Below are 55528 nucleotides of genomic sequence, written 5' to 3'. Positions count from 1 at the left end.
CTTAAGGCCTTGCGCGCGCTTCGCAGGGCTTCGCGTTTGGCTTTGCGCCAGCGTTGCACATCGCGGGCCTGCTCCGGTGTGACGGCGAGGGGGTCAAAATAGGCGGGGTCAATCTCGTGGGCCAGACAGGGCGGGGAGGCGTAGGAGCCGCTTTTGGAGATTTTGTCGTCTTTGTCGCTCATATTGGCTCCCTTCTGAAGGCGCGCGTCTTTCAGCTAGATCACGGCGCGTTCCAGGATCGGCTCGTTTGCAAGGATGCGCTCGTAGTGGAAGGCGGAGAGATCAAGGCTGCGGTATGCGCCATAGGTGAGCCATTCGGCTGTGCCGCGGCCCATGGCCGGAGATTGTTGCAAGCCGTGACCTGAGAACCCGTTGAGAAACAGGAAATTACCGACTTCGGGGTGCGGGCCTGTGACGGCGTTTTGATCAAGCGTATTGTAGGCGTAGTGGCCTGCCCATTCGGTGATGACTTTGATCGCCTCGAACTGCGGAATGCGCGTGGCGATCGTGGGCCAGACGTGATCCTCCCAAAGGCTGTGATCCATAGTGAAATCATCATAGGCGACGGCGGGGTCTTCCTCGGTGTGGGCGCCTGCCATATAGGTTCCGCCGCTCACTTCGCGCACATGCACGCCTGAGGGATCAATCGTCAGGGGCAGCGGGCGATCAAGCGGTGTGGCGGCGGCAAAGACCCAGGTGAAGCGCTTGCGGGGCTCGACGGGTAGGGCGATGCCTGCCATGGCGGCTGTCCGGGCCGCGCGGGGGCCTGTGGCGTTGACGATCTGGCCGCAAGCGACCGTTTCGCCCGAGGCCAGTGTGACGCTTTCAATGCGGTTGCCTGCCGCGTTTTTGGTGAGGGTGACCACTTCGTTCGAGATATACTCAACACCTGCTTCGCGGCTGATGCGGCGCTGCCAGTCAAACACGGCCTGACCATCAAAGAAACCTTCATCGACGGTGTTTATGGAGCCGAGCAGAATGTCATCAAGCGCGTAGAACGGGTAGGCGGCAGCGATCTCGTCTGCGGTCATGAGCTGTGTGGCTGCGCCTGCGCTGTGCTGGATTTTGTGGTTGGCGCGCAGCACATCGGCGCGGGCCTCGGTATCGGCGAGATACATGTAGCCGAAATTCTGGATGGCGAGCTGGGGCACGCGGCTGTCGCAGAGGTGCCGGCCGAGGTTTTTCACATAGTCCGCTGCAAACTGAGAGATGCGCACATTGAGCGCGGTCGAGAACTGCTGGCGCATGCAGGAATTGGTGTGCGAGGTGGAAGCGAACTCGTAGGTGGGGTCGCGCTCAACCACAAGGACTTTTCCGTTGAAGTCTTTGTTCTGGCTCAAAAAGCAGGCTGTCGAAGCCCCCATGATGCCGCCGCCGATGATGACGATGTCGTAGCTGCTGTTTTTGGGAGATTGTGCGCTCATCGTATGTCCTGATTGGTGTTTGAGTTTTGAGATTGGCAGATTTTTTGGCAGGTGCAAGCTCTGTGAACATCTTGTGCGACAGGGTTTGCCCTTCTTTCAATGCGCTGTCATTGTCGGGCGTGAAAATCGCAGGATTTGAGCGTGGAGAGACACATGAGCCAAGGCATTCAAGCAACGCCCGTTTTGAGCAACCATGAGCTGACACAGCTTATCGAATGGCGGCGCGAGCTGCATATGTATCCTGAGGTTTCGGGGGAAGAGGCCGAAACGGCGGCGCGGGTTTTGAACATGCTGAAGCCTTCAAAGCCTGATGAGGTTGTCCCGGGGCTGGGTGGACACGGGGTTGCGGCGGTCTATGACAGCGGTGCGCCGGGGCCGACCGTTATGCTCAGGTGTGAGCTCGATGCCCTGCCGATCGAGGAGGTTGGCGCGCCTGCGTATAAATCGACCATCGCGGGCAAAGGCCATCTTTGCGGCCACGACGGGCATATGGCAATTCTGGCGGCTGTTGCGGGCTGGCTGGGCCGGATGCGGCCCGAGCGGGGGCGGGTTATCTTGCTGTTCCAACCCGCCGAGGAGGACGGATCGGGCGCGCAGAAGGTGCTGGATGATCCTCGCTTTGAAGGGCTTGCGCCTGATTATGCCTTTGCATTGCACAACTTTCCGGGCTTGCCTCTGGGTCATGCGGCCTTGGCGGCTGGGCCGATGAATTGCGCCTCGCGCGGTATGAAGGCAAAGCTTCACGGGCGCACATCACATGCTTCGGAGCCTGAAAACGGAGTATCGCCAGCGCAGGCTTTGGCACAGCTTCTGGAGCAGTTGCCGCGCCTCGGGACGGGCGGAGATGTGACGGACCCTGCCTTTTCGCTGGCGACGGTGACACACGCCCGCCTCGGGGAACCGGCCTTTGGCGTGGCGCCCGGATATGGCGAGATATGGGTGACATTGCGCACGCAAAAGGACGCTACGATGGAGGCTTTGGTGGCGTCAGCGGAAGCGGCTGTTGCCGCGGCGGCCAAAGCGGGCAGGCTCGGGCACGAGACCAGCTATGAGGATGTGTTTCACCATTGCGAGAACGACCCCGAGGCCACCGCGCTTTTGGTGGATGCGCTCGAGAAGGCGGCAGTGCCGATTGAGGAGTGGGCTTTGCCGATGCGCGCATCAGAGGATTTCGGGGGCTGTGCCAGGTCGGCGATGTTTTTGCTTGGCTCGGGCACGGACAGCCCGAGCTTGCACAACCCTGATTATGACTTCCCCGACAGCCTGATCGAGACAGGCGCGCGGGTGTTTATCCAGCTCCTGCGCGGGCTGTGTTTTAAGAACTGACGGTTGATCACACAAAGCCTCGCCTTGGGGACCAGCTATTCCCATTCCATCTGCTGAAAGGCGGTTTGGGCGTTGCGGCCAGCGAGGCTTTCGAACTGTTCGAGATAGCTGAAGGCAGATTGATCAACTTGCGGTGCGGCCATGATATCGCCTCCGTCGTCGATCAAGGCAGCAATCTCTGTGCGCAGATTCATCAGGTAATCATAGGTGTCGCGCTTGGCCTGCGCGAGCGTTGTGGCGTGGCCGTGGCCCGGAACAACATGGGCAGGCTCAAGGGCTGCGAAAGCCTCAAAGCTTGCAGGCCATTCTGCTATGGAACTTTGGTCGCCCACGCCAAGGATGCGCTCGACATAGACGATATCGCCTGTAAAGACCGTCTCTTTTTCGGCGACCCAGACAAAGCTGTCGCCCGGTGTGTGGGCGGGGCCTACATGGATGATCTCGATGTTCAGCCCGCCAAGTTCAAGCGTATGGCGCGTGTCAAACTGCGTGTTGGCGGTGCTGCGCTCGGTTCCCTCAAGGGCCGCTCCGATAAGCTGGGACAGTCCTGACATCTGCATGGAACCGCGCGCCTCTTGGTCGGCAACGGCGGCGGCGGAGGCGATGACTTCGGCGCCCTGCGTTTGCCAGTAGCCGTTGCCGAGCCAGCGATGATCTTGTCCGCCTGTGTTGATCACATATTTGATCTCGGAATCGGTGACGGATTTGACGGCTTCATGCAGAGCCTTCGCACCTTTCCAAGAGCCACCCGGATCAACCAGTACCGCGCCTTCGGGGGTGACGATCAGCCCGAAGGTGGCGTTGTTGGCAAGGTTTTCGGGGCTGCGCTGCTCTTTTTCACCGACGATGGCCCAGATGCCATCGGTTACGGGCTGGACCTCAAGCGCTTGCGCGATGAGGTGTGAGGGGGCGAGGCAGGCGGTTGCGAGTGCCGTTGTTACAAACAGCCCTCTCATGCAGAAAGCCATTCATCGAGCTTGGCCGTGTCGGGCAAGCCACCTGCGTGCACCAGTTTGCCATCAATGCTGATGCCTGGAGTGGACATGATCCCTGCCATTGCGATTTCGCGCTGGTCGGTGACTTTTTCGACGGTGACATCGACAGAGAGCTTGGCGGCGGCATCTTTTACCATTTGCTCGGTTGTTTCACAGCGTTTGCAGCCGGGGCCGTAGACTTTGACGGTTTTCATGGTTCTCTCCTTCAGAGGATAGCGTTGAACAAAAAGCCGGTGGCAAGAATGCCTGTGGCGACAACGGCGATAAAGACCGCGATGAGGCGCAGGGTGAGCACCTGTTTGAGGATGATCATTTCGGGCAGGCTGAGTGCGATGACCGACATCATGAAGGCCAGTGTCGTGCCAAGGGCTGCGCCTTTGCCCAAGAGGGCTTCGACAATCGGGATTGCGCCTGCGGCGTTGGTATACATGGGGATGCCGACAGCCACGGCAGCAGGAACCGACCACCACGCCTCGCCCCCCATGATTTTGAGCATCATGGCTTCGGGCACATAGCCGTGGATGAGCGCGCCGATGGCGATACCGATCACAACCCAGATCCAGACTTTACCTAGGATTTCAGCAACCTGCTCGATGCCGATCTTGATGCGGTCCACCATGGTCAGGCGCTCTTCTTCAAGGCCGGGGGCTGCGCCGGCGTTGAGTTCGCGCACCCAGTCTTGCAGGTAGCGCTCGAGATTCATTTTGCCCATGGCCCAACCTGCAAGTGTCGAGATTGTGAAGCCGAAGACCAGATAGATTGCGGCGATTTTCCACCCCACAAGGCCGAAGAGTAGGCCGAGGCCGACAGGGCCGACCATCGGACCTGCGATGAGGAAAGAGAAAGTCACGCCCAGAGGGATGCCCGCCGAAACGAAGCCGATGAACAAAGGCACGGAAGAGCAGGAGCAGAAAGGTGTCATCACGCCGAGCGCTGCGGCGAGGGGGTAGCCCATGACTTCGCGCTTGCCAGAGAGGATCGCGCGGGTTTTCTCGGGGCTGAACCAGCTGCGCAACACACCTGTGACGAACACGATGAGCGTGAGCAGCAAGAGAACCTTGGGCACGTCATAAAGGAAGAAGGCAATCGCCTCGCCTGTGTGGCTGTGACGACCGACAGGGAGGAGCGCGGTGGCCCATTCCGAAAACGGGATGAGCTGACGATAAAGCAGCAGCCAGCCCGCGCCGAAGGCGGCAACACCAGCATACCAGTGCCAGTCAGGGTGCCCTTGATCTGGCTTGATGTCTTGGGTCTCGGCGGTCATGCGGCTGATCTTTCCTGTTCGGGTTCGGCGTCTAGCACGGCTTTGAGGACGCTTGTGATATTCCGGGGCATGTGAGGGTTCAGCCTGTAGCGCACCCATTGTGCATCGCGGCGGTCTATCACCAGACCTGCTTGTTTGAGGGTTTGCATATGACGGGACATCCGGCTCTGTGTGGCGTTGAGCTTGGGCATCAGCTCGCATATGCAGTGCTCGTTGCCGTCTGCCAGCAAACGGATGGCTGCAAGCCGTGTCGGCTCGGCCAAAGCGGAAAGAACGGATAGAATCATGTGGTACCTCTCTTAATGCGCTTATGCGCATAAGCTGCGAGCGGCACCTTGATCTTGGTCAAGCGGGTTGACCATGCGACATAATATCCATAATTCGTGATATATGGATAAAACTCACGCCCTTGCAGCCTTTGCCGCCCTTAGCCAGCCCACGCGGCTTGATGTGTTCCGTCTGCTGATCAAAGCAGGCGATGAAGGCATGTCGGCAGGTGATATAGGAGAGGCGCTTGACGTGCGGCAGAACACGATGTCCGCCAACCTTTCGATACTTGCCCGCGCCGACCTTATTCGCAGCAAGCGGGAAGGGCGCAGTATCCGCTATTATGCAGATATGGACGGAATGCGCGGGTTGCTCGCCTTTCTGATGGAGGATTGCTGCGGTGGTCACCCGGAACTTTGCCAACCGGTTATCAGCAAGCTCTCCTGTTCCTGATGTTTCCAACGGCCTCAAACCCTCAACGTTGAAAGACTGCCATGACTGATGAATCTCTCCCCACCGCCGCAGGCCTCGGGCCTTTTGAGCGCTGGCTCTCTGTCTGGGTCGCACTTGCCATAGGCGCGGGCCTTTTGTTGGGCAACATTTTCCCAAGCGCTTTTGGGTTTCTTGCCTCGCTTGAAGTGGCTTCGGTCAATCTGCCTGTGGCGGTGCTGATCTGGGCGATGGTTTACCCCATGATGGTGGGTGTCGATTTTGGCGCTTTGCGGCAGGTGGGCGACAAGCCAAAAGGACTGGTCGTGACGCTGGTGGTGAACTGGCTGATAAAGCCGTTCACAATGGCGGCACTCGGGGTGTTGTTCTTCGAGTATGTCTTTGCAGGCCTCATTCCGCCCGACGATGCACAGGCCTATCTGGCCGGGGTGATCCTGCTTGGCGCGGCCCCTTGCACGGCGATGGTTTTTGTCTGGTCAAACCTCACACGTGGCGATGCGACCTATACGCTGGTTCAGGTGAGCGTAAATGATGTGATCATGGTGTTTGCCTTTGCGCCCATTGTGGCGCTTCTGCTTGGCGTGACAGATATCATTGTCCCGTGGGACACGCTGCTTATTTCGGTTGCGCTCTATGTCTTGCTGCCCCTTCTGGCGGGCTACTTCACACGCAACAGCCTTGTTACAAAGGGCGGGGAAGTTGCCGTTGATGCGTTCAAAGCTCGAGTGCAGCCGTTCTCTATTTTCGGTTTGCTGGTCACGGTCGTGCTGCTTTTCGGCTTCCAAGGCGAGGTTATTCTCGAGCGCCCGCTTGTTATTGCGCTCATCGCGGTCCCTTTGCTGATCCAGTCCTACGGCATCTTCTTTGTGGCTTATTTTGCCGCGCGGGCCTGGAAAATCCCGTTCAATGTTGCTGCACCCTGTGCGCTTATCGGCACGTCAAACTTTTTTGAACTGGCGGTTGCTGTTGCCATCAGTCTCTTTGGCCTTGGCTCGGGTGCGGCGCTGGCAACGGTTGTCGGGGTGCTTGTGGAGGTGCCTGTAATGCTCTCGCTGGTGGCGTTTGCCAACCGCACGCAACACTGGTTTCCCTCTGATAACCATGCTGCATAAGGCTTTGCAGCAGGTGCGTTTGCGGTTTCTCCTGCGCCTGAGGTATGGCAAACAGGGGCCAAGACCCGCCCCGCGGACCTGAGGAGAAGACCTATGCCCAACACCGCAGTCGACATGGCCGCGAGATTGTCTGTTGCGCCCATGATGGATTGGACGGACAGGCACTGTCGATTCTTTCATCGGCTTATGTCGCGGCGCACGCTTCTTTATACAGAGATGGTCACATCGCCCGCTTTGGTGCGCGGTAAGGCATTGCATTTGTTGAGATATCACGCCGATGAACACCCTGTGGCCTTGCAGCTTGGGGGGTCTGACCCCGACGAGCTGGCCAAGGCGGCGCGGCTTGGGGCCGAAGCGGGCTATGACGAAATCAACCTCAATGTGGGCTGTCCGTCGGACCGTGTGCAATCGGGGACATTCGGGGCCGTGCTGATGCGTGAGCCTGCGCTTGTGGCCGAGTGCTGCGCGGCGATGGGGGAAGCCGTTGATGTGCCAGTGACGGTAAAGTGCCGTATTGGTGTCGATGATCAGGAGCCGCAGGATGTTTTGCCGGATTTTCTGGAGAAAGTCTCGGCGTCGGGCGTTTCGCGCTTTACCGTGCATGCGCGCAAGGCTTGGTTGAAGGGGCTTTCGCCCAAGGAAAACCGCGATGTGCCGCCGCTTGACTATCCGCTTGTCTATGAAATGAAACGAAACTTTGCGCATTTGCATCTGTCTGTTAACGGCGGTGTCAACACGCTGGATGAAGCGCTGGAGCAACTGGCAAACGGTCTTGACGGGGTGATGATCGGGCGTGCCGGTTACCATCAGCCATGGGATATTCTGGGGGCTGCGGACACGAGGATTTACGGCGCCGACAACCCGCTGAATGACCCTGATGAGGCGGCTGAAAAGATGATGCCTTATATCGAGGAGCACCTTTCTGACGGCGGGAAGCTCGGCCAGATCAGCCGCCATATGCTGGGCCTTTTCGCAGGCCAGCCGGGTGCGCGCATTTGGCGGCGCGTGCTGTCGGAAGGGGCGCATAAAGCCGGGGCCGGCGTGCCGCTTGTGAAAGAAGCGCTGGACGCGGTGCGCGAGGCGCGCAAGGGTGCGTTTGAGGCCGAAGGATAAGGACCAAGACATGCCAGAGACAGGTTTGCTCATTCAGATGCTCGTTATGCTTATGGCCATCGGGGCCTTTGCAGGCGTGCTGGCGGGGCTTTTGGGTGTGGGCGGCGGCATTGTGCTTGTCCCTGCGTTTTTCTATGCGTTTCAGACACTTGGATATGACGGGCCACAGCTCATGCAGATCTGTCTGGCGACTTCGTTGGCCACCATTGTGGTGACTTCTGTGCGTTCGGTTCTGAGCCATAACAAGAAGGGCGCAGTCGATTGGGAGATCCTGCGTGGCTGGGCCATCGGGATTGCGCTTGGCGCGGTTGTGGGGATGCTGGTGGCGTCCTTGTTGCGCTCGGTGACCTTGCAGGCGATCTTTGGCTGTTTTGGCGTTGTGATCGGGCTATATATGGGCTTCGGGCGCAGTGAGTGGCGGCTGGGGCAAGAGATGCCCAAGGGGCTTAGGCGCGCCGTGCTGTCACCCTCTGTGGGTTTTCTTTCGGTGTTGATGGGTATTGGCGGGGGCAGTTTTGGCGTTCCGCTGATGAGCCTGTTCAATACGCCCATTCACCGCGCGGTGGCGACCGCGGCGGGCTTCGGGGTGATTATTGCGGTGCCTGCGGTCATCGGTTTTTTGTTTGTGAGCATTGAAGGTTCGCCGCCGTTTACGATCGGGGCTGTGAACCTTGTGGCCTTTGCTGTTATTGTTTCAATGACAATGATTACAGCTCCTTACGGGGTGAAGCTCGCTCATGCGATGGACCCGAAGCCGCTGAAACGGGTGTTTGCTGTATTTCTGGTGCTTGTTGCCTTAAATATGCTGCGTAAGGCTTTGGGGTATTGAATAAATATCTCGATAAGGGGTGGTTTGAATTCCCTTATGATGCCCGTTTGGCCCGCTGGGTGCGCGAGGGGCTTCAATCGGCTTGGTCTGCCGTAGACGCGCCCGAAAATGCGCATTGGCATCAGTGTGAGGGCACGTGGTTTGTTGGCGTCAATGCGTTGCCCAATGACGCGGCGGGCGCTGTGGCGGGCGGTGGGCCGCTTGCGGGCGCGGCGTATGAGTTTGCCATGAGTTTGTTTGGCGCTTTGCCCCTACATGCGGCGCAACTATCGGTTGTTTACGCAGGTTATCCGAAGCCGAGGGCGGGCGAAAGCGCGGCGGCGGGGCGGTATCGGTTGAAGCGGGATGCGGCGCATTTGGACGGGTTGAAACTTGAGGGTGAAACGCGGGAACGGCGGATGGGGGAGTATCACGCCTGGGTGCTTGGCATTCCGTTAACGGAGAGCGCGCAGAGCCCGATGGTTGTCTGGGAGGGAAGCCATTTGCGGATTGCGGCGATGCTGAAACGGGAGCTGGAAGATGTGCCGCCTGCGCGCTGGCACGAAGTCGATTTGATGGCGGCTTACACGGAGACGCGGGCCGAAATATTTGAGGAATGTCAGCGGGTTGAGGTGCGTGCGAAGGTTGGTGAGGCCTATATTCTGCACCGCTTTGCACTGCATGGGGTTGCACCCTGGAGGGGAGCGGAGGAGAGCCCACGGATGATTGCCTATTTCCGGCCGGAACTGGCGGATAGGGAGCGCTGGCTTTTGGCGGGTTAAGCAGAGATCACCGCAGCGTTTTAGCGGGTTAACGGGAGAAAGAATTGCTGATTCCAGGGGGGTGATTTGCGCGCACCACGCGTACACCACGCGTGCACCGCTAAAACGGGAAAGAGTTAAGCGAAATTAGGTTAAGGTGGCGTGCGGACGCGATGTGGGATTGCGCTTTGGCTTCGCCAAAACGCTCCGCCAGCGGCACAGGCGCGTTTGTGTTGCGCTCAAGCGAGGCTTGGACGCGATGCAAAACAGCGTTGGCGGGAGGGTCCGGTTTCGGCGCGCATCCTCAGCGGCGAGTCTGTGGAGGGGGCAGGATTTGGATATTTATAGCAAGAAAAAGAGGCAGGTTGGTCTGCGTCTTTTGGACCTTAGCGGTTGAGGCGGGCGGCGCGGCCGCCGCGGCGGCCTATGGGGGCGGCGGTGCGGCCCGGAAGTTCGGCCATGACCGCTTGCCGCTCCTCGACGCTCATGCGGGACCAGCGTGCGATTTCGTCAATCGAGCGCGCACAGCCTGTGCAGAGGCGGGTTTCGGGGTGAACCACGCAGATCTGGATGCAGGGGCTGTCAACTTCGGCCCTTTGCCAGACGGGGGGAGAATTATCGGTCATCGCGCGCGCCTTTCATGTGACTCAACCTGTCGAGCAGCCCTTGCAGGATATAGGAGGCGGCGACATGGTCGATCACCTCGGCGCGACGCTTTCGGGACGTATCCGCCTCGATGAGGGCCCGTTCGGCGGCCACTGTCGAGAGGCGTTCATCCCAATAGGTGATGGGCAGGTCGGTGAGGCGGGTGAGCGAGCGCGCGAAGGCGCGGGTGGATTGGCAGCGCGCACCTTCCGAGCCGTCCATGTTGCGTGGCAGACCCAGCACGAGGCCTGCGATGTTGCGCTCGGAGGCCCGGGCAAGCATTTCTGTTGCATCCGGGGTGAACTTTTTGCGGCGGATGGTGAGCAGCGGCGAGGCCGAGCTGCGGAATGTATCGGAGACGGCGAGGCCGATGGTTTTGTCGCCCAGATCAAGGCCCATGAGGGCGCCGAAATCCGGTAGGGCAGCGGCGAAATCTTCTGCGGTTTCGCAGATCATTCGGCCACGCCTGCGCGCACGGCCCCCTGGCGGACAAGCTCCAGCGCTTCGGGCATTTGGGCAAAGACGGTTTGGGCCTCTGTCCAGACCGCTCGGGCGTGATCTGTTTCACCGAGCACGCCGAGCGCACCGAGGAGGCGGGACCATTCTTCAGGTGTGCCGCCTTCATTGGCGAGGCGCGCGTTGAGGTTTTCGACCATGCCGCGGATCATTTCCTGGCGCTCTTCGGCGCTCATGTTGGAGGCGTTTTCCATATCTTCGGCGGTTGGGCCTGCGAGGGGGGCGGCGCTGCTCTCGGCTGCGGGAAGGGTATAATCGACGCCTGCGAGCCACGCGATGTCCTGGATCGAGCCACGGATGGGTGCGATCCACGGGGCATTGGCGGGGCCTTCGGCGAGAAGTTGTGACCAGAGGCCAAAGGCGCGGTCGGGGCGGTCGTTCTGGAGCCACATCTGGCCGAGGAAATACCGCGCGACCTGATTTTGCGGATTGGTGCGCAGGGCAGCGCGCAGGGCGGCCTCGGCCTCGGGGGAGACATAGCCGCCTGCTTCGGTGATATACATTTGCGCCAGTGTCACATGGTCCGATGCGTCAGCGCTTTCGCCCTTGAGGGCGATCACGGCTGATTGCGCCTCTCGCGCGGCGGAAAAGTTGCCAAGGCGGGCTTCGCTTTGGGCGAGGAATTGCTGGCCTTGCAGGTCATCGGGTTTGCTGGCCACGGCATCGCGCAGGCGCTGGACGAGGGCGGCGTAGTCTTCATCGGGCTGCGGGAGTGTTGGTGCGGGGACGCGGGCCATGAAGCTGTCTTGGGTTGCGCGGGTTGAATAGATATCGCGCGCCGCGGCGAGGCGGGCTTTGTGCGGCAGATCGGAGAGGCCCGGTGTGCCGATTTTGGTGTAGATTGCAAAGCCGCCGCCGGCGAGACAGAGGCCGACGAGGCCGGCTGTGAGCACTGTCAGAGCGCGCGGCTGGTTGCCTGTTTCATTTGCAACGGCAAGTTGGGCATCGGCGGCCAGGACGCGGCGGCCGACTTCGGTGCGGATGCGCTCGGCATCGGCTTCGCTGAGCACGCCGCGGGCAAGATCGCGCTCCACTTCCTTGAGCTGGTCGCGATAGATGCGCAGGTCATAGGCGGCGGGGTGCTCTTCATCGGCACGGTTGCGCAGAAGCGCAAGAGCGAAGAGAGCGGCAATGAGCAGGGCCAGAGCGGCTGAGATGATCCAGAACAACATGCCGCGTATTTAGGCTGCGCGCGGGCCGCATGGAAGAGCAAATCGGAGGCCTGAGCGATGATGTCGCAATTGTGAGGCATTGCGGCGGAAAAAACGGGGGGTGCAGGCCCGCTTTGGGGCAGATACGGTGCAGCATCTAACACGATGGGATTCGAGCCATGAGACGGTATTCTGCATTTGCTGTGGCGCGCGAGGCGGCACGCTTTCACTCCGGTTGGGAGCGCGCCTGGCGCAGCCCGCAGCCGAAGAAGAAATACGATGTGATTATCGTCGGCGCGGGCGGCCACGGGCTTGCGACAGCCTTTTATCTGGGCAAAAACTTCGGCATCACCAATGTGGCGATCCTTGAGAAAGGCTGGCTGGGTGGCGGCAACACGGGGCGCAACACGACGATTATCCGCTCCAACTATCTGCAAGACCCCTCGGCGGCTTTGTACGAGAAGGCGCGCTCGCTTTACGAGACCCTTTCGCAGGATTTGAACTATAACGTCATGTTCTCCCCGCGCGGTGTGATCATGCTGGCGCAGACCGAGCATGAGGTGCGCGGCTACAAGCGCACGGCCCATGCGAATATGCTTCAGGGGGTACAGACCGAATATATCAACGCGGCGCGGGTGAAAGAGCTTGTGCCGATTATCGACACCAACGGGCCACGCTATCCTGTGCTGGGCGGCTTGTATCAGGCGCGCGGCGGCACGGCGCGTCACGATGCGGTGGCCTGGGGCTATGCGCGGGCGTGTTCCGACATGGGCATGGACATTATCCAGCAGTGCGAAGTGACGGGTGTGCGCTCATCGGGCGGTAAGGTCACGGGTGTCGAGACCTCAAAGGGCGCGATTGACTGTGACAAGCTGGGGCTTGTTGTTGCGGGCAACTCGGGCGCGCTGGCCAATATGGCGGGCTTCAGGCTGCCGATGGAATCTGTCGCGCTTCAGGCACTTGTGAGCGAGCCGATCAAGCCTTGTATGGATGTGGTTGTCATGGCCAACACGGTGCACGGCTATATGAGCCAGTCCGACAAGGGCGAGATGGTCATCGGCGGCGGCACCGACGGGTATAACAATTACACGCAGCGCGGCAGCTTCCACCACATCGAGGAAACGGTGCGTGCGCTTGTCGAGACCTTCCCGATGGTGAGCCGCCTCAAGATGCTGCGCCAGTGGGGCGGGATTGTGGATGTGACGGGGGACCGCTCGCCTGTGATTGGCAAGACGCCTCTGGGCAACTGCTTTATCAACGCGGGCTGGGGCACGGGGGGCTTCAAGGCCATTCCGGGCGGCGGCTGGGCCACGGCCGAGCTGATCGCCAAGGGCGAGCCGGGGCCGCTGAGCGCCGAGTTTGGTATGGAACGGTTTATTGAAGGCCGGTTTATTGATGAATCTGTGGCCGCTGGCGTGGCTCACTAAGGAGGATATGAGATGCTTATCCTTGAATGCCCATACTGTGGGGTCAAAGGCGAAGAGACGGAGTTTCATGGCGGGGGCGAGGCGCATTTGAAGCGCTTTGGGCCGGGCTCGTCTGATGCGGATTTCGAGACATATCTTTTCATGCGCGAGAACCCCAAGGGGGTGCATCTGGAGCGCTGGCGGCATGTGAACGGCTGCGGCAAGTGGTTTCATGTGGCACGTTGCACCATGACTTTGGAAGTTTTCGGGAGCTACAGCGCACAGACGCTGGAGCCGCCCAAAGAGATTAAGGACATCCTGAGCGCCAAGCGGCCGGGGTGGAGCTGGAGGAATTTCTCATGAGCACACGTCTGGCCAAAGGCGGCGCGCGGATTGACCGCAGCAAGCCCGTGACATTCAGCTTCAACGGCAAGAGCCTGAAGGGGTTTGAGGGCGACACATTGGCCTCGGCCCTTCTGGCGAATGACCAGATGATGATGGGGCGCTCGTTCAAGTATCACCGCCCCCGCGGGGTTGTGGCCTCGGGCGCGGAAGAGCCGAACGCATTGATGAACATGGGCGAGGGCAGCAAATTCGAGCCCAACCAGCGCGCCACCACGACCGAGCTGTTTGAGGGCCTCAAAGCGGGCAGCCAGAACCACTGGCCGAGCCTCGAGTTTGACGTGGGTGTTGTGAACAACGCGCTCGCACGGTTCTTGCCTGCAGGGTTTTATTACAAGACATTTCTCTTCCCGCGGTTTGCGTGGAAGCATATTTACGAGCCGATTGTGCGCCAGTCTGCGGGCCTTGGCCGCGCACCAGACAAGGAAACGCGCGACGCGGACACATATGAGCACTTCTATTTCTTTGCCGATATTGTTGTGATCGGCGGCGGGCTTGCGGGCTTGCAGGCGGCCAAGACGGCGGCTTTGTCGGGCGCGAAAGTGCTTCTGATGGAGCAGGATCCGCATTGGGGCGGCCGCGCCTCTGTGGATGGGGGCGAGCTGGATGGGGCGCCTGTGGCGGACTACATCGCAGCCCTTGTGGCCGAGCTTGAGGGCATGGAGAATGTCACGCTGCGCACACGGATGATGGGCGCAGGGGTTTATGACCACGGTTATCTGCTTGGCTATGAGCGCCTGCGTGACCATGCGCCGAAGGTGGCGGGGCCACGCCACAGGCTTTGGCGTATTCGTGCGGGGCAGATTATCACCGCGACAGGCGCAATCGAGCGGCCTTTGAGCTTTGCGGGCAACGACATCCCCGGTGTGATGCTGGCGGGGGCGCTGCGCGATTATATCGCTGATTATGGCGTGAGCGCGGGGGATCGTGTGGTTGTTGTGACCAACAATGACGATGCTTACAAAACCGCGCTCGCTGTGAAGGCCGTTGGCCTTGATGTGCCTGTGATCATTGATGCCCGCGCCGCTGGCGGCGGGGCGATTGCCGATGAGGCGCGCGCGCAAGGCATCCGTATTGAGAACGGCAAGGCGATTGCCAAGGTGACGGGCGGCAAGCGTGTGAAATCGGTGAAGATTTGTGCGCAGGCGGGTGAAGGCGGTGTTCTTGAAGAAATCGCCTGTGACGCGGTGGCCATGTCTGGTGGCTGGTCGCCTGTTGTGCACCTCTGGAGCCATTGCGGCGGCAAGCTTGTCTGGGATGAGGAGCACGCGATGTTCCGCCCCGACGAGACGCGCCCGCCTTTGGGGGCGTCCGGCGAGGGCTTTGTTGTGCCTGCCGGTGCGGCCAATGGTGTGATGGATATGGGCGTAGGTCTGGCCGATGCGGACCATGCGGGGCGCAAGGCTGTCGAGGCTTTGGGGCTGACGCCTGTTGATGTGAGCTTGCCGATGTTTGATCAGGCGGCAGAAGCGCCGCTTGAGCCTGTCTGGATGATGCCGCAGGGCGCGGGGCCAAAGCTGCGCATGAAAGCCTGGCTCGATTATCAGAATGATGTGAAAGTCTCTGACGTGCAGCTTGCGGCGCGCGAGGGTTACGAGAGTGTCGAGCACACCAAGCGTTACACCACGCTCGGCATGGCGACGGACCAAGGCAAGCTGAGCAACATCAACGGGCTTGCTGTGCTTTCCGAAAGTTTGGGCCAAGCTATTCCCGACACGGGAACAACGACCTTCCGCCCGCCGTATACGCCGATTTCGATGGGCGCGATTGGGGGCGAGGCGCGTGGCGAGGTCTTCCAACCTCTGCGGCGCACACCGATGCACGCGTGGCACGAGGCGCATAATGCAACCTTTGAGCCTGTCGGCCAATGGCGGCGGCCCTATGCCTACCCTCGCGGTGAGGAGAGCGTGCATGAGGCCGTGAACCGCGAGATACTGGCGACGCGTGCGAGCCTTGGTTTGCTTGATGCGTCAACGCTGGGCAAGCTGATCGTGAAGGGCCCTGATGCGGGCAAGTTTCTGGATATGCTCTACACCAATATGATGAGCAGCCTGAAACCGGGGAAGTGCCGCTATGGGCTTATGTGTTCTGAAAACGGCTTCCTGTCTGATGACGGCGTGGTTGTGCGGCTCGATGAGGAGACGTTCCTGTGCCACACCACCACAGGGGGGGCCGAGCGCATTCACGGCCATATGGAAGAGTGGCTTCAGACCGAATGGTGGGACTGGCAGGTCTATGTGACCAATGCGACCGAGCAATGGGCGCAGATCGGTGTTGTCGGGCCGAACTCGCGTAAGGTGCTTGAAAAGCTTGGTGGCGTGGACGTGTCCAAAGAGGCGCTTGGCTTTATGGAGTATACGAGCGGTAAGCTTGGCGGCTTTGATGCGCGTATCTTCCGTATCTCTTTTGCGGGCGAGTTGTCTTACGAGATTGCCGTGCCGGCCTCGCAGGGGGCCGCCCTTTGGGATGCGCTGTTCGAGGCGGGGGCCGAGTATGATGCCACCCCTTACGGCACCGAGGCGATGCACGTGATGCGCGCCGAGAAGGGCTTTATCATGATTGGCGACGAGACTGACGGGACGATTATTCCGCAGGACTTGGGCCTTCACTGGGCGATTTCGAAAAAGAAGGAAGACTTCCTCGGCAAGCGCGCGCAGGAGCGTGAGTTTATGGCCAACCCCGAGCGCTGGCAACTTGTCGGGCTTGAGACAGTCGATGGATCGGTGATCCCTGACGGGGCCTATGCTGTCTCGGAGGGCACAAACGCCAACGGCCAGCGCAATGTTGAAGGGCGCGTGACCTCTACTTATTATTCGCCCACCTTGGGCAAGGGGATTGCCATGGGCCTGTTGCATAAGGGGCCTGACAGGATGGGCGAGACAGTCGAGTTTCCGGGAACCGACGGCAAGAGCTATAGCGCCAAGGTTGTGAGCGCTGTTTTCTATGACCCTGAGGGGGAGAAGCAAAATGTCTGAAGCAAGAAGCGCATTGCCCAACGCGAAGTTTGACGGGATTGCCCATGTGGAAGATGCGGGCCTCAGAGGCATGATCAGCTTTCGCGGTGATCTGTCCGCAAGCAAGGTGAAAGCTGCGTTGAAGGCTGTGAGCGGTGTCGAGATGCCTTCACAGCGCGGCTGTAACGTGACGGGTGAGAGTGGCCTCGCCTGGATGAGCCCCGACGAGATATTGGTGATGGTGCCGCACGCCGAGGCTGCGGCGGCTGTTGAAAAGCTCTCCAAGGCTCTGAAAGGCCAGCACTTTATGGCCGAGAATGTCTCGGATGCGCGGGCGGTGTTTACCGTGGCTGGCAAGCATGCGCGTGAAGTGATCGGCAAGCTTGCGCCTGTTGATATGGGGACGTTCCAGACAGGTGAAATCCGCCGCACGCGGATTGCCCAGGTGGCGGCGGCCTTCTGGATGCACGGGCCTGATGCCTTTACTGTGGTCTGCTTCCGCTCGGGGGCACAGTATATGTTTGATGTGCTTTCGGTGGCGGCGCAGTCCGGCAGTGAAGTGGGCGTGTATTAAGCCTTAGAGGCGCCTATTTTTTGCGCAGGGCCCTCGCCATGTGCGGGGGCCTTTTATATTTTGCTGCGCGAGAGGCTTTTCTTAAGCCAAAAGGCGTATTACCAATGCGCTTATGAAACATGAACCAGTCAAGCGCCGCCCTGTTGTGGGCATTATCGGCAACCAGCACCTGATTAACGAGACTTACATGACCCACGGGGGCGGGGTGATGAACACTGAAGCTGTGGCCACGGTCTCGGGTTGCTTGCCACTGCTCATTGCGGCCGATCCGCGCTTTGTGAGCGTGGAAGAGCTGATGGAAACCTGTGATGGCTTCCTGCTCACCGGCGGGCGGCCCAATGTGCACCCCGAGGAATATGGCGAAGCCGAAACCGAAGCGCATGGCGAGTTTGATCGCGCGCGTGACGCCATCGTGCTGCCTCTGGTGCGGGCCTGTGCTGCGCGCGGCCAGCCGTTTTTCGGCATCTGTCGTGGCTTTCAGGAAGTGGCGGTGGCCTTTGGCTCAACCCTCCACCCCGAGATCCGCGACTTGCCGGGGCGGAGCAATCACCGGATGCCGCCCGAGGGCACGCTGGAGGAAAAGTTCGAGCTACGCCACGAAGTCCGCTTTAAGAGTGGCGGGCGCTTTCACAAATTGCTCGGCGCAGAGGCGGTGATGACAAACACGCTCCACGGCCAGGGCATCAGCAAGGCAGGGCCGCGCGTGGTGATCGAAGGACATGCCCCGGATGGCACGCCCGAGGCGATCTACATCAAAGACGCCAAGGGCTTTACCTATTCGGTGCAATGGCACCCCGAGTGGAACGCGGCCAACGACCCTGTCTCGCGCCCGCTGTTCGAGGCCTTCGGCGCCGCCGCACGTGACTGGGCTGCGCAAAAAGAGCAACAGTCGCAGCTCTACTCTGCTTAACCCTTTTTTCTTGCTCTAAATATCCAACCGATTCCGCGCAATAAGTGCGCTCTATCGGTCTGCGCGTTTGCTTGGCAAACAGCTTGGGGGAGCGCGAGGGGGCTGGCCCCCTCGCAATGGTCGGATTTTTCCGAAGGAAAAATTCGAAATCAGGCCACAGCTTTATGTTACCGCCGCACGCGCATGATACTCGGGCCTGTCCCAGAGCTTGCCTGTCATAACCTCTTCAATCACGTCAGCCGCGCGCAGGACATCGCTTTTGTCGATAAACAGCGGCGTAAATCCGAAACGCATGATATCAGGGGCGCGGAAGTCACCGATGACGCCGCGCGCGATGAGGGCTTGCATTGCGGCGTAACCCTGATCAAAGCGGAAAGAGATCTGGCTGCCGCGGGCGTCTGCATCACGTGGCGAGGCCAGCTCGAGCATTGGGCAGCGGCGCTCGACTTCCTCCAGAAACAGCTGGGTCAGGTCTTGCGAGCGGGTGCGCAGATCACCCATGTTCACATCATCCCAGGCGTCGAGCGCGGCTTCAAGCGAGGCCAGCGCAAGAATGGGCGGTGTGCCGACGCGCATGCGCTCGATGCCGGCCCCTGCGCGGTAGCTGAGATCGAAAGCGAAGGGGGCTTCATGGCCGAGCCACCCCGAGAGGGCGGGGCGCACCACTTCGGCGTGTTTTGGGGCGACATAGATGAAGGCCGGCGCGCCGGGGCCGCCGTTGAGGTATTTATAGGTGCAGCCCACGGCGAAGTCGGCCCCGGCTTCGGCGAGCTTCACGTCGGTTGCGCCTGCGCTGTGGGCCAGATCCCAGATTGCCAATGCGCCCACGCTATGCGCTTTGGCGGTGAGGGCTTTCATATCGTGCAGGCGGCCTGTGCGGTAGTCGACTTCGGTGATCAGTGTCACTGCGACCTCTTCGGTGATGTTGGCTTCGACATCTTCTGGCGCAACCACGCGCAGTTCATGGCCTTGTTTGAGCGAGGCAATGAGGCCCTCGGCCATGTAGAGATCGGAGGGAAAGTTGCCGCTGTCGGACAGGATGACTTTGCGGTCGGGGCGCAGTTCCAGCGCCGAGGCGAGGGCTTGGTACACCTTGATCGAGAGCGTATCGCCCATAACCACATGGCCCGCTTCAGCGCCGATGAGCTTTGCCACACGGTCACCCACCTTGGTGGCTTTGGCCATCCAGCCTGCTTTGTTCCAGCCGGTGATGAGCATTTCCCCCCATTCATCCGTCATTGCCTTTGCCACCCGCGCGGGGGCGGATTTGGGCAGGGGGCCAAGCGAGTTGCCATCGAGATAGATCATCCCTTCCGGGATATGGAACATGGCTTTTGTCGCGGTAAAGTCGGTCATGGGCTGTCCTTTGATCTCGGGCGCTATTTACTTTAGGCTTAAAATATATTGCGATCTGCAAGATTGCAAGGCCAGTGAGCGGGTGGTTGAAGAATTGCGTTAGACATTCGCTCGAGTGAATGTGTATGCTGTGCGAAACAAGACCTGGAGGGGGAAAACATGTTGAGATTTACGAGCATTCTTGCGGCGACTCTGGTGGCCGGAGCGGCTATTGCGAGCGAGGATATTGCCGACCAGTATCCGCAGAGCGAGCTTTATTCAAAGCCGGTGGAATTTGTTCCGCATGTCTTTTCGGCGATCGGGGCGACGGCTCCGCCGACCTATGAAAACTCGGGCCATAACAACAACCTGAGCTTTGTTGTGACACCTGAGGGGGTTGTCGTGGTGAACGGCGGTGCCTCGGCGCGTCTGGCCAAGGCGCTGCATGACGAGATCAAGCTGATCACCGACCAGCCTGTGAAGCTCGTGATCAATGAGAACGGGCAGGGCCATGCTGTGCTTGGCAACTCTTATTGGGCCGATCAGGGCGTTGATATCCTTGCTCATGATGATGCGATTCACGAGGTTGAGGAAAACGGGCATTTCATCCTTGAGGGGATGAAGGGCTACAACGGTGACAAGGCCGAAGGCACGCGCATTGCCGTTCCGAACCTCAGCTTTTCGGACAAATACGATTACGAGCTTGGCGGCGTGAAATTCGAGATACTGCACCTCGGGCCGGCCCACGGGCCGGGTGACACGCAGGTCTGGATTCCCGAGTGGAACACTATGATTGCGGGCGATATTGCCTTTCACGAGCGGATGCCGCCGATTTTCGGCGATACCTGCACAAGCTGCTGGATCGAAACCTGGGAGACCAAGCTCGAGCCATTGAACCCGACTTACCTTATCCCCGGTCACGGCCACCCCACCAACCTTGCGCAAGTGCGCCGCTTTACGCGTGACTACCTTGTTGATCTGCGCGAGAAGATCGGCGCGCATATCGATGAGGGCGGTGACCTTGGCGGGGCGTATTACGTGGACCAGTCCAACTGGGAGATGCTCGACACGTTCGAGGAGCTTGCCACGAAAAACGCGGGACGGGTGTTCGAGGAAATGGAATGGGAGTGAGCTTTAAGGCTGTCCTTTTTGGCCTCGCCATTGTGGCGGGGCCAGCATTTGCGCAAGATGAGGCTGTGGCCGAAGCTGTGCAGGGCTACATGGACTTTGCCACCTACGAGCAGGGGATTATCCTGCCCCAGCAGATTGATGCGGATGTCTTTGCTGCGGCGCGTTTTATCGATACGCGGGATGCAGAGCAGTATGCCGGAGGCCACATAGAAGGGGCGCAGAATATCGAGTGGCGCGAGATTCCTGCGCGGCTCGCGGAATTGCCCGAAACCGGCATGGTGATATTGTATTGCAACACCGGCTCGTTGAGCGCGCAGGCCACGTTTGCCGCGCGCCTTATGGGGCGCGACAATGTGCTTGTGTTGCAATCGGGCTATCTGGGCTGGCAAGAAACGGCGGCCTATAAGCCGTGATGCAATGGGTTGATCTTCCGCCTGTCTGGCTTGTCGGGTTTATCGTGCTGGCGTGGCTGCAATCGGCGTTTGTGCCGCTTGGGCTGGCGCTGACCTTTCCGACAGCGCCGTTCGGCTTTGCGCTGATCGGCACGGGGCTGGCCCTGATGCTGGCGGCGGTTTGGCAGATGTATCGCCATCACACCACGATTGTGCCACGGTGGGAGCCACATGCGCTGGTGACGGGGGGCGTGTTTATGTTGAGCCGCAACCCGATTTACCTTGGAGATGCACTGGTTCTTGCGGGATTTGCGCTTTATTGGAGTGCAATCCCTTCGCTTTTGCTCGTGCCTGTGTTCATGTGGCTGGTGAGCTGGCGGTTTATCGAGGGCGAGGAAGACAAACTGAGAAAGGCCTTTCCAAAAGCCTTTCACGAGTATGAGAAAGAGACGCGGCGATGGCTATGAGACCGGCTCTGGAACGAAGCTTTGACAAAGATGCCGCGATGCGGCATTGATTTCACTGCGAACTTTTACAAAAGCATCTTCAGGGGATTGCGCAATAATATTTCCCCATGAAGATAGCAAACAGACAGACGCGTAAACTAGAGGGGATGCGAATTTGATAATCGGGACACCAAAAGAAGTGTTTGCAGGCGAGGCCCGTGTGGCAATGACGCCAGCTTCGGCACTTGATCTGCAAAAGCTCGGCTACGAGTGCATGATCGAAACAGGCGCGGGGGCGGGCGCGGGATATTCGGATGCGGACTATAAGGCCGCGGGCGTGAGCGTGAAAAAATCTGCCGCCACCCTTTGGAAAGATGCCGATATCATCGCCAAGGTGCGCCAGCCCGAAGCCGAAGAGCTGAAATACCTCAAGGCGGGTAAGACGCTGATTTCATTCTTCAATCCGGCGGCAAACGACGCGGGCATGAAGGCGGCCAAGACCAAGGGCGCGAATGTGATTGCGATGGAAATGGTCCCACGGATCAGCCGCGCGCAGAAAATGGATGCGCTGTCTTCCATGGCCAATATTGCGGGCTACCGTGCGGTTATTGAGGCCGGCAACAACTTTGGCCGCTTCTTCACCGGCCAGATCACGGCGGCAGGCAAGGTGCCTCCTGCGAAGGTTCTGGTTGTGGGGGCAGGTGTTGCGGGCCTTGCCGCGATCGGTACGTCAACCTCTTTGGGCGCTGTGACCTACGCCTTTGACGTGCGCCCCGAAGTGGCGGAGCAGGTCGAATCAATGGGGGCGCAGTTTGTTTACCTCGACTTTGAGGAAGATCAGGCGGACGGCGCGGCAACGGGCGGTTATGCGGCTGTCTCATCCCCCGAGTTTCGCGAAGCTCAGTTGGCGAAGTTCCGTGAGCTTGCGCCCGAGATGGATATCGTGATCACCACGGCGCTTATTCCGAACCGTGAGGCACCCGAGCTTTGGACCGAAGACATGGTCAAGGCGATGAAGCCCGGTTCTGTTATTGTCGACCTCGCGGCGGAGAAGGGTGGCAACTGCAAACTGACTGTCATGGACGAGAAGATCGTGACCGACAATGGCGTGACCATCATCGGCTACACCGATTTCCCGAGCCGTATGGCAACGCAGGCGTCTAACCTTTATGCGACGAACATCCGCCACATGATGACCGATCTGACGCCTGAGAAGGACGGGCAGATCAACCATAATATGGAAGATGATGTGATCCGCGGTGCGACTGTGACCTTCGAGAAGGAGATTACGTTCCCGCCGCCGCCGCCCAAAGTGGCCGCGATTGCGGCCAAGCCCAAGGCTGAAGTGAAAGAGCTGACGCCCGAGGAAAAGCGCGCCGCGGAAGTGGCTGCGTTTAAGGCACAGACCAAGAGTCAGGTGACATTGCTTGCCATTGGCGCGGTTCTTTTGCTGGGGGTTGGACTTGTCGCACCTGCGAGCTTTATGCAGCACTTTATCGTCTTTGTTCTGGCGGTTTTTGTCGGCTTCCAGGTGATCTGGGGTGTGGCACACAGCCTGCACACGCCGCTCATGGCGGTGACCAATGCAATCTCCTCGATCATCATTCTGGGCGCGCTTATGCAGATTGGCTCGGGGTCGTTCCTTGTCATTCTTCTGGCAGCGGTCTCTGTCTTTATGACGGGTATCAATATTTTCGGCGGGTTCCTCGTCACACGGCGCATGCTTGCCATGTTCCAGAAATCTTAAGGGGGGCGGATTATGGAATTCGGTTTTACAACAGCGGCTTATGTTGTCGCGGCGGTTCTTTTCATCCTCTCGCTGGGCGGCCTTTCGGGGCAGGAAAGTGCGAAGCGTGCGGTTTGGTACGGCATTGCGGGGATGGCTCTGGCCGTTGCTGCAACGCTTGTCGGCCCCGGTGCCGGCTATTGGTTCCTCTCGATCCTGATGATCGCGGCAGGCGGGGCCATCGGCTACCAACTGGCCACCAAAGTGCAGATGACGCAGATGCCCGAGCTTGTGGCAGCGATGCACTCGCTCGTTGGTTTGGCAGCTGTCTTTGTGGGATATATCGCCCATATCGAACTGGGCCGCGTATTGGCTATGGACGCAACAGCACGCGAGGCGCTTGAGGGCTTTGCTGGCCTCTTGGCGCACAAGAGCGGTGTTGAAATCGCTATTCTGCGGGTCGAGCTTTTCCTCGGCGTGTTCATCGGTGCGGTGACATTCACCGGCTCGGTGATTGCTTATGGAAAGCTTGCGGGCAAGGTAGACAGCGCGGCCAAGAAGCTGCCAGGCGGGCATATGCTGAACGCTGCGGCGGCTGGTATTTCTGTGCTGACGTTGATCTGGTATTTCAACACCGGTGGCTTCATGCCGCTCTTCATCATGACGCTGGCGGCGCTGTTTATCGGCTATCACCTGATCACAGGGATCGGTGGCGCGGACATGCCAGTGGTTGTGTCGATGCTCAACTCCTATTCAGGTTGGGCTGCGGCGGCGATCGGCTTTAGTCTCGGCAACGATCTGTTGATCGTGGTTGGCGCGCTGGTTGGCTCGTCTGGTGCTATCCTGAGTTACATCATGTGTAAGGCGATGAACCGTTCGTTCATTTCGGTGATCCTTGGTGGCTTTGGCGGCCCTGCGGGTGAGCAGATGGCTGTGGAAGGCGAGCAGATTGCCATTGAAGCGGAAGGTGTTGCGACAGCTCTGAATGAAGCGGACAGCGTTATCATCATCCCCGGCTATGGCATGGCTGTGGCACAGGCGCAGGCGGGTGTTGCCGAGCTGGTGCGTAAACTGCGCGCGAAGGGCAAGAATGTGCGCTTTGCCATTCACCCTGTTGCGGGGCGTTTGCCGGGGCATATGAACGTGCTGCTTGCCGAAGCGAAAGTGCCTTATGACATCGTGATGGAAATGGACGAGATTAACGAGGACTTCCCGAGCACGGATGTGGCCATCGTGATTGGCTCCAATGACATCGTGAACCCTGCGGCGCAGGACGATCCGAACAGCCCGATTGCCGGTATGCCGGTGCTTGAGTGCTGGAAAGCCAAGCAGGTGTTTGTCTCCAAACGGGGGCAGGGCACGGGCTATTCGGGTATCGAGAACCCGTTGTTCTTTAAGGAGAATACGCGGATGTTCTATGGAGATGCGAAGGCAAGTCTGGACAAGCTGTTGCCGATGATCGACTGATCCTTCGGGCTTTGAGAGTAAGGAGGGCGCCTTGAGAGGGGCGCCCTTTTTCTTTGGGTTTCAAGCGCGCGCAGGAGCGGTTAGCATGAGGGCATGAGCCGCCTTCTGATTATCTATCATACCCGCACGAATGGCAGCCGGCAGATGGCCGAGGCTGCCCTTGCCGGTGCGTGCGAGGAAGGCGAGGCGCGGCTGATGCGGGCACGCGAGGCGGAGCCTGATGATGTGCTCGCGGCGGGGGGATATCTCTTTTGCGGGCCGGAAAACCTTGCGGCGCTTTCGGGCGAGATGAAGGAATTTTTTGACCGCTGTTACTATCCCGTTCTCGGAAAGATCGAGGGGCGGGCCTATGCACAGATGATTTGCGCAGGCTCGGACGGGGAGGGTGCGGCGCGGCAACTTGCCCGGATTGCCAAGGGCTGGCGGCTGAAGGAGGTGCAGCAACCGCTCATCCTCTGCACCAAGGCGCAAACCGCAGAAGAGATTTTGGCCGAAAAGCACTTGAGCGCGGGGGAACTTGCGCCTTGCCGCGAACTGGGACAAGCGCTTGGCGCGGGGCTGGGTATGGGCCTGTTCTGATGGCGCGGAGGCAGTGGCGCGTGATTGTATACGGTTGCATTCCGCTAACTCACTGATTTTGCGACAAATTGCACGTTTACTTATGGCGCGTGCGCGTTAGGGTGCAGGGAACACAGGAGTGCGCCCCATGACGGCTTTGCAAGACCATCCGCTAAGATACGAGCTGGCCAACGAGCTGCATGCGCGGCCTTTTCCACGTATCGAAACGCCTTCAACGGCGGTTTTTGTCGCGCTGAGGCCCAAGCGGGATGCGGCAGGGCGCAACCGTGTGGCGGACCTTGAGCATCTTTGCGCGTTGTTGGACCGTTTCGGCGCTGCGCATCCTGCACCGCGTGCCACGCATTATTCCGGCCAGATCGGGCGGCATATGCTGAAATGGGAGAGCCATACCGAGTTTGTGACCTATACCGCCTTTTCAGCGGGTGCGTCTGACCGTGCGTTTGACGGGGCTGATTTTGATGTGTTCCCCGAAGACTGGCTGGCCGCGGCGAACATGGAGCGGGTGACGAGTGCCATGCTGCGGGTTGTGCCGTTGCCCGAGGCGCGCAGCGAGCTGCATGAAGCGCTTGCAGGGTGGTTTGCGCCCGAGAGCATGGCTGTGTCTTATGTGCTTGATGAGGCGGCGGTGATTGCGGGGGATTTTCATATCGATTCAGCGGGGCACATGCGATTTGCGGTGTTTGTATCCAACGGAACGGGGCCGCAACGCACAGGGCGGATTGTGCAGCGGCTCTGCGAAATCGAGACCTACAAGACGCTTTCAATGCTTGGGTTTGCGCGGGTGCGCAGCCTTGGGGGTGAGCTTGCCAGATTTGACAGGCAGCTCTCGGGGTTGATGGAAGATATGACCCTTTCCGAGACGCCTGCGGAGGCGACTCTGGATGAATTGCTTACGGTTTCTGCGGAGCTTGAGGCGCTATCGGCGGCGGCTTCGTTTCGCTTCGGGGCAACACAGGCCTATGAGGCGCTGGTTCATGAGCGAATTTCGGTTTTGCGCGAGACGCGGATCAACGGGCGCCAGACGTTCGGGGAGTTTATGATGCGCCGCTATGACCCTGCTATGCGCACCGTTGCCGCAACGCGCGCAAGGTTGAGTGCAATGGCTGACAGGGCAATGCGGGCAGGGGAGCTTTTACGCACGCGCGTTGAAGTGGAGCGCTCGGCACAGAGCAGTGCATTACTTGAGAGCATGAACAAGCGCGCGGATTTGCAGCTGCGCTTGCAGCAAACTGTTGAGGGGCTGTCTGTTGTGGCGATCAGTTATTATGCGGTGAATTTGGTGAGCTATGCGGCCTACCCCTTTGCCAAGAGCCTTGCGGGTCTCGACAAAGGGATGGTGAGCGCGTTGGTTACTCTGCCGGTTGTAGGGCTTGTGTGGATGGCTGTGCGACGGATCCGGAACCGCTTTCATTGAGCACGCGGCCAGCGATTTTTGCGCCCGCGATGATGGCGGCGAGAGCGAGGAAGGCGGAGAAACCCAAGGTCGGGATGCCTGAAAGGCCCGCGCCCAAGGTGCAACCGCCTGCAAGCACACCGCCAACCCCCATGAGAATTGCGCCGAGCGTGTAGCGGCCTGTTTGAGCAGGGCTCTCGAAGCTGACCCAAGCGAAGCGCTTGAAGGCAAGGGCCGAAACGGCTGCGCCTGCGAGGATGCCGCCAACGATACCGACGCCGAAGCCCGGTGCGATCGAGGTGCTGGCGATTGCCCAGAAGAGTGTCGCTGTGGCGGGCGCGGTGAGGCTGAGGCTTTCGGCCACGATGGGATCAAATTCATCATATAGGACATAGCCTGTGCCGAGCCATGCCGCGGGCACGATGAGGCCGATGAGCACGGCCAGGGCGAGGTTGCGCCAGCTTGCACCCGAGCGCAGCGCGAGGGCGAAGAAAGTCAGCGCGAGCCCGCCGGTATAGGGCAATGCACCACCCGGAAGCGCGGCAAGGGAGGTGAAGCTGCCCAAAGGCAGTGTGACGCTGGCCAGAGCAGCAGAGAGAGGAGCCAACACACCTTTGAGGGTTGCGTGGGCGGCAATGGCAAAGAGCACGAGCACAAAGCCGGCGCGCAGGTTGCCCGAGCCCGTAAGAACCGCGAGGCGTGAGGCGCAGCCGCGTGTGAGCACCATGCCCGCGCCGAAGGCGAGACCGCCAAGGACGATGGCCAGCACGGGAAGATCGGAGGCGAGGAACCTGTGGGCATCAAAGTTGATCAGCCCGGCAGAGACACCTGCTTGTGTGCCGATGAGCGCCACTGTAAGCGCCATGAGCCAGACCCCACCGGCTGCGCGGCGCTCTGATTGATCGGCGCTTACGAGGGCGCGGCGCAGGCAGAAACGCGTGATTTCGGCCAGAACACCGAAGGCTACGCCGAGGGCGAGGGCGAGGTAAAGGCTTGCCTGAACGGGTGTCAGGCTCTCGAAACCGAAGGATTCAAACATGGCGCGTCTCCTGTTGAGCGGGTGTGTTGGCCCTTGGGTGAACGGGTTTGAGCTTTTGGGCAAGGGCAGGGGCGCCCGCAGCAGGCTTCAGAGGGAGGAGGATTTTTCTACGCTGTTGGCGGTGCGGATTGCCCGTTCCGGCGTGGAGGGCCGTATAGAACAAAAGAACAAACGCGCGTCCCTATGTAGGACGCGCGTTTTTATTTCGGGGTTCGGGCCAAAAGCTTCTTAGAGGCGCGGTTTGGGCGAGGCTTCGCGATCAGAATCGCCTGAGTTAGGCTCGCCCTTGGGCTCGATCAGAAGCACTTTGGCTTCCTCGGCAGCGCGTGGCCTGTGAACCACGCCTTTGGGGATAACAAAGAGCTCGCCCGCCTTGACGGTGTGGGAAGGCTGGTCCTCGATGTCGATGATGATCTCGCCCTCAAGGACGAAGAAAAAGTCATCCGTCGTGTCGTGCTTGTGAAACGGATACTCACCCTTGATTTTCACGACCATCACATCGTTGTCGTTATAGTCCGCGACAACGTGAGGATCCCAGTGGCTTGCGAACCGAGCCAGCTTGTCAGTGAGGTTAATGGCTTTCATGCGTGTCTCAGCGGCCCCTGATGCGGGGATCGAGCGCATCACGCAGGCCGTCACCGAGGAAGTTAACGGCAAGAACCGTGAGCGAGATGGCGATTCCCGGGAGCATGACAAGCTCGGGGTATTCTGTCATCCGCATGACGCCATCGGCCAGCATTTTGCCCCATGTGGGGAAATCGGACGGGAAGCCGACGCCGAGGAAGGAAAGCGAACTTTCTGTGATGATTGCTGTGGCGAGGCCGAAGGTTGCCGAGACCACGATGGGTGAGATGACGTTGGGCAGAAGGTGACGCAGGATGATGCCACGCGAGGTTGTGCCTGCGGAACGTGCGGCGAGAACGAACTCACGCTCTTTGAGGGCAAGGACATCGCCGCGCACGATACGGGCGGTATGCATCCAAGAGGTGATGCCGATGACGCTGACGATGAGCACGAACATACCCATTTCGGGGGTACCGAAGATTACTCTGAGGGGCTGGCGGAACAATGTGACCGCGACCAGAAGCAGAGGCAGGATCGGCAGGGAAAGGAACAGGTCTGTCAGGCGCATGAGCATACCATCGAGGTGTTTGAAGTAGCCCGCGAGAACGCCGATGGCGGCGCCGAGAAACAGCGAGAGCAACATGGCGGCCCAGCCAACGGCCATAGAGGTGCGCCCGCCTGCGAGCATGTTTGCCAGATAGTCGCGGCCGAGGTTGTCGGAGCCGAAGGGATGTGCCCAGTCGACTTTGGCCTCACTATTCCAGAGCGCGGTGTAGATCGGGCGGATGTTTTTGGAGCGGATGTCGAGCTTACCGGGATCGACATCCCAGAGGATGGGGCCGACCACCACCGCGAGGGTGATGAACAGAAGGAAGCCCCCGCCGATCATCGCGCCTTTGTGTTGGCGGAATTGCAGCCAGACCTCGCTCCATTGGGAGCGGTGCGGCTTGAGCGGCTGGTTGTCTTGCAGGGCCTCGATGGCCTGAATTTCATCAGTCATAGCGGATTCTCGGGTCAAGCACGCCGTAGAGCACATCGGCGATGATATTCGCCATGACGATCAGGAATGCAAAGATGAAGGTTAGGGTCATGACCATAGGCATGTCGGAAGCAAAGAGAGAGCCGATCAACAGGTCACCGATGCCGTTCACCTTGAAGACCCGCTCTGTGATAATCGAGCCACCGAAGATGCCTGGAATGGCGAGGGCGATCACGGTCACGACGGCGATCAATGAGTTGCGTAGAACGTGGACGAGCACAACAACCCGCTCGGGAAGGCCCTTGGCGCGGGCGGTGCGGACATAGTCTTGCTTGAGGTTGTCGAGCATCGAGGCCCGCATAAAGCGGCTGATTTGCGCCGTGATCTGGAGCGCGAGCACCATCACCGGCATGATCATCTGTTTGATCTGGATCACGAGGTCGTCCCAATTGTTGATGGTATGGGTCGTGTCATAGATCGAGGGGAACCAGCCGAGGTAGACCGAGAAGATTACGATGAGCAGCGGGCCTGTGAAAAACGGCGGAACCGAAAAGCCGATCATGGTGATGAATGTGCCTGTCTGATCGAAGGCCGAATATTGCTTGTAAGCGGAGTAGATGCCGATGGGAATGGCGATGAAGAAGGCCACCACATAGGCGAGGCCGACAACCCAGAGAGTTTGGGGCAAACGCTGGATAACGATGTCCATGACGGGAGAGCGGGTCTGCCAACTGATCACGCGCAGATCGCAGGGGCCTTCGACGCCCGCACCACAGGCGGTATAGACATTGGTGTCGGGCAGCCAGCTGAACCAGGCGCTTGAAGTGGTGAGCCAGTCAAGGAAGACCTTTGGCTCGATCCAGAGCATCTGCACCAGCCATTTCCAGAACTGGACATACCAGGGCGCGCCGAGGCCGAGCGCCTCGCGCATCTTTTCTTTTACTTCGGGCGGAACTGTCAGCGGAACCTGCGCCATAGGATCGCCGGGCGCGAGTTGCAGGAGCATGAAGATAATAAGAGCAATAAACAAAAGCACCGGAACGGAGAGGATCAAGCGACGGATTGTGTATGTCAGCATGAAGGAGTGCCTTGGGTTATGGATCTTGTTTATGAAAGGAGCGGCGCGAGGGACAGCTCTGGAAGAGGTGGCGCCCCGCAGACTGCGGAGCGCCTGTTAAGCACAAGGCTTATTCTTTGATGCGATACCACTCGGCGGAATCCCAGAGGCCTGAGTCCCATACGTTGAGCTTGTGACCACCCAATGTTGTGGAGATGGCCTCAACGCGGCCGCGTGCGACCAGACCAACGATTGTGTGGCTGTCTTTTGTCAGCATATCGTTCATCTTTTTGGCGATTTCGCCGCGCTTGTCGTAGTCGCCTGTGCGGCCAAGTTCGTCGATCAGGGCATCATACTCTTCTTCACAGAAGCGGTTGATGTTTTCACCCTGCCACTGACTTGCCGGGCGTGGCTCGTTGCCGCAACGGTAGGCCGCAAGATATTGCTGCGGATCTGTGCCGTTGTAGTTGTTGGCATACATTTCAACGTCTGCGTAGAAACGCTGGAAGGTGTCGGGTGAACCGGGGTCACCGCCGAAGAAGACAGAGGCGTCTACGTTGCGAAGCTCGACTTCAACACCGATCTCTTCCCACCACTGTTTGATCAGGGCCTGGAAGTCCTGACGTACCGCGTTGGTTGATGTTTGGTAGAGAAGCGAGAGTTTTTTGCCGTCTTTGTCGCGCACGCCGTCGCCATCGCTGTCTGTCCAGCCGGCTTCTTCAAGAAGTGCTTTGGCGCGGTCCATATCCTGCGTGAGGCAGAAGGTGTTCATTGAAGCATAGTGCAAAGGTGCCGGAACGAGATCGCATGTCGGGCGACCAGCCTGACCATAGCCGACTTCAACCAGCAGGTCGCGGTCGATCGAGATCGAAAGCGCTTCACGCACGCGGATGTCCGACAGGATCGGGTGTGGACGTGCAACAGTTGAGCGCTCGCCTTCGGGAACGTCAGGTGACGGGTCTGTCAGGTTCATCTCGAGGCGTTCAACAAGTGTGCCGAAGTCAGCCAGAGTGACACCTTTGCCGCCTTGTTCGAACTTCTGGATCACGTCGGGGGCGAGTTGGAGGTTCCAAGCGTAGTCCATTTCGCCGGTTTCATAGACCGCCCGGGCAGACGCAGTTGCATCGCCGCCGCCTTTGAGAGTCATGGTGGCGAATTTGGGCTTGTCGGCTTCGCGGTAGTTCGGGTTGGCCGAGAGCGAGATCACATCGTTTGGCTTAAATTCGTCAACAACGAAGGGGCCAGTGCCGATTGGGTTGAAGTTGGCTTCTGTGCACTCGGGGGCTTTCGCTCCAAGGCAGTCGGCAAACTGGGCCGCCTGAATGACCGGTGACTGAACGCCGACCAGCGGGCCATATGGGTTTGGCTTGGGTTCGTTGAAAGTGATTTTAAGCGTCATGTCGTCAACGGCTTCGACGCTTTTTACACCATCAAAGAATGCCGCCTGTGCGCAGCCGCCTTCGGGGTGCATGCAGTATTCGGCTGTGAACTTGGCATCGTTGGCTGTGACGGGTGTGCCGTCTGACCAAAGGATACCGTCACGGATTTTCCAGGTGATTGTTGTGAGATCTTCGCTCACGCCACCGTTGTCCAATGTGGGCACTTCGGCAGCGATGAAAGGCACAAGCGCGCCTGTTTCGTCATAGCGTGCGAGGGGTTCGAGCACAAGTGAGGCGGCTTCGACATCTTTTGTGCCGCCTGACAGGAAGGGGTTCATGATCGAAGGCGCTTGCCAATAGATCAGGTTTACGTGGCCATCGGAGCCTCGCTCGGCCATGGCCGCAGGGGCCATAGCAAACGATGCCGCTGCGCCAAGCAGAAGGGTTTTGACTTTCATGTGTTACTCCATGTTGGACGGCGCTTGCGCCCCGCCATAGCTTATCCGCTTTTCGCGGTTTCATTGGTGCGGAGATGCCTGAAACCAGACTTAAGCCAGATGAACCGACTTCCCCCCGCGATACAGACCATACGAAACAGAGATTCGGAAAATTGCAAGCCCTTTGGGTGTCCTGTCACATAAAGCCAATCCGGATGAGGGAGCGTTTGACACTTGCGGCTTCCTCTCTGTAGCGTGGTGCAATCTGCATTTTAAGGACGGATGACGCGATATGCTTGACCAGCCACTTGCCACGATAGAAAACCTGCGCGTCGAGTTCCAGACGAAGGATGGCCCCGTTGTCGGGGTTGAGGATGTTTCCTTCGAGATCAGGCCGGGTGAAACTGTTTGTATTGTTGGAGAATCAGGCTCGGGGAAATCGGTTTCCTCGCTCGCGCTGATGCGGCTGATAGAATACGGCGGCGGTGATATTTCGGGCGGGCAGCTCTTGTTCAAGCGCGGTGACGGTGAGGAAATCGACCTCGCCAAGACCGACCAGAGCCTGATGCGCACGATTCGCGGCAACGAGATCGGGATGATCTTTCAGGAGCCGATGACGGCCTTGAACCCTGTCTTTACCGTAGGTCGTCAACTCACCGAGGGCGTGCGCATGCACAAGGGTTTGAGCAAGGCTCAGGCCGAGGCGCGCGCGCTTGATTTGCTCAAGCAGGTGCGCATTCCCGAGCCCGAGCGGCGGCTGAAACAATATCCGCACGAGCTTTCGGGCGGGATGCGCCAGCGCGTTGTGATTGCGATGGCGTTGGCTTGTGAGCCACGCCTGTTGATTGCGGACGAGCCGACCACGGCTTTGGATGTGACGATTCAGGCCGAGATTCTGGCACTGATGGACCGCCTCAAGCGCGAGACCGGCACGGCTGTTATGTTTATCACCCACGATATGGCTGTTGTGGCGCAGATGGCGGACCGTGTTGTTGTTATGTTTCGTGGCAACAAGGTTGAGGAGGGCACTGTCGAGGAAATCTTCGAGAACCCGCAGCACAACTATACCAAAGCGCTTCTGGCAGCTGTGCCCAAGCTTGGCGAGATGCGCGGCAAGCACTATCCCGAGCCGATGAAGCTGCTCGGGCGCAAGGACCAGAACCTTGACCCGATTGTGGGCAGCGAAGAGGTGTTGCTTGAGGTGAAAAACCTAACCACGCGGTTTCCTGTCAAAGGAGGCTTTTTCCGCCGCACTGTCGCCAATGTGCATGCTGTCGAGGACATTTCATTTACGATCAACAAGGGCCGCACGCTGAGCCTTGTCGGGGAAAGCGGCTGTGGCAAGTCCACCGCCGGGCGCTCTTTGCTCAGGTTGGTGGAGCCTCAGTCGGGCCATGTGAACCTTGATGGCAAGGATATCATGGCGCTGAACCACCGCGACTTGCGCGCGGCAAGGCTTGATATGCAGATGATTTTTCAGGACCCGTTTGCCAGCCTCAATCCGCAGATGAACCTGATGAGCCAGGTGGCGGAGCCGATGCTGAATTACGGTGTGGCTAAGGGGGAAGAATTACGGGAACGCATTGCGGCGCTGTTTGACCGTGTGGAGCTGCCACGCTCTTTCCTGCGGCGCTTTCCGCACGAGCTTTCGGGCGGGCAACGCCAGCGCGTGGCGATTGCGAGGGCGCTGGCTTTGAACCCCAAGCTGATCGTCGCGGATGAAGCGGTGAGTGCTTTGGATGTTTCGGTGCAAGCACAAGTTTTGAACCTGATGATGGAATTGCAGGCAGAATTGGGACTGTCGTATCTGTTTATCAGCCATGACATGGCCGTTGTGGAACGGGTGAGCCATGATGTGGGTGTGATGTATCTGGGCCGTATTGTGGAGCTTGGGCCGCGTGAGGCGGTGTTTGAAAACCCGCAGCACCCTTATACGCAAGCTTTGATGAAGGCGGTTCCGATTGCCGATCCGCGCAACCGCAAGGACGAGCGCGAGCTGAATTTCAAACCGATCCCGTCGCCGATCCACCCTGAAGGATATGAGGCTGCGCCGAGCGAGTATCGGGACGTCGGGACGGGACATTATGTTCTGACAACAGACAGCGGATACTGAGACGCGCGGTTTCGCCTGCTGGCGCAGGCGACCAGCTGGGGGGCCAGCCCCCCAGACCCCCCGGGATATTTGAGGCAATAAGAAAGGGGGAGCCGCGCTGGTTGGCGAAGCTTGAAGCAATGATGGAATTGGAGAAACTCATGACGGTCTTGACGCCATATGAAGTGATGGAAAAGCTGGTTGGCTTTCCGACTGTGAGCCGTGATCCGAACACGGATCTGGTGGATTGGGTGGAGGGCTATCTGGCGGAGCATGGCATCGAGAGCCACCGCCACTGGCGCGACGAGGCGCGCACGCATTGCGCGCTTTTTGCCCACGTCGGGCCTGATGTTGAGGGCGGTGTGGTGCTTTCGGGACATACCGATGTTGTGCCGGTGGACGGACAGCCCTGGACCTCGGATCCATTTACCGTGACCGAGAGGGACGGGAAATATTACGGGCGCGGAACCTGCGATATGAAGGGGTTTGACGCGCTGGCGATCTGGGCTTTGGTCGAGGCCAAGCGGCGCGGTGTGGTGCGGCCACTGCAGATTGCATTGAGTTATGACGAAGAGGTCGGCTGCACGGGCGCGCCTGCCATGATTGAAGCGATGCAGGGTGTTCTGCCCAAGGCCGAACTGGCGATCATCGGCGAGCCGAGTCTGATGAAATGTGTGAACGGCCATAAGGGCGGTGTGGGGGCCGAGACACATGTTGTGGGATTTGAGGTGCACAGCTCGATCATGCACCGTGGCGTGAGCGCGGTAATGGAGGCGGCGAAGCTTCTTGAGTGGGCCAACGAGGTGAATGCCGAGCGTATGGCGGCGACACCTGACAGCCTTGCGGCGATGTTTGATCCGCCCTGGACCAATGCGCATGTCGGCACGATCGAAGGCGGCACGGCCAACAACATTACGGCCAAGGATTGCAGGTTTGTCATGGGGTTCCGTGTGGTTCCGAGCGAGGACAAGCAGGACTGGATGGACCGTTACACCAAGCGTGTGCGCGAGGTTGAGGCGGATATGAAAGCCATTCATCCCGATGCGCGGATTGATCTGGACCCACGGTTTGATGTGCCGGGTTTGAAGCCCGAGAAAGACGGTGCGGCGGAGGCTTTTGTGCGCGGCATCACGGGTGACAATGCGAGCCATGTTGTGAGCTATGGCACCGAGGCGGGCCAGTTTCAGGATGCGGGCTATTCGGCTGTTGTGTGCGGGCCGGGAAGCATCGAGCAGGCGCATCAGCCTGACGAATATATCACCAAAGCCGAGTTCGAAGCCGGGCACCGCTTTATGGAGAAGCTGGTGGAGGAGCTTGCGGGCTGATGAACATTCTGCACGGGGTTCCACTGGGGATGAGCCACGCGCCGGAACATGAAAGCGCATTGCCTGCCGAGGCGGATGCGGTGATCATCGGCGGCGGGATTATCGGGATTTGCACGGCTTACTACCTTGCCAAGCAGGGGCTGAAGCCACTTGTGCTCGAGAAGGGGCGCGTGGCGGCCGAGCAGAGCGCGCGCAACTGGGGCTGGATTCGCAAAACAGGGCGGGACTATGCCGAACTGCCGATTGTGATTGAGGCGCAGGAACGTTGGGAAGAACTGGCTGCAGTTTGCCGTGATGACTTCGGGTTGAGGCGCGCGGGTGTTACTTTTCTGCCAAAAGATGAGGCGCAGCTAGAGAAATATGAGGCATGGGCGCGCGACTTTGGTGAGGCGTCGGGCACGGTGATGCTGGGGCACGCGCAGGTTGCGGCGATGTTGCCCGACGCGGTGAACCCCTGGGGCGGCGCGATGCATACGGCGAGCGACATGGTGGCCGAACCGTTCGAGGCGGTGCCTGCGATTGCGCGGGCGGCCGTTGCGGCGGGGGCTGTGATTCGTGAAGGCTGTGCGGTGCGCGGGCTTGAGCGTGCGGGCGGCGCGGTGAGCGGCGTTGTAACAGAGGCCGGAGCCGTGAAAACCAAGCTGGTGCTTGTGGCGGCCGGCGCCTGGTCTTCGCTGTTCTTGCGCCGTGAGGGGGTGAGTATTCCGCAGCTTTCCGTGCGCTCCAATGTGCTGGCGACCGCGCCGATGCCTTTGTTTTTTGACGGGGCGGCGGGAGAAGATGCCATGTCGTTTCGCCGCCGTAAGGACGGGGGCTATACGATGGCTTCATTGGGCGTGAACCATTTGTGGGTTGGTCCTGATGCCGTGCGCAATCTGCCGCATTACCGCCAGCTTATTTGGGGCGGGGACTTTGGCATGAGCTACCGCCTGCCTGCGGCGAAAGACTGGCCCGACGGCCTGCGGACCAAGCGGCGATGGGCTCTGGATGAAGAGACGCCGTTTGAGCGGATGCGGGTTCTGGACCCCCGACCGAGCGATGCGGCGCTTGACAGGATGCTTGACAAATTTGCCGCGCGCTTCCCCAAGGTGGGGCGGCCCAAGGTGGCGCGGCGCTGGGCCGGGATGATTGATACGATGCCCGATGTTGTGCCGGTTGTGGACCATGCGTCCATTGAGGGACTCAGCATTTGCACGGGAATGTGCGGACACGGTTTTGGCATCGGGCCGGCTTTTGGGCGGATCATGGCGGATATGATGACAGGGCATACCCCGGGGCATGATTTGTCGCGTTTTCGCCTTGCGCGTTTTGACAGCTATGCCAGACTTGAACTCGGGCCTGACGTTTGATCTCGCCGGTTTTAGGAGAGGCGCTATGCCCGTTAAGAACAGATTTGCCGAATTGAGCGATGAAATAACCGCTTGGCGACGTGATTTTCACACCCATCCCGAGCTGCGCTTTGAAGAGACGCGCACCGCGGGGCTTGTTGCCGATAGGCTCAAGGCGTTTGGCTGTGACGAGATTGTCGAAGGCTTCGGCAAGACTGGAGTTGTGGCGGTGATCCGCGGGCGCAAAAACGGCAGCGGGCGCACCATCGGCTTTCGGGCGGATATGGATGCGCTGCCGATCGAGGAGGCGACGGGGCTGCCCTATGCCTCTGAAAACCCCGGGAAAATGCACGCTTGCGGGCATGACGGGCACACCAGTATGCTTTTGGGTGCTGCGCGGTACCTGGCGGAGACGCGCAACTTTGACGGCACGGTGGTGCTGTGCTTCCAGCCTGCGGAAGAGGGAGGTGGCGGTGCGAAGGCGATGCTTGATGACGGCCTGATGGAGCGTTTCTCGATTGACGAAATATACGGAATGCACAACTGGCCGGGCATTGAAGCGGGGCAGTTTGCCGTGCTCGAGGGGCCGCAAATGTCGGCGGCGCAGGCGTTTACAATTACTGTTAAAGGCACGGGCGGGCACGGGGCGATGCCACACCTGACAGTGGATACAAGCCTTGTGGCCAGCCACATCGTTGTGGCGATGCAATCGGTTGTGGCGCGGGCTGTGAACCCGCTGAAATCGGCGGTGATATCGCTGTGCGGGCTGCGCAGCGACACGGATATTTTCAATGTGATCCCCGACACGGTGACGATCAAAGGCACATTGCGCTACTTTAACAAGGATGTACGCGTGGTGATAGGCGAGCGGATGGATGCGATTATCAAGCATACCGCCGAGGCATATGGCGCGCGTGCCAGCCTTGAATTCTTGGGCGACGGCGTGCCGCCGACTGTGAACGATGTGCAGGCTGCGCGCTATGCGACCGCAGCGGCCAAGGCGGTGACGGGGCGCGAGACGGTGGATATTGACCCCGTGATGCCTGCCGAGGACTTCTCGCAAATGCTGGAAGCGCGGCCAGGGGCTTATGTGTTTATCGGCAATGGTGACAGCGCCGATCTGCACAATCCGCATTACAACTTTAACGACGATATCCTGCCTGTGGGATGTAGCTTCTTTGCCGAACTGGCCGAGAGCCGCATGCCTATTGCAGACTGAAAAGGGAGAAAGACCATGGCTGTAAAGAACCGATTTGCCGAACTTCACGACGAGATCACCGCGTGGCGGCGCGATTTGCACGAGCACCCCGAAATTCTGTTTGAAACCCATCGCACCAGCGCGATTGTGGCCGAGAAACTCAAGGAGTTCGGATGCGACGAGATTGTCACAGGAATTGGCCGCACAGGTGTTGTCGGGGTGATCAAGGGCAAGACGGATACATCCGGCAAAGTGATCGGGATGCGCGCGGATATGGATGCGCTGCCGATGCCCGAGGAAACGGGGCTGCCTTATGCCTCCAAGATACCCGGTGCGATGCACGCTTGCGGACATGACGGACACACGGCAATGCTCCTCGGTGCGGCAAAGTATCTGGCCGAGACGCGCAACTTTGACGGCACGGCTGTTGTGATCTTCCAGCCCGCCGAAGAAGGCGGCGGCGGCGGTAAGGAGATGTGTGACGACGGTATGATGGAAAAATTCGGGATTCAGGAAGTCTACGGAATGCACAACTGGCCTGGTAAACCTGTGGGCGCATTCTCGATCCGCTCGGGGCCGTTTTTTGCCGCGACGGATGTGTTTACGGTTGAGTTTACGGGAACTGGCGGGCACGGGGCCAAGCCGCATGAGACGGTGGACACGACCGTCATGGCGGCGCAGGCAGTGCTTTCGCTTCAGACGGTGGTGAGCCGCAATGCGAACCCTGTGGACAACATTGTGGTTTCTGTCACGTCGTTTGAGACAAGTTCCAAAGCGTTTAACGTGATCCCTGGTGGCGTGACCATCAAAGGCACGGTGCGCACGATGAGCACTGAGATGCGCGATTTGGCGGAAAAGCGTATTGTCGAGATTTGCCAAGGGGTTGCGACCACGTTTGGAGGCAGTGTCGATGTGGAGTATCGCCGCGGTTATCCTGTTATGGACAACCACGCAGCGCAGACCGATTTCTTGCGCGAAGTGGCGACAAGCGTCTCGGGGTCTTGCGACGAAGCGCCTTTGGTGATGGGCGGTGAGGACTTTGCCTTTATGCTGGAAGAGCGCCCCGGTGCTTACATCCTGATGGGCAATGGCGACACGGCCATGGTGCATAACACGAAGTATGACTTCAACGACGAGGCCATCCCTGCCGGTTGCAGCTATTGGGCGGAAATTGTCGAGCAGCGGATGCCTGCGGCGGGCTAAGTCTTAGGACAAAAGCAACGTGCGGCGGCAGGCCATAGGTTTGTCGCCGCTTTTGCGTTTGACCTGCGGTCTGTTTTGCCGCCAGATCAGCCGCCTGTGTGGCTCATGTGGCGGGTCATTTTGCCAGCGACGCTTTGGCGGTCGTAATCAAAGTCATGACCTTTCGGCTTGAGCGCGATGGCGGCGCGGATGGCCTCCTCCAGCGGAGTGTTGCTGTCGGGGCTGTCGCGCAGGGCGGCGCGTAAATCGGCGTTGTCTTCCTGCCCGAGGCACATGAAAAGCTCGCCCGTGCAGGTGAGGCGGACACGGTTGCAACTTTCGCAGAAGTTATGCGTGAGCGGCGTGATGAAGCCGATTTGCTGTCCGGTTTCCTCAAGGCGCACGTAGCGGGCGGGGCCGCCTGTGCGGTGTGAAAGTTCGGCGAGCGTGTAGCGCTCTGCGAGTGTGTTGCGCAGGTCTTTCAGCGGCCAATATTGATCAAGCCGGTCTTCATTGCCGATGTCGCCCATGGGCATGACTTCGATAAAGGTGAGGTCCATGTCTTCGGCCTTGCACCACTCGGTGATGCTGAACAGCTCGTCTTCGTTGAAGCCTTTGAGGGCGACGACGTTGATTTTGACGCGCAGGCCTGCCTTTTTGGCGGCTTCGATGCCTTTGAGGACTTGAGGCAAGCGGCCCCAGCGGGTGATGTCGGCGAATTTTTTCTCATCGAGCGTATCGAGCGAGATGTTCACGCGGCGTACGCCCGCAGCGTAGAGATCATCGGCAAAGCGCACAAGCTGGGAGCCGTTGGTTGTGAGGGTGAGTTCTTTCAAAGCGCCGCTGTCGAGGTGTCGTGTCATGGCGTTAAAAAACGTCATGATACCTTTGCGCACGAGGGGCTCGCCGCCTGTGATGCGCAGTTTTTCAACGCCGAGGCCGATGAATGTGCTGCACATGCGGTCAAGCTCCTCAAGGGTGAGAAGCTCTTTCTTGGGCAGGAATGTCATGTTTTCGGACATGCAGTAGACGCAGCGGAAATCGCACCTGTCGGTCACGGAAACGCGCAGGTAGGAAATCGGACGGGCGAAGGGATCAATCAGCGGCTGTGTCATGTCTTCACAGTTAAGTGCTGCAAAGGGTCAGGGCAAGGGTGTTTCTGCTCTGGCCAAGTGGCATACGGGCGCATAATCTGGCCGTATGAGACATGTTTTTTTCAGTATGAGTCTGGTGGCGTTGCTTGGCGCTTGCGCATTGGTGCAGGGAGCTGAGGTTGCTGCGCCTGTTGAAACGTCTGATGGTGAGGGGCCGCTGCGGCCCAATGCGCGCCCTGAGGCGCTGAACACCACGCCTGCCGCCCGCCCGCCCGCCGGTGCGCGCACTGTGGAGCAGTTTGACACCACCAGTGCGGACGAAAAAAGAGCAGCTGCGGTTGCGGCCGAGCAGAAAGCGGCAAGCGGTGAGGGCCGCGCGCTCGGGCGCACTGTGGCCTCATTGGGCGACCCTGCGCAACCGGGGCTCTGGATCAGAACGCCGCTTGTGAGCGCGCCTGCCAAGGGGCGGGTTGTTTACCCCAAGAACGGAAAAGCGGTCGAGCTCGACCTGCTGCCTCTTGACGGGCCGAAGACGGCGGGCAGCCGTATGTCGCTGGCGGCTCTGCGGGTGATTGAAGCGCCTTTGACGGACTTGCCCGAGGTTGATGTCTTTTTGAACTGAAGCGGAGCCGCAGATGCCCGAAATAAAACCCGCGTTCGGCTATTTGATTGGCATTGATCGCAGCGCGCTTGCGCTTGGGGATGAGGTTGCCGAGCGTGAAACGAGCGGCGGCTACCGCTGGCTGCATGTGCAGGGTGATGTTGAGAGTTTGCGGACGAGGCTTGAGGGCTTCGGCCTTGACGAGACCATCAAAACAGCACTGACAGCCGAAGAAACACGCCCGCGCTGCACGCCGCACGGGAGCGGAGCTATTCTTGTTTTGCGCGGTGTGAACCTGAATGAAGGTGCCGAACCTGAAGACATGATTTCGCTGCGTCTGTGGATCGAGGCGGGGCGGGTTGTGAGCTGTGGTGTGCGGCCTTTGAACGCGCTTGTTGATATTGTGAAAATGGTTGAGGACGGGCGCGCACCGCTTGGGCCTGCCGAGTTTGTCGCCGCTGTCGCGCTGCGGTTGGCGGACCGTGCGGAGCCTGTTGTGGCAGAACTGAACGAGAAACTCGACACGATCTCGGACGGGCTGGAAGAGGGGACGCTGAGTGAAACGCGGCGTGCTTTGGCCGGTATCCGGCAAGTGGCCACCGGGCTCAGGCGCTATATGTTTCCGCAGCGCGATGCTTTGACGACCTTTGAAGTGGAGGGGTTTGACTGGGTGTCGCGCGAGGCTTTGGGGCAGCTGCGCGAGGCGATTGACCGGCTCACGCGGCTGAGCGAGGAGCTTGATGCCATTCGGGACCGTGCGCAAATTGTGCATGATCAGGTGATGGATGCTCGGGCCGAACAGATGAACACGCAGATGCTTGTGCTGACGGTGGTCTCGGCGTTTTTCCTGCCGATCGGGTTTTTGACCGGGCTTTTGGGAGTGAATGTCGGCGGTGTGCCACTGGCGGACAGCCCCAACGGCTTTGCCATTATCTGCGGAGTGATTGTGGCCGTTTTGGTGGCCCAGTTTGTTTTGTTCAAGAAACTGAAGCTGTTTTGACACCCCGACACAAGGTAGGTGTTTACTCTGCCGCCGCAGCGGGCGAAAATGCGGCCCTGTAGACTTTGAGTGCTAGAAATCGGGAGAGAGAATATGGCTGGATTTAACAGGCGTCAGACGCTTGGGATGCTGGGTGCGGCGGCAGGGGTGAGCCTTGCGGCGCCTGCGATTGCTTCAAACAAGAAGATTGTGGTTGGCGCACTGCGCTTTGCTTCTCATGCGGGCAGCTTTGTGGCCGTTGAGCGCAACTACTTTGCCGAGGCCGGCCTTGATGTAGAACTGCGTTTTTTTGAAGCCGCGCAGCCCATGGCCGTGGCGATTGCTTCGGGGGATGTGGACTATGCTGTGACGGCTGTGTCCGGCGGTCTGATTTCACTGGCCGACAAGGGCGCGATCAAGGTGATCGGCGGCTCTCTGAGCGAAGAGCAGGGCATTGACGGGCAGAAAATTCTTGCCTCCGACGCTGCCTTCAAGGCCGGAATAACGACGCCGGCCATGCTGGGCGGCAAGAAGTTCGGCGTCACGCAGGCGGGTTCTTCTTTCCATTACATGGGCGCGAAAATGGCCGAGAAAGAAGGTATCGAGCTGAGCTTTACGCCGCTTCAAAAAGTGGGCGCCGTGATTGGCGCGCTGAAGTCCGGCCAGATTGATGCGTGGAGCATTGTGCCGCATATTGCCAAGCCTTTGGCTGGCTCGGGGGCTGTGCATATCATCGGTAATGTGTCTGACTATCTGCCAGCCTATCAGGTGACCACGGTGTTTACCTCGGCTAAAAACGCGAGCGACGAGCGTGACCAGACAGGTGATTTCCTTGCAGCCTATTCCAAGGGTGTGACCGATTATAACAGCGCGATGATTGACCGCGCTGGCGGTGACGAGGGTGAGGCAGCGATGGTCGATCTGATCCATAAATATGTCTATACCGACCGTCCGCGCGAAAAGGCGGCGCCAAGCATCATCAACGGCACGATGCGTCTGAATGAAGGTGCGAAGCTTAATATGGCTTCGATGGCGGATCAGCTTGCATGGTTCCAGGCCGAAGACCTCGTGGGCAAGGATATCACGCTCGATACGCTTGTGGATACAAGCTATGTCGAGACGTTTGAAGCCTGAGCTTTGAGGTGGGAGGCTGTTATGGCCTCCTGCCGTATATGGGACATATAAATCATGGATCTATCGCTTGAGCGCATCAGCCATTCCTATGGCGGCACTGAGGTATTGCGCGACATTTCATTAGAGGTGGCAAGCGACGAAATCGTCTGCCTTGTGGGGCCGTCTGGTTGCGGGAAATCAACTTTGCTGCGGCTTGTCGGCGGGCTTGAGAAGCCCACATCGGGCCGTGTTTTGCAGCTTGGCGAAGCACCCGAGGGGTGCTTGAACCCGCTGACATATGTGTTTCAGGATTTTGCACTGCTTCCGTGGCGCTCGGTGCGCGGGAATATATCGCTGGTGCTGGAGGATCATGGCATAAAGGGAGCGGCGGCGGACGCAATTATCGGCGATGTGTTGGCGCGCACGCGGCTGAGCGACTTTGCCGAGGCTCTGCCGCGCCAACTTTCAGGCGGGATGAAACAACGGGTCGCGATTGCGCGGGCACTGGCGGTGAAGCCTGCTGTGATGTTGCTTGACGAGCCGCTTTCTGCGCTCGATGCGCAGACGCGCGAGTTGTTGATGGACGATCTGGTGAGCCTCTGGACGCGCCAGCCGTTTACGGCGGTTTATGTGACGCATAACCTTGCTGAAGCTGTGCGCCTCGGGCACAAGATTGTGGTGCTGTCGCGCCGGCCGGGACAGATCCACGAGATCGTTGAAATCGCTACGCCTCTGGAAGCGCGCAGCCATGGTGACGAGGCGCTTGAAGCGGTGCAAAAGCACCTCTGGGAGCTGATGCGCGCCGAGGCTAAGGCGGCGGATGAGGAGTTGCTTGATGTCTGACGCAAGAGAGGTCCGTTTTCGTGGCGGTGGCTTTGCGCCAACGGCGCGCAGGGGTGTCGGGCTTGTCGTTTTCGTTGTGCTCATCGCTATTGCAGAATGGGGCACACGGGCGGGCTGGATATCGCAGTTGACGCTTCCGCGGCCGTCCGATGTGTTCGCCACCTTTGGCGAGCTTTGGCAAAGCGGGATGCTTGCGAAGCATCTTGCGCCTTCACTCACACGGCTGGTTGTGGGCGCGTCGTTTGGTGTGGCTGTCGGGGTGTCTGTCGGCGTGTTGATCGGCCTCTTTTCATATGTGCGCGCGGGGCTTGTACCGCTTGTCGCAGCGCTGTTTCCCATTCCCAAGATCGCGCTGTTGCCGCTGTTTGTGATCTGGTTTGGCATCGATGAGGCGAGCAAATACGCGCTCATTGCCTTTGGCACTTTTACCCCCACAGTTGTCGCCACCTACGGTGCGGTTGATAATGTGGACCGCACGCTTATCAGGATGGGGCAGAGCTTCGGGCTTGGCTGGTGGTCGATCGTGCGCAAGATCGTGCTGCCCGGGGCGATGCCGGGAATTTTATCAGGGCTTAGAATTAGCCTCGCGATTGCGATTATCCTGCTGGTGGCTGCGGAAATGCTTGGCGCGGAATATGGCATTGGCGCTTATATTTTGCAGGCGGGTTCGCTTTATGACCTTGAGAGGCTGTTTGCGGGTGTTGTGATCCTGTCGCTGATTGGCGTGGTGGTGAGCACACTCATCGGACAGGTGGAAAAACGCCTGCTGCGCTGGCGCGGTTAAGCTTCTTTCGGGAGAAACTTGGCAGCTTCCTTGCGTGCAAAGGGCTTCATCTTTTTCGCGTGGTTGGCGAGGAAGTATTCAACACGCTGCGGATCATGCTTGGACAGGTCGCGCAGCCACCATGCGACGGATTTCTGGATGAACCACTCGGGGTCTTCCACATAACGCACCGCCCAGCCGAGAACGCGTTGCCGGATGGCCATTTCCTCGGGCTTGGGGTGATTTTGCTTGGTATAGGGCAGGGTGATGACCATGGCAGCGCGGCGCGTCCAGTGGACATCGGATTTGGTCCATTGCTCCACCTCTTCGATGCGGGATTGATCCGCCACGAGGCGTTTCTGGCCAGCCATCATGGCGTGATCGGCAATTGCCCAACTGTCAAAATCGGGAACCCACGACACAATCAGATCCCAGACGGCTTGATCGGGGGAGATACGCGCTTGGGTGAGCAGTTTGGCGGCGGCGAGGCGGGCTTCGAAAATGTTGGTTTTCCAGAGCTCATCGGCCAGCTGCACGCGCTCCTCGAGGCTCATTTCCCCGCGCCATTCTTTGGCGAGATCGTTGATCGCGGGGTTGGGCACGCCGAGGTATTCACGCGGAACTTTGTGATACTCGGCCATGCCTTCGGCGCGCCCCTCTTCGGCGGCGGCTTTCAGGGCATTGAGGGCGTCGTCTAGGGTCATATCAGCCTGCTGGATATTAAGTGGCCCAGCGGCCCCCTGTTAGTTGGGGTCGCGCTGGTTGAATTGCGGCACAAAACCAGAAAGGGGCTTCCAGCGCAAATCATAAATCGGTTTTTCGAACTTGCGATAGCTCAGCTCACCCAGAGCGATGATAAGAGGAACGCCGATCAGCAAAATCAAGTTCGCGATCCAAGGCACTTCCAGCACATCGGTTTGCAGCGCTTCTGGCGCGATATCGGGAAACAGGCGCACAAGCACGCGTGCTGTTTGCGCCATGATCCACCAGACGGCCGAATGAATGAGGTAGATGCCGAAGCTGATTGTACCGAGGCGCACGAGATAGCGGTTTGACAGGGCGCGTTTCACTGCGCCGTCTTCGGGCGTGAGGAAGAGCGCGAGGAGCAGAACGATAAAGATGCCCGAGAAGAAGACGCTATAGCTCTCGGTATAAGGCCATGGGCCTGTGCAGATGATCACGAGTGTGACCGTGAGCGAAAGGTTCAGTGTCCATGTGGGCAGCTGGATTTTGCTGGTGCGGATCACATGGCTGATCAGAACGCCCACGAAAAATGCATAAAGCGAGCGGGCGAGACCGTGTTGGGCGCTCATGTCGTGTGTATAGAGAAAATAAAAGGCACTCAGCGCCAGAATGGCGCTGGCCCAGAGAAAGAGGCGCTCTGAATGACGCAGGCTATAGGCCAGCGCGGCATAGGCCACATAAGTCCAGAATTCTGACGAGATTGACCAGCTTGGTTTGTTCCATGTCAGCTCATCGACGAAGAGCATCTGTGTGAGAAACAGGTTGTGCACGAAAGAACTCAGATCATTCGAGGAGAAGGCGGCTTGCTCAGAAGAGAGCCCGAGGCGGGCTGTGGCGAGAAACTTGATGCACTCGAAGCCGAGGAAGACCAACAGCATCAGGACATGCAGCGGATACAGCCGCAGCAGGCGGCCCTTGAAGAAAGAGGAAATGCCTGCGCCCGTGTTCATTTGATGATGAAAGGCCATCGTGATCACGCAGCCTGAGAGCAAGAAAAAGAAATCCAGCATCAGCCATGCGTTGCTGACCAGCGCATTGGTGACCAGCGCGGTGTTGGCTTGCAGATGAAAGAAGACAAGCACCATCGCGGCGAGCCCCCGCAGGGACTCAAAATAAGCGATGCGTTGTTTTATCTGCGACATGGTCGGACCCGTAGCCCCCTGCGTAAGCGCGAGACGTTTTGTTTACGCAAGGGAAGGCCACTTTTCAACACTTTGCTTGGAAACACTGTGTCCCAAGGCCCTATGGCCGCTTGGCCTTATTCTACTGTAACCGACTTGGCGAGGTTGCGCGGTTGGTCCACATCGGTGCCTTTGGCGACAGCGGTGTGATAGGCCAGAAGCTGTGCAGGGATCGCGTAGAGAATGGGCGTGAGCGCCGTGGGGACGGTGGGCATGACGATGGTCATCCAGGTCTCGTCGCCCGCTTCGGCTGCGCCTGCCTCGTCGGTGATGAGGATGACTTTACCGTCACGCGCCATGACTTCCTGCATATTGGAGACGGTCTTTTCAAAAAGCGCATCACGGGGCGCTTTGACGACCACGGGCATGGTTTTGTCAATCAGGGCGATGGGGCCGTGCTTGAGTTCGCCTGATGCGTAAGCTTCGGCGTGTATATAGCTGATCTCTTTGAGTTTAAGAGCGCCTTCAAGGGCGAGGGGGTACATCAGACCACGCCCGAGGAAGAGCACATCATTAGCCTCGGAGAGCTTGAGGCCTGCGTGGGCGAGTGTCTTGTCCAGCGCGAGCGCTGTGTTGATTGTGGCGGGCAGGCTGCGCAGCTCGGAGATTCTGTCGGTGAGCTCTGAATCTGTCAGGCGGCCACGGGCATGGGCCGCTTCCAGCGCCAGAAGGTAGAGCACTGTGAGCTGGCAGGTGAAGGCCTTGGTGGATGCCACGCCGATTTCGGGGCCAGCCATGATCGGTAGGGCCAGATCACTTTCACGCGCGATAGAGCTTGTGCTGACGTTGACGACCGAGAGGATTGTCTCGGCCTTGCCCTCACAGTAGCGGAGGGCGGCGAGGGTATCGGCTGTTTCACCTGACTGGCTGACAAAGAGCGCGGCTGTACGCGCGGTGACAGGCGGTTCGCGGTAGCGGAATTCGGAGGCGATATCGACTTCGACAGGCATGCCTGCGATCTGCTCGAACCAGTATTTGGCGGTGAGGCAGGCGTAAAAGGCTGTGCCGCAGGCGACCATGGTGAGGCGGTCGATTTTTGTGAAATCAATGCCTTTTCCGGGCAGTTTGATGCCTGTCGCATCATCGGTGAGGTAGTATCCGATGGCCTCGGTGAGCACGCGGGGCTGCTCGGCTATCTCCTTGGCCATGAAATGCTTGTGGCCGCCTTTGTCGATCTGATCGGTCTCTATATCGACTGTTTTGATTTCGCGGTTGGCGGGGCGGCGGGCGGCATCGAGGATTTCGACATGCGCGCGGGTGATAACGGCAAAGTCACCTTCTTCCAGATAGGTGATCTGGTTGGTCAGCGGGGCGAGCGCGATGGCATCGGAACCGACAAACATTTCGCCTGTGCCATAGCCGATTGCCAGAGGGGAGCCCTGGCGTGCGGCGATGAGTAGATCGTCCTCGCTTTCAAAGAGAAAGCAGAGCGCATAGGCGCCTGTGAGCCGCTCGATTGTGCCGAGCGCGGCCTCGCGCGGGCTTTGGCCCTCGTCCAGTAGTGCCTGCGCCATGAGGGCGACGGTTTCGGTATCTGTATCGGTTTCATAGCCGATGCCTTTGGTGGCCAGTTCTGCGCGCAACTCGCGGTAGTTTTCGATGATGCCATTGTGCACCACAGCGACTTGTCGCGTGCTGTGCGGGTGGGCGTTTTTTTCGTTGGCAGCTCCGTGCGTGGCCCAGCGGGTGTGCCCTATGCCGGCCTTGCCGGTGAGCGGCTCGTGCACCAGCCTGTCTGAGAGGTTGACGAGCTTGCCAACGGCGCGGCGGCGGCCAAGGCGGCCATTATCAACCGTGGCGATGCCAGCGCTGTCATAGCCGCGATACTCAAGCCGCTTAAGAGATTCTACAAGCAGGGGGGCTGCTTCATGATCGCCCAGAACACCTACGATACCACACATGTTACTCGTCCTCTTTCTGTTGGCGGGCCTTTTTGGCGCGCAGCTTGTCAAAAAGTTTGCGCGCAAGGTTTGGCTTGTTTTCCTGCGGGGTGCGCGAAATGGCCATTGCACCTTCGGGCACATCCTTGTTCACCACAGCACCTGTAGCTGTCATGGCCTCGTCTCCCACAGATACCGGCGCGATCAGCATGGTATTGGAGCCGATGAAGGCGCGCGCGCCGATGTGGGTGTGATGTTTGAAGACACCGTCATAGTTGCAGGTGATCGTGCCCGCGCCGATGTTGGTTCCCTCGCCGATGCTGGCATCGCCTATATAGGTGAGGTGGTTGGCTTTTGCGCCTTCAGCCAATGTGGCGTTTTTGATTTCGACAAAGTTGCCGACGTGGACATTTTCGCTCAGTTCCGCACCGGGGCGCAGGCGGGCGTAGGGGCCGACAACTGCGCCGCGGCTGACATGCGCGCCTTCAAGGTGGCTGAAAGCACGGATGTGTGCGCCATTCTCAATGGTGACTTTGGGGCCGAAAACCACGTTCGGCTCCACGATCGTGTCGGGGCCGATGTAGGTGTCATGGGCGAAGAAGACGGTTTCGGGTGCTGTGAGGGTGACGCCTGCTTCAAGCGCTTCACGGCGCGCGCGGGCCTGAAAGGCGGTTTCGGCAGCGGACAGATCGGCGCGGGAGTTGACCCCCATGGTTTCGGCTTCATCGCAGGCGACGGCTGTTGCCGTAAGCCCTGCGGCGCGGGCGAGGCCGATGATATCGGTGAGGTAGTATTCACCGCTGGCGTTGTTGTTGGTGACCTGCGCGAGGAGCTCGAACATATGTGCGGCCGAGCAGAGAATAACACCACTGTTGCAGAAGGTTATGGCGCGTTCGTCATCCGAGGCGTCTTTGAATTCGACGATGCGCTCAAGGGTGTTGCCGTCCATGACAAGGCGGCCGTAGCGGGCAGGATCGGCGGCTTCAAAGCCGAGCACGACCACATCGAATGTGGCGCGCGCGTCGCGCATGTCGCTTAGGGTTTCGGGGCTGATAAAGGGCGTATCACCGTAGAGGACAAGCACATCACCCGTTGCCTTTGCGAGCGCGTCTTTGGTGCAGAGCACAGCGTGGCCCGTGCCATTCTGCTCGGTTTGCAAAACGATCTCGGCGCTCTCGTCATAGGCGCGGGCGGCTTTGCTCACTTCGTCGGCCCCATGGCCCGCCACGATGACGGTGCGGGCGGGCTCAAGGCTGGCGCCCGCTTTCATGGCGTGGATGAGAAGGGGTGCGCCGGCAACGGCGTGCAGCACCTTCGGGCTGTCGGAGTTCATCCGTGTGCCTTTGCCTGCGGCGAGAATGATAAGGTTGGTGCTCATTGGTTTTGCTTGCCTTTTTGTGTTGTGGCCCGTTTTATCCGCTCTGGCGCATAGCACAAGGGTGCAGTTATCAAGCAATGTTGCGGGATGTGTCACTTAAGGAGCAGGCATGGAAACGGTTATCTTTGATTTGGACGGAACGCTGGCAGACACCAGCGGTGATTTGCTGGCGGCGGCCAATGCCTGCTTTCGACAGATGGGCGAGGGCGATGTGCTGACACCAGCGGATGCCGGCGTTGCTTTGCGCGGCGGCAAGTTCATGCTGCGTGCGGGGCTTGAGCGGCTCGGGCGGCCTGACGAGGCTGTTATTGAAGCATACTACCCTGTGTTGCTTGCGGCCTATGGCGAGGCGCTGGATACGCATACGGTGTTTTATGACGGGGCTTTGGAGGCGGTTGAAGCTTTGAAATCAGATGGTTTTGGTGTGGGTATTTGCACCAACAAGCCCGAAGGGCTGGCTGTGGAGCTCATGCACCGGTTGGGTGCGCTGGATCGCTTTGCCTCGCTTGTTGGAGCGGATACGCTGGCTGTGCGCAAGCCTGACCCTGAGCCGTTGTTTGAAGCCGCGCGACGCGCGGGGGGCGCTCCTGAGCGCTGTTTGCTGGTCGGCGATAGTGACACCGATCGCAACACGGCCCGCGCGGCAGGTGTGCCTTCTGTTCTGGTCACCTTCGGACCATCGGGCGAGGATATGGCGGCGCTTGAGCCAGAGGCGCTTTTGCATGATTTTGCCGATTTGCCTGCGATTGCGCGGCAGTTGCTGCGCTGAGGTCTTGCCTGATGTTCCAAGCTTTTGAAACAAGGTTTTAACCATCCGAAATATGCGCGTGAGTGATTGACGCGGGGCGCGTGGGCGCCCAGAAAGGTCTTATGACAGAGATTTTCAAAGGCAGTTTCACCCAGCAAGAGCCGATCCCCGAAGAGGGGGTTGAAGCTGCCATTGCCGTGATGCGCGCGGGGCGGTTGCACCGTTACAATCTGGCCGAGGGCGAGCTGGGTGAGGTTGCGCTGCTGGAGCAGGAATTTGCCGACAAGATGGGCGCGAAATACTGTCTTGCGGTTGCGTCTGGCGGCTATGCCATGGGCTGTGCCTTGCGTGCAATCGGGGTGAAGGCGGGTGACAAGGTTCTGACCAATGCGTTTACGCTCGCGCCTGTGCCCGGCGCGATTGCGAGCGTTGGCGCTGTGCCTGTTTTTGTCGGGGTGACAGAGAGCCTGACGATTGATCTGGAGGATCTGGAGGCCAAGGCGGACCAGGCCGATGTGCTGATGCTGAGCCATATGAGGGGACATCTGGCGGATATGGATGCGCTGATGACGCTGTGCGGCAGTCATGGAATCCGTGTGATTGAAGATTGTGCGCATACCATGGGGGCGCGCTGGAAAGGGCGGCTTTCGGGGACGGATGGTCTTGTCGGCTGTTACTCGACCCAGACCTACAAGCATATGAATTCGGGCGAAGGCGGATTGCTGATCACCGATGATGCGGAAGTGGCTGCGCGGGCAATTATGCTGTCGGGGTCTTATATGTTGTTTGAGCGGCATCTGGCTGCGCCGCCGCCCGAAGCTTTTGCGGAGATCAAATACCAGACTCCCAATGTATCGGGGCGCATGGACCATTTGCGCGCGGCAATTCTGCGTCCTCAGCTTGCGCGCCTCCAGAGTCAGTGCGAGGCGTGGAACGCGCGCTACCGTGCGCTCGAGGCAGGGATTGGCGACACGGCTGGCCTAACGGTGGTGCAACGGCCCGAAGGGGAGAGCTATGTCGGCTCCTCGATCCAGTTCCTGCTGCTCGACTGGTCAGAAAAGGCAATCGGCGAGGTGCTGTCGCGTTGTGCGGCGCGCGGCGTTGAGCTCAAGTGGTTTGGCGGCGCCGAGCCCAAGGGTTTTACCAGCCGCTATGACAGCTGGCGCTATGCACCAAGCGCGCCGATGCCTGCCAGTGACAGGGTGCTCAAGGCGATTGTCGATATGCGCTTGCCGCTGACTTTTAGCATTGCGGATTGCGAGCTGATCGCGCGGATCATAAAGGCAGAAGTGAGTGCCGTGTTTCAAGCGGGTTCTGCTTAGGCAGCCGCTGCGCCTGGTTGTTCTGTTGGATGCCTCCGGCCGAGGTATTTGAAAACAGAAGAAACCTCGACGCGAAAAGTCACCCCCGCTTGCACAAAATTGGTTAACAGACCCTTTCTTCTTCTGTTCACAAATACCTCGGCCCGACTCCGCGCAGCAAGTGCGCTCTGTCGGGTTCACGCTCGCTCTGCGAGCTGCTTAGGGTTTGGGCGCAGCGTCCCCAACGGGTCGGCCCGCGCCGAAGGCGTGGGCCGAAACCGAAGCCAGACCTGTGTTCAAAGGCACTATTGCTCCGAATCGCAGTCTAGGATAAGAAATGAACAAGCGTTCAATAAATTGGGAGGAACGGCTCATGTTCATGGGGTCAATGAAGTTTGATTTGGGCGAGGATGTAAGTGCCCTGCAAGAAATGGTGCATCGCTGGGCGCAAGAGCGTGTTAAGCCGATGGCTGCGGAAATTGACAAGACCAACGAATTCCCCAACGCGCTTTGGCAAGAGATGGGCGAACTTGGTCTGCTGGGCATCACCACGCCTGAGGAATACGGCGGTGCGGGTATGTCCTATCTTGCGCATGTCATCGCTGTAGAAGAGATCGCGCGCGCGAGTGCTTCAGTGTCGCTTTCATATGGTGCGCATTCCAACCTTTGTGTGAACCAGATCAAGCTTAACGGAACGCATGAGCAGAAAGTAAAGTATCTGCCCAAGCTTCTGAGCGGCGAGCATGTCGGTGCTTTGGCGATGAGCGAGCCAAGCGCTGGATCTGATGTTGTTTCGATGAAGCTGCGCGCAGAAAAGCGCAATGACCGCTTTGTGCTCAATGGCTCCAAATACTGGATCACCAACGGGCCAGACGCCGAGACGCTGGTCGTGTATGCCAAGACCGACCCGGACGCGGGGGCCAAGGGCATCACGGCGTTTATTGTCGAGAAGTCGATGAAAGGCTTTTCCACATCCCCGCATTTTGACAAGCTCGGGATGCGCGGTTCAAACACTGCCGAGTTGATCTTTGACAACGTAGAAGTGCCGTTCGAGAACATTCTTGGAGAAGAGGGCAAGGGCGTGCGTGTGCTTATGTCGGGCCTTGATTATGAGCGCGTTGTGCTTGCGGGCATCGGCACCGGGATCATGGCGGCCTGTCTTGACGAGGTCATGCCCTATATGGCGGAGCGCAAGCAGTTCGGCCAGCCGATTGGCACCTTCCAGCTCATGCAGGGCAAGATTGCCGATATGTATACCAAGATGAACTCGGCGCGGGCTTATGTTTATGAAGCGGCGCGCGCCTGTGACCGTGGCGACATCACCCGTCAGGATGCGGCGGCGTGCTGTCTTTATGCCTCCGAGGAAGCCATGGTTGTGGCGCATCAGGCCGTGCAGGCCTTTGGCGGCGCGGGCTTCCTTTCAGACAATGCCTGCGGGCGCATCTTCCGCGACGCGAAGCTGATGGAAATCGGCGCTGGCACAAGCGAGATCCGACGGATGCTGATTGGCCGCGAGCTGATGGGCATGTATCTCTGATGCTCCCGAGCGCTGCGACATATGAGGCGCTGAGGGAGGGCTTTGACTGGGCGCTCCCCGAGCGTTTGAATATGGTGGCGCAGGTTTTGGCGCAGCCCTCTGAGCAGGTTGCGATCATTGATCTGTCGGGCGTGCGGCGTGAGGTGACTTACGGTGAGTTATCCGCGATGGCGGGGCGCTTGGCGCTGGAGATGTCCAAGCGGGTGGCGCGCGGGGATCGTGTCGGGGTCTTGTTCTCACAGGATGCATGGTGTGCTGCGGCGCATATTGCGATCTGGAAGATCGGGGCGATTTCTGTGCCCCTTTTCAAGCTCTTTCAGCGTGACGCTTTGGAGAGCCGCATTCGTGACAGTGGGCTTAAGCTTGTTGTGACGGATGCAGAAGGCGCCCAGATGCTTGGGGGCTTGGCCGAAGCGCTATTGCCCTATGATCTGCCAGAGGGTGATGTGCCTATGGTCGATACGGGCCGCGAAGAGCCTGCCGTGCTCATTTACACCAGCGGCACGACAGGCAAGCCCAAGGGCGCGCTACATGCGCACCGGATGCTGACGGGGCATTTGCCCGGTGTCGAGATGAGCCATGACTTTCTGGGGCAGGAGGGTGATGTGATCTGGACGCCTGCTGATTGGGCCTGGATCGGCGGCTTGTTTGATGTTCTGATGCCGGGTCTGGCGCTGGGGGTGCCTGTGGTGGCTGCGCGGTTGCCCAAGTTTACTGCCAGTGAAGCGGAGCGAATTTGCCGCGAGGGCGGTGTGCGCAATGCGTTTTTCCCGCCTACCGCGCTCAGGATGCTGAAGGCGGCGGATCAGTCTATTGCCGGGCTGCGTTCTGTTGGTTCTGGCGGCGAGCCCTTGGGGGCGGAGATGCTGGCTTGGGGGCGTAAGGCCTTTGGCGTGAGCATCAACGAGTTTTACGGGCAGACGGAGTGCAACATGTGTGTTTCCTCTTGTGGCGCGCTGTTTGCGCCATTGGGCGGGGCCACGGGCAAGGCTGTGCCTGGGTTCGACGTGTCTGTGATTGACGAAAGCGGCAAGGTGACGGACAGCGAGGGTGACATTGCTGTGCATTGCGGTGCGGCGAGCATGATGCTGGAATACTGGAACAAGCCTGAGGCCACGGCGGAGAAGTTTCGGGGAGACTGGCTTGTGACAGGGGACCGTGGCGTGATGGAGGGCGATTTCATCCGTTTTCTCGGCCGCGAGGATGATGTGATCTCCTCTGGCGGCTACCGCATCGGGCCGGCCGAGATTGAAGACTGTTTGATGACGCATGCTGCTGTGGCGACTGTCGGTGTGGTTGGCAAGCCTGATGCGCTGCGCCATGAGATTGTGAAGGCTTATGTGGTCCTGAAAGACGGAGCCGAGGCCAGTGCGCCGGAGCTGCAGGACTGGGTCAAGACGCGGCTGGCGAGTTATAGCTACCCCCGTGAAGTGGAGTTCTTGGAAGCTTTGCCGATGACTGTGACGGGCAAGGTGATCCGCAAGGAGCTGAAGCGCCGTGCGGCGGGGGAGGATGCATGAAGCTTGCTCTGGCCTTTGTAATGACAGCGGGCGCGGCGTGGGCTGAGGAGGCCGAGCCGATTGCTGCTTTCGCGCCGTGTCTCCAAGGCGAGATTGCGCAGTTTGAGCGAGACCTGAAGCGCGCACGTTTGGACAGCTATGACGGGCTTGCGCCTTATGTGGATGCGCGTGGTGCTGATGTCTGTGGGGCCAACGGAATTGTTCTCTGTGATCATGGTGATAACCCGGTGCCGTGCCAACACGCGCTGGCCGAGGAACAGGAGGCGTTGCGCGAAGCTGTGCTCTTGAGCTTGCCTGTGCCTGCGGGCGCGGGACTTTATGGCAGGGTCTATGCCTTGGCCAATGGGCACTCGGCGGGGGACGATTGCGCAGGCACAACGCCCGTGATGGAGGCGTGGTGCGAAGCTCGTGAGGCGACACATCGTTTCGAGATGGCGGTGCTGGCTTACCAGCTGGCGCGCGACGCGGGCGTGGTTGCGCCTGCCTACGAACTCGGCTGGGTTCAAGCACCTGCGCCTTTGCGCCCGCGAGCACGCGAGGTGCAGCCGTGACACCATCAGATTTTTGCATTTTCCCAGAAGTGGAGACGACATGAAACTTCAATCTCAAGCGATACCGACCTCGGATCAGTTCAAAACCAATCGCGAGGGGCATCTCGAAGCCTTGCGTGTGGTGCAGGAAGCGGCAGAGGCGGCGGCGCTGGGCGGCGGTGAGCGGAG

At 59.4% G+C, this 55528-nt stretch carries 54 protein-coding genes (2 of these 54 only partly in view); 34 read left to right on the top strand and 20 right to left on the bottom strand.

Going from position 1 to position 55528, the window contains the following annotated elements; translation table 11 throughout:
• Together OE750_RS12965 and OE750_RS12960 are read right to left on the bottom strand one after the other, a co-directional pair.
• A protein-coding gene (locus OE750_RS12965) for a 5-formyltetrahydrofolate cyclo-ligase (RefSeq protein ID WP_263764672.1) crosses the window boundary here: on the bottom strand, positions 1-182 show its beginning. Its footprint begins 502 nt before the window's first position; the window shows 182 of its 684 coding nt (coding positions 1-182); it begins with the start codon at positions 180-182; its stop codon lies beyond the left edge, outside the window.
• Between the two features lie 33 nt (positions 183-215).
• Entirely contained in the window at positions 216-1424 is a 1209-nt protein-coding gene (locus OE750_RS12960) for an NAD(P)/FAD-dependent oxidoreductase (protein ID WP_263764670.1), read from the bottom strand.
• Positions 1425-1577: 153 nt separating this feature from the next.
• Here OE750_RS12960 and OE750_RS12955 point away from each other — a divergent pair, with 153 nt between their 5' ends.
• A complete protein-coding gene (locus tag OE750_RS12955) occupies positions 1578-2750 on the top strand; it encodes an amidohydrolase (RefSeq protein WP_263764669.1) in 1173 nt (390 codons plus the stop codon).
• Between the two features lie 35 nt (positions 2751-2785).
• Here OE750_RS12955 and OE750_RS12950 read toward each other — a convergent pair whose 3' ends face one another.
• From OE750_RS12950 to OE750_RS12935, 4 genes are read right to left on the bottom strand one after another with little or no spacing between them, the layout of a single operon-like run.
• Positions 2786-3706, bottom strand: coding sequence for an MBL fold metallo-hydrolase (locus OE750_RS12950; RefSeq protein WP_263764668.1), 921 nt, complete (start codon positions 3704-3706; stop codon positions 2786-2788).
• Positions 3703-3939 carry a thioredoxin family protein gene (locus tag OE750_RS12945; protein WP_263764667.1) on the bottom strand — a complete coding sequence of 79 codons (237 nt, stop codon included), beginning with the start codon at positions 3937-3939 and terminating at the stop codon, positions 3703-3705. Before OE750_RS12945 ends, OE750_RS12950 begins: the two co-directional genes overlap by 4 nt.
• An 11-nt stretch (positions 3940-3950) precedes the next feature.
• Positions 3951-5009: a permease gene (locus tag OE750_RS12940; RefSeq protein WP_263764666.1), complete on the bottom strand. Its 1059-nt coding sequence runs from the start codon at positions 5007-5009 to the stop codon at positions 3951-3953.
• Positions 5006-5296, bottom strand: a complete 291-nt coding sequence (locus OE750_RS12935) for an ArsR/SmtB family transcription factor (protein WP_263764665.1) — start codon at positions 5294-5296, stop codon at positions 5006-5008. The genes OE750_RS12940 and OE750_RS12935 overlap by 4 nt, the downstream gene beginning before the upstream one ends.
• A 103-nt stretch (positions 5297-5399) precedes the next feature.
• On the opposite strand from OE750_RS12935, the gene OE750_RS12930 reads away from it, so the two are divergent.
• From OE750_RS12930 to OE750_RS12910, 5 genes are all read left to right on the top strand, one after another.
• A complete protein-coding gene (locus OE750_RS12930) occupies positions 5400-5729 on the top strand; it encodes an ArsR/SmtB family transcription factor (RefSeq protein ID WP_263764664.1) in 330 nt (109 codons plus the stop codon).
• A 41-nt stretch (positions 5730-5770) separates the two neighbouring features.
• A complete protein-coding gene (arsB, locus tag OE750_RS12925; RefSeq protein WP_263764663.1) occupies positions 5771-6838 on the top strand; it encodes an ACR3 family arsenite efflux transporter in 1068 nt (355 codons plus the stop codon).
• A gap of 93 nt (positions 6839-6931) precedes the next feature.
• Positions 6932-7951: a tRNA dihydrouridine(20/20a) synthase DusA gene (gene dusA, locus OE750_RS12920; RefSeq protein WP_263764662.1), complete on the top strand. Its 1020-nt coding sequence runs from the start codon at positions 6932-6934 to the stop codon at positions 7949-7951.
• Between the two features lie 10 nt (positions 7952-7961).
• Complete coding sequence (locus tag OE750_RS12915) at positions 7962-8780, top strand: sulfite exporter TauE/SafE family protein (protein WP_263764660.1); 819 nt, start codon at positions 7962-7964, stop codon at positions 8778-8780.
• Complete coding sequence (locus OE750_RS12910) at positions 8777-9541, top strand: hypothetical protein (protein ID WP_263764659.1); 765 nt, start codon at positions 8777-8779, stop codon at positions 9539-9541. Before OE750_RS12915 ends, OE750_RS12910 begins: the two co-directional genes overlap by 4 nt.
• A gap of 365 nt (positions 9542-9906) precedes the next feature.
• Here OE750_RS12910 and OE750_RS12905 read toward each other — a convergent pair whose 3' ends face one another.
• Genes OE750_RS12905 through ccmI form a run of 3 tightly spaced genes read right to left on the bottom strand, consistent with a single transcriptional unit; the run spans position 9907 to position 11853 of the window.
• Complete coding sequence (locus tag OE750_RS12905; RefSeq protein ID WP_263764658.1) at positions 9907-10146, bottom strand: DUF1289 domain-containing protein; 240 nt, start codon at positions 10144-10146, stop codon at positions 9907-9909.
• On the bottom strand, positions 10136-10621 hold the full coding sequence (ruvX, locus tag OE750_RS12900) for a Holliday junction resolvase RuvX (RefSeq protein WP_263764657.1): 486 nt from the start codon (positions 10619-10621) through the stop codon (positions 10136-10138). The genes OE750_RS12905 and ruvX overlap by 11 nt, the downstream gene beginning before the upstream one ends.
• Positions 10618-11853: a c-type cytochrome biogenesis protein CcmI gene (gene ccmI / locus OE750_RS12895; protein ID WP_263764656.1), complete on the bottom strand. Its 1236-nt coding sequence runs from the start codon at positions 11851-11853 to the stop codon at positions 10618-10620. The genes ruvX and ccmI overlap by 4 nt, the downstream gene beginning before the upstream one ends.
• A 158-nt stretch (positions 11854-12011) precedes the next feature.
• On the opposite strand from ccmI, the gene OE750_RS12890 reads away from it, so the two are divergent.
• The 5 genes from OE750_RS12890 to OE750_RS12870 all read left to right on the top strand — a co-directional run bounded on the left by OE750_RS12890 (position 12012) and on the right by OE750_RS12870 (position 18078).
• Positions 12012-13259 carry a sarcosine oxidase subunit beta family protein gene (locus tag OE750_RS12890; protein ID WP_263764655.1) on the top strand — a complete coding sequence of 416 codons (1248 nt, stop codon included), beginning with the start codon at positions 12012-12014 and terminating at the stop codon, positions 13257-13259.
• Between the two features lie 12 nt (positions 13260-13271).
• Positions 13272-13601, top strand: a complete 330-nt coding sequence (locus OE750_RS12885) for a sarcosine oxidase subunit delta (RefSeq protein ID WP_263764654.1) — start codon at positions 13272-13274, stop codon at positions 13599-13601.
• The gene (locus OE750_RS12880) at positions 13598-16615 is read left to right on the top strand and encodes a sarcosine oxidase subunit alpha family protein (RefSeq protein WP_263764653.1); all 3018 of its coding nucleotides are present in this window, start codon (positions 13598-13600) and stop codon (positions 16613-16615) included. The genes OE750_RS12885 and OE750_RS12880 overlap by 4 nt, the downstream gene beginning before the upstream one ends.
• Positions 16608-17168 (top strand): sarcosine oxidase subunit gamma, encoded by a 561-nt coding sequence (locus OE750_RS12875; RefSeq protein WP_263764652.1) that lies wholly within the window; start codon positions 16608-16610, stop codon positions 17166-17168. The genes OE750_RS12880 and OE750_RS12875 overlap by 8 nt, the downstream gene beginning before the upstream one ends.
• Before the next feature lie 112 nt (positions 17169-17280).
• Positions 17281-18078, top strand: a complete 798-nt coding sequence (locus OE750_RS12870; protein WP_263764651.1) for a gamma-glutamyl-gamma-aminobutyrate hydrolase family protein — start codon at positions 17281-17283, stop codon at positions 18076-18078.
• A 162-nt stretch (positions 18079-18240) separates the two neighbouring features.
• On the opposite strand, the gene kynU is transcribed toward OE750_RS12870, so the two are convergent.
• A complete protein-coding gene (gene kynU, locus OE750_RS12865) occupies positions 18241-19434 on the bottom strand; it encodes a kynureninase (RefSeq protein ID WP_263764650.1) in 1194 nt (397 codons plus the stop codon).
• A 159-nt stretch (positions 19435-19593) separates the two neighbouring features.
• Between kynU and OE750_RS12860 the strand changes: the two genes are divergently transcribed.
• The 7 genes from OE750_RS12860 to OE750_RS12830 all read left to right on the top strand — a co-directional run bounded on the left by OE750_RS12860 (position 19594) and on the right by OE750_RS12830 (position 26568).
• Positions 19594-20544, top strand: a complete 951-nt coding sequence (locus tag OE750_RS12860; RefSeq protein ID WP_263764649.1) for an MBL fold metallo-hydrolase — start codon at positions 19594-19596, stop codon at positions 20542-20544.
• The gene (locus tag OE750_RS12855; RefSeq protein WP_263764648.1) at positions 20535-20957 is read left to right on the top strand and encodes a rhodanese-like domain-containing protein; all 423 of its coding nucleotides are present in this window, start codon (positions 20535-20537) and stop codon (positions 20955-20957) included. The genes OE750_RS12860 and OE750_RS12855 overlap by 10 nt, the downstream gene beginning before the upstream one ends.
• Positions 20957-21403: a methyltransferase family protein gene (locus OE750_RS12850; protein ID WP_263764696.1), complete on the top strand. Its 447-nt coding sequence runs from the start codon at positions 20957-20959 to the stop codon at positions 21401-21403. The genes OE750_RS12855 and OE750_RS12850 overlap by 1 nt, the downstream gene beginning before the upstream one ends.
• 154 nt (positions 21404-21557) lie before the next feature.
• Complete coding sequence (locus OE750_RS12845; RefSeq protein ID WP_263764647.1) at positions 21558-23129, top strand: Re/Si-specific NAD(P)(+) transhydrogenase subunit alpha; 1572 nt, start codon at positions 21558-21560, stop codon at positions 23127-23129.
• A 12-nt stretch (positions 23130-23141) separates the two neighbouring features.
• Positions 23142-24575, top strand: coding sequence for an NAD(P)(+) transhydrogenase (Re/Si-specific) subunit beta (locus OE750_RS12840; RefSeq protein ID WP_263764645.1), 1434 nt, complete (start codon positions 23142-23144; stop codon positions 24573-24575).
• A 93-nt stretch (positions 24576-24668) separates the two neighbouring features.
• A complete protein-coding gene (locus OE750_RS12835; protein ID WP_263764644.1) occupies positions 24669-25154 on the top strand; it encodes a flavodoxin family protein in 486 nt (161 codons plus the stop codon).
• 127 nt (positions 25155-25281) lie between these two features.
• Complete coding sequence (locus tag OE750_RS12830; RefSeq protein WP_263764643.1) at positions 25282-26568, top strand: DUF3422 family protein; 1287 nt, start codon at positions 25282-25284, stop codon at positions 26566-26568.
• Here OE750_RS12830 and OE750_RS12825 read toward each other — a convergent pair.
• The 5 genes from OE750_RS12825 to OE750_RS12805 all read right to left on the bottom strand — a co-directional run bounded on the left by OE750_RS12825 (position 26504) and on the right by OE750_RS12805 (position 32023).
• Positions 26504-27586, bottom strand: coding sequence for a YeeE/YedE family protein (locus tag OE750_RS12825; protein WP_263764642.1), 1083 nt, complete (start codon positions 27584-27586; stop codon positions 26504-26506). The genes OE750_RS12830 and OE750_RS12825 overlap by 65 nt on opposite strands.
• A gap of 228 nt (positions 27587-27814) precedes the next feature.
• Positions 27815-28171 (bottom strand): cupin domain-containing protein, encoded by a 357-nt coding sequence (locus OE750_RS12820; RefSeq protein WP_263764641.1) that lies wholly within the window; start codon positions 28169-28171, stop codon positions 27815-27817.
• Between the two features lie 7 nt (positions 28172-28178).
• Positions 28179-29150 (bottom strand): ABC transporter permease, encoded by a 972-nt coding sequence (locus OE750_RS12815; protein ID WP_263764640.1) that lies wholly within the window; start codon positions 29148-29150, stop codon positions 28179-28181.
• The gene (locus tag OE750_RS12810; RefSeq protein ID WP_263764639.1) at positions 29143-30207 is read right to left on the bottom strand and encodes an ABC transporter permease; all 1065 of its coding nucleotides are present in this window, start codon (positions 30205-30207) and stop codon (positions 29143-29145) included. The genes OE750_RS12815 and OE750_RS12810 overlap by 8 nt, the downstream gene beginning before the upstream one ends.
• 109 nt (positions 30208-30316) lie before the next feature.
• Positions 30317-32023, bottom strand: a complete 1707-nt coding sequence (locus OE750_RS12805; RefSeq protein WP_263764638.1) for a peptide ABC transporter substrate-binding protein — start codon at positions 32021-32023, stop codon at positions 30317-30319.
• A 271-nt stretch (positions 32024-32294) separates the two neighbouring features.
• Between OE750_RS12805 and OE750_RS12800 the strand changes: the two genes are divergently transcribed.
• From OE750_RS12800 to OE750_RS12780, 5 genes are all read left to right on the top strand, one after another.
• Entirely contained in the window at positions 32295-34115 is a 1821-nt protein-coding gene (locus OE750_RS12800) for an ABC transporter ATP-binding protein (protein WP_263764637.1), read from the top strand.
• Between the two features lie 122 nt (positions 34116-34237).
• Positions 34238-35419 carry an acetylornithine deacetylase gene (gene argE / locus OE750_RS12795; protein WP_263764636.1) on the top strand — a complete coding sequence of 394 codons (1182 nt, stop codon included), beginning with the start codon at positions 34238-34240 and terminating at the stop codon, positions 35417-35419.
• Positions 35419-36768 (top strand): NAD(P)/FAD-dependent oxidoreductase, encoded by a 1350-nt coding sequence (locus OE750_RS12790; RefSeq protein ID WP_263764635.1) that lies wholly within the window; start codon positions 35419-35421, stop codon positions 36766-36768. The genes argE and OE750_RS12790 overlap by 1 nt, the downstream gene beginning before the upstream one ends.
• Positions 36769-36793: 25 nt before the next feature.
• On the top strand, positions 36794-37966 hold the full coding sequence (locus OE750_RS12785) for a M20 aminoacylase family protein (protein ID WP_263764634.1): 1173 nt from the start codon (positions 36794-36796) through the stop codon (positions 37964-37966).
• A 15-nt stretch (positions 37967-37981) separates the two neighbouring features.
• Positions 37982-39148: a M20 aminoacylase family protein gene (locus OE750_RS12780; protein WP_263764633.1), complete on the top strand. Its 1167-nt coding sequence runs from the start codon at positions 37982-37984 to the stop codon at positions 39146-39148.
• Positions 39149-39234: 86 nt separating this feature from the next.
• Here OE750_RS12780 and moaA read toward each other — a convergent pair whose 3' ends face one another.
• The gene (gene moaA, locus OE750_RS12775; protein ID WP_263764632.1) at positions 39235-40242 is read right to left on the bottom strand and encodes a GTP 3',8-cyclase MoaA; all 1008 of its coding nucleotides are present in this window, start codon (positions 40240-40242) and stop codon (positions 39235-39237) included.
• 85 nt (positions 40243-40327) lie between these two features.
• Here moaA and OE750_RS12770 point away from each other — a divergent pair, with 85 nt between their 5' ends.
• From OE750_RS12770 to OE750_RS12750, 5 genes are all read left to right on the top strand, one after another.
• Positions 40328-40843 (top strand): hypothetical protein, encoded by a 516-nt coding sequence (locus OE750_RS12770; RefSeq protein ID WP_263764631.1) that lies wholly within the window; start codon positions 40328-40330, stop codon positions 40841-40843.
• A 13-nt stretch (positions 40844-40856) separates the two neighbouring features.
• Entirely contained in the window at positions 40857-41822 is a 966-nt protein-coding gene (locus OE750_RS12765) for a zinc transporter ZntB (protein WP_263764630.1), read from the top strand.
• A 93-nt stretch (positions 41823-41915) separates the two neighbouring features.
• Positions 41916-42935, top strand: coding sequence for an ABC transporter substrate-binding protein (locus tag OE750_RS12760; protein WP_263764629.1), 1020 nt, complete (start codon positions 41916-41918; stop codon positions 42933-42935).
• A 54-nt stretch (positions 42936-42989) separates the two neighbouring features.
• Positions 42990-43757, top strand: a complete 768-nt coding sequence (locus OE750_RS12755) for an ABC transporter ATP-binding protein (protein WP_263764628.1) — start codon at positions 42990-42992, stop codon at positions 43755-43757.
• On the top strand, positions 43750-44541 hold the full coding sequence (locus OE750_RS12750) for an ABC transporter permease (RefSeq protein WP_263764627.1): 792 nt from the start codon (positions 43750-43752) through the stop codon (positions 44539-44541). The genes OE750_RS12755 and OE750_RS12750 overlap by 8 nt, the downstream gene beginning before the upstream one ends.
• On the opposite strand, the gene OE750_RS12745 is transcribed toward OE750_RS12750, so the two are convergent.
• The 4 genes from OE750_RS12745 to glmU form a co-directional block, all read right to left on the bottom strand.
• Complete coding sequence (locus tag OE750_RS12745) at positions 44538-45224, bottom strand: DNA alkylation repair protein (protein ID WP_263764625.1); 687 nt, start codon at positions 45222-45224, stop codon at positions 44538-44540. The genes OE750_RS12750 and OE750_RS12745 overlap by 4 nt on opposite strands.
• 39 nt (positions 45225-45263) lie before the next feature.
• Complete coding sequence (locus tag OE750_RS12740; RefSeq protein ID WP_263764624.1) at positions 45264-46406, bottom strand: acyltransferase family protein; 1143 nt, start codon at positions 46404-46406, stop codon at positions 45264-45266.
• Between the two features lie 116 nt (positions 46407-46522).
• Positions 46523-48346, bottom strand: coding sequence for a glutamine--fructose-6-phosphate transaminase (isomerizing) (gene glmS, locus OE750_RS12735; protein WP_263764623.1), 1824 nt, complete (start codon positions 48344-48346; stop codon positions 46523-46525).
• A 1-nt stretch (position 48347) separates the two neighbouring features.
• Positions 48348-49703, bottom strand: a complete 1356-nt coding sequence (gene glmU / locus OE750_RS12730; RefSeq protein ID WP_263764622.1) for a bifunctional UDP-N-acetylglucosamine diphosphorylase/glucosamine-1-phosphate N-acetyltransferase GlmU — start codon at positions 49701-49703, stop codon at positions 48348-48350.
• A 109-nt stretch (positions 49704-49812) separates the two neighbouring features.
• Between glmU and OE750_RS12725 the strand changes: the two genes are divergently transcribed.
• The 6 genes from OE750_RS12725 to OE750_RS12700 all read left to right on the top strand — a co-directional run.
• Positions 49813-50472 (top strand): HAD-IA family hydrolase, encoded by a 660-nt coding sequence (locus tag OE750_RS12725; protein WP_263764621.1) that lies wholly within the window; start codon positions 49813-49815, stop codon positions 50470-50472.
• A gap of 101 nt (positions 50473-50573) precedes the next feature.
• Positions 50574-51773, top strand: coding sequence for a DegT/DnrJ/EryC1/StrS family aminotransferase (locus OE750_RS12720; protein ID WP_263764620.1), 1200 nt, complete (start codon positions 50574-50576; stop codon positions 51771-51773).
• Positions 51774-52125: 352 nt separating this feature from the next.
• Positions 52126-53289 carry an isovaleryl-CoA dehydrogenase gene (locus tag OE750_RS12715; RefSeq protein WP_263764695.1) on the top strand — a complete coding sequence of 388 codons (1164 nt, stop codon included), beginning with the start codon at positions 52126-52128 and terminating at the stop codon, positions 53287-53289.
• Positions 53289-54809, top strand: a complete 1521-nt coding sequence (locus OE750_RS12710) for an AMP-binding protein (protein ID WP_263764619.1) — start codon at positions 53289-53291, stop codon at positions 54807-54809. Before OE750_RS12715 ends, OE750_RS12710 begins: the two co-directional genes overlap by 1 nt.
• Positions 54806-55360 (top strand): hypothetical protein, encoded by a 555-nt coding sequence (locus OE750_RS12705; protein ID WP_263764618.1) that lies wholly within the window; start codon positions 54806-54808, stop codon positions 55358-55360. The genes OE750_RS12710 and OE750_RS12705 overlap by 4 nt, the downstream gene beginning before the upstream one ends.
• A 40-nt stretch (positions 55361-55400) precedes the next feature.
• On the top strand, positions 55401-55528 hold the start of the coding sequence (locus tag OE750_RS12700; protein ID WP_263764617.1) for a carboxyl transferase domain-containing protein. Its footprint extends 1477 nt past the window's final position; the window shows 128 of its 1605 coding nt (coding positions 1-128); the start codon lies at positions 55401-55403; its stop codon lies off the right edge, out of view.

The sequence above is a fragment of the Lentibacter sp. XHP0401 genome (genome assembly GCF_025751535.1).
In the GTDB taxonomy this organism is placed as follows: Bacteria; Pseudomonadota; Alphaproteobacteria; order Rhodobacterales; family Rhodobacteraceae; genus Lentibacter.
The sequence above is the reverse complement of the archived record's forward strand: the minus strand, read 5'-3'. Positions and strand labels throughout refer to the sequence as shown.

Bases quoted from the DNA above. Each gene is read 5' to 3' on its own strand.
- OE750_RS12960 (WP_263764670.1), bottom strand. From the start codon at position 1,424: ATGAGCGCACAATCTCCCAAAAACAGCAGCTACGACATCGTCATCATC.
- glmS (WP_263764623.1), bottom strand. From the start codon at position 48,346: ATGTGTGGTATCGTAGGTGTTCTGGGCGATCATGAAGCAGCCCCCCTG.
- OE750_RS12815 (WP_263764640.1), bottom strand. From the start codon at position 29,150: ATGACTGATGAAATTCAGGCCATCGAGGCCCTGCAAGACAACCAGCCG.
- glmU (WP_263764622.1), bottom strand. From the start codon at position 49,703: ATGAGCACCAACCTTATCATTCTCGCCGCAGGCAAAGGCACACGGATG.
- OE750_RS12750 (WP_263764627.1), top strand. From the start codon at position 43,750: ATGTCTGACGCAAGAGAGGTCCGTTTTCGTGGCGGTGGCTTTGCGCCA.
- OE750_RS12825 (WP_263764642.1), bottom strand. From the start codon at position 27,586: ATGTTTGAATCCTTCGGTTTCGAGAGCCTGACACCCGTTCAGGCAAGC.
- OE750_RS12855 (WP_263764648.1), top strand. From the start codon at position 20,535: ATGGGAGTGAGCTTTAAGGCTGTCCTTTTTGGCCTCGCCATTGTGGCG.
- OE750_RS12885 (WP_263764654.1), top strand. From the start codon at position 13,272: ATGCTTATCCTTGAATGCCCATACTGTGGGGTCAAAGGCGAAGAGACG.
- OE750_RS12760 (WP_263764629.1), top strand. From the start codon at position 41,916: ATGGCTGGATTTAACAGGCGTCAGACGCTTGGGATGCTGGGTGCGGCG.
- OE750_RS12770 (WP_263764631.1), top strand. From the start codon at position 40,328: ATGAGACATGTTTTTTTCAGTATGAGTCTGGTGGCGTTGCTTGGCGCT.
- OE750_RS12805 (WP_263764638.1), bottom strand. From the start codon at position 32,023: ATGAAAGTCAAAACCCTTCTGCTTGGCGCAGCGGCATCGTTTGCTATG.
- moaA (WP_263764632.1), bottom strand. From the start codon at position 40,242: ATGACACAGCCGCTGATTGATCCCTTCGCCCGTCCGATTTCCTACCTG.
- OE750_RS12915 (WP_263764660.1), top strand. From the start codon at position 7,962: ATGCCAGAGACAGGTTTGCTCATTCAGATGCTCGTTATGCTTATGGCC.
- OE750_RS12710 (WP_263764619.1), top strand. From the start codon at position 53,289: ATGCTCCCGAGCGCTGCGACATATGAGGCGCTGAGGGAGGGCTTTGAC.
- OE750_RS12820 (WP_263764641.1), bottom strand. From the start codon at position 28,171: ATGAAAGCCATTAACCTCACTGACAAGCTGGCTCGGTTCGCAAGCCAC.
- ccmI (WP_263764656.1), bottom strand. From the start codon at position 11,853: ATGTTGTTCTGGATCATCTCAGCCGCTCTGGCCCTGCTCATTGCCGCT.
- OE750_RS12945 (WP_263764667.1), bottom strand. From the start codon at position 3,939: ATGAAAACCGTCAAAGTCTACGGCCCCGGCTGCAAACGCTGTGAAACA.
- arsB (WP_263764663.1), top strand. From the start codon at position 5,771: ATGACTGATGAATCTCTCCCCACCGCCGCAGGCCTCGGGCCTTTTGAG.
- OE750_RS12720 (WP_263764620.1), top strand. From the start codon at position 50,574: ATGACAGAGATTTTCAAAGGCAGTTTCACCCAGCAAGAGCCGATCCCC.
- OE750_RS12790 (WP_263764635.1), top strand. From the start codon at position 35,419: ATGAACATTCTGCACGGGGTTCCACTGGGGATGAGCCACGCGCCGGAA.
- OE750_RS12905 (WP_263764658.1), bottom strand. From the start codon at position 10,146: ATGACCGATAATTCTCCCCCCGTCTGGCAAAGGGCCGAAGTTGACAGC.
- OE750_RS12930 (WP_263764664.1), top strand. From the start codon at position 5,400: ATGGATAAAACTCACGCCCTTGCAGCCTTTGCCGCCCTTAGCCAGCCC.
- OE750_RS12875 (WP_263764652.1), top strand. From the start codon at position 16,608: ATGTCTGAAGCAAGAAGCGCATTGCCCAACGCGAAGTTTGACGGGATT.
- OE750_RS12860 (WP_263764649.1), top strand. From the start codon at position 19,594: ATGTTGAGATTTACGAGCATTCTTGCGGCGACTCTGGTGGCCGGAGCG.
- OE750_RS12850 (WP_263764696.1), top strand. From the start codon at position 20,957: ATGCAATGGGTTGATCTTCCGCCTGTCTGGCTTGTCGGGTTTATCGTG.
- OE750_RS12715 (WP_263764695.1), top strand. From the start codon at position 52,126: ATGTTCATGGGGTCAATGAAGTTTGATTTGGGCGAGGATGTAAGTGCC.
- OE750_RS12755 (WP_263764628.1), top strand. From the start codon at position 42,990: ATGGATCTATCGCTTGAGCGCATCAGCCATTCCTATGGCGGCACTGAG.
- kynU (WP_263764650.1), bottom strand. From the start codon at position 19,434: ATGACCGACTTTACCGCGACAAAAGCCATGTTCCATATCCCGGAAGGG.
- OE750_RS12810 (WP_263764639.1), bottom strand. From the start codon at position 30,207: ATGCTGACATACACAATCCGTCGCTTGATCCTCTCCGTTCCGGTGCTT.
- OE750_RS12780 (WP_263764633.1), top strand. From the start codon at position 37,982: ATGGCTGTAAAGAACCGATTTGCCGAACTTCACGACGAGATCACCGCG.
- OE750_RS12955 (WP_263764669.1), top strand. From the start codon at position 1,578: ATGAGCCAAGGCATTCAAGCAACGCCCGTTTTGAGCAACCATGAGCTG.
- OE750_RS12785 (WP_263764634.1), top strand. From the start codon at position 36,794: ATGCCCGTTAAGAACAGATTTGCCGAATTGAGCGATGAAATAACCGCT.
- OE750_RS12870 (WP_263764651.1), top strand. From the start codon at position 17,281: ATGAAACATGAACCAGTCAAGCGCCGCCCTGTTGTGGGCATTATCGGC.
- OE750_RS12880 (WP_263764653.1), top strand. From the start codon at position 13,598: ATGAGCACACGTCTGGCCAAAGGCGGCGCGCGGATTGACCGCAGCAAG.
- OE750_RS12740 (WP_263764624.1), bottom strand. From the start codon at position 46,406: ATGTCGCAGATAAAACAACGCATCGCTTATTTTGAGTCCCTGCGGGGG.
- OE750_RS12950 (WP_263764668.1), bottom strand. From the start codon at position 3,706: ATGAGAGGGCTGTTTGTAACAACGGCACTCGCAACCGCCTGCCTCGCC.
- OE750_RS12725 (WP_263764621.1), top strand. From the start codon at position 49,813: ATGGAAACGGTTATCTTTGATTTGGACGGAACGCTGGCAGACACCAGC.
- dusA (WP_263764662.1), top strand. From the start codon at position 6,932: ATGCCCAACACCGCAGTCGACATGGCCGCGAGATTGTCTGTTGCGCCC.
- OE750_RS12940 (WP_263764666.1), bottom strand. From the start codon at position 5,009: ATGACCGCCGAGACCCAAGACATCAAGCCAGATCAAGGGCACCCTGAC.
- OE750_RS12745 (WP_263764625.1), bottom strand. From the start codon at position 45,224: ATGACCCTAGACGACGCCCTCAATGCCCTGAAAGCCGCCGCCGAAGAG.
- OE750_RS12765 (WP_263764630.1), top strand. From the start codon at position 40,857: ATGCCCGAAATAAAACCCGCGTTCGGCTATTTGATTGGCATTGATCGC.
- OE750_RS12830 (WP_263764643.1), top strand. From the start codon at position 25,282: ATGACGGCTTTGCAAGACCATCCGCTAAGATACGAGCTGGCCAACGAG.
- OE750_RS12835 (WP_263764644.1), top strand. From the start codon at position 24,669: ATGAGCCGCCTTCTGATTATCTATCATACCCGCACGAATGGCAGCCGG.
- OE750_RS12890 (WP_263764655.1), top strand. From the start codon at position 12,012: ATGAGACGGTATTCTGCATTTGCTGTGGCGCGCGAGGCGGCACGCTTT.
- OE750_RS12935 (WP_263764665.1), bottom strand. From the start codon at position 5,296: ATGATTCTATCCGTTCTTTCCGCTTTGGCCGAGCCGACACGGCTTGCA.
- OE750_RS12840 (WP_263764645.1), top strand. From the start codon at position 23,142: ATGGAATTCGGTTTTACAACAGCGGCTTATGTTGTCGCGGCGGTTCTT.
- argE (WP_263764636.1), top strand. From the start codon at position 34,238: ATGGAATTGGAGAAACTCATGACGGTCTTGACGCCATATGAAGTGATG.
- OE750_RS12705 (WP_263764618.1), top strand. From the start codon at position 54,806: ATGAAGCTTGCTCTGGCCTTTGTAATGACAGCGGGCGCGGCGTGGGCT.
- ruvX (WP_263764657.1), bottom strand. From the start codon at position 10,621: ATGATCTGCGAAACCGCAGAAGATTTCGCCGCTGCCCTACCGGATTTC.
- OE750_RS12800 (WP_263764637.1), top strand. From the start codon at position 32,295: ATGCTTGACCAGCCACTTGCCACGATAGAAAACCTGCGCGTCGAGTTC.